Origin of the sequence: Mesorhizobium sp. M0587 (assembly GCF_040320945.1) — a bacterium.
In the GTDB taxonomy this organism is placed as follows: domain Bacteria; phylum Pseudomonadota; class Alphaproteobacteria; order Rhizobiales; family Rhizobiaceae; genus Mesorhizobium.
In genome coordinates, this window is record NZ_JAMYQP010000019.1 from 55,681 (window position 1) to 108,380 (window position 52,700).

Annotated in this window: 52 protein-coding genes (1 of these 52 running past the window's edge); 23 read left to right on the forward strand and 29 right to left on the reverse strand. The window is 62.9% G+C overall.

Annotated elements, in window-relative coordinates:
• From NKI49_RS18410 to NKI49_RS18420, 3 genes are all read left to right on the forward strand, one after another.
• Positions 1–1,461, forward strand: the 3' portion of a protein-coding gene (locus NKI49_RS18410) for a heavy metal translocating P-type ATPase (protein ID WP_352603757.1). Its footprint begins 978 nt before the window's first position; only the last 1,461 of its 2,439 coding nucleotides appear in the window; its start codon lies off the left edge, out of view; the stop codon is at positions 1,459–1,461.
• 41 nt (positions 1,462–1,502) lie between these two features.
• Positions 1,503–2,750, forward strand: coding sequence for an MFS transporter (locus NKI49_RS18415; RefSeq protein ID WP_352603759.1), 1,248 nt, complete (start codon positions 1,503–1,505; stop codon positions 2,748–2,750).
• Between the two features lie 63 nt (positions 2,751–2,813).
• Positions 2,814–3,260, forward strand: a complete 447-nt coding sequence (locus NKI49_RS18420) for a pyridoxamine 5'-phosphate oxidase family protein (protein ID WP_352603761.1) — start codon at positions 2,814–2,816, stop codon at positions 3,258–3,260.
• 128 nt (positions 3,261–3,388) lie between these two features.
• Here the strand turns inward: NKI49_RS18420 and NKI49_RS18425 are convergent, their stop codons facing one another.
• The 4 genes from NKI49_RS18425 to NKI49_RS18440 form a co-directional block, all read right to left on the reverse strand.
• Positions 3,389–3,736, reverse strand: coding sequence for a hypothetical protein (locus NKI49_RS18425; protein WP_352603763.1), 348 nt, complete (start codon positions 3,734–3,736; stop codon positions 3,389–3,391).
• A 2-nt stretch (positions 3,737–3,738) separates the two neighbouring features.
• Complete coding sequence (locus NKI49_RS18430) at positions 3,739–4,317, reverse strand: hypothetical protein (RefSeq protein WP_352603765.1); 579 nt, start codon at positions 4,315–4,317, stop codon at positions 3,739–3,741.
• A gap of 287 nt (positions 4,318–4,604) precedes the next feature.
• On the reverse strand, positions 4,605–5,933 hold the full coding sequence (locus NKI49_RS18435) for a glucoamylase family protein (RefSeq protein ID WP_352603856.1): 1,329 nt from the start codon (positions 5,931–5,933) through the stop codon (positions 4,605–4,607).
• Between the two features lie 59 nt (positions 5,934–5,992).
• Positions 5,993–6,637 carry a CBS domain-containing protein gene (locus NKI49_RS18440; protein ID WP_352603767.1) on the reverse strand — a complete coding sequence of 215 codons (645 nt, stop codon included), beginning with the start codon at positions 6,635–6,637 and terminating at the stop codon, positions 5,993–5,995.
• Positions 6,638–6,903: 266 nt separating this feature from the next.
• Between NKI49_RS18440 and NKI49_RS18445 the strand changes: the two genes are divergently transcribed.
• Genes NKI49_RS18445 through NKI49_RS18455 form a run of 3 tightly spaced genes read left to right on the forward strand, consistent with a single transcriptional unit; the run spans position 6,904 to position 11,201 of the window.
• The gene (locus tag NKI49_RS18445) at positions 6,904–7,611 is read left to right on the forward strand and encodes an ABC transporter ATP-binding protein (RefSeq protein ID WP_352603769.1); all 708 of its coding nucleotides are present in this window, start codon (positions 6,904–6,906) and stop codon (positions 7,609–7,611) included.
• Between the two features lie 5 nt (positions 7,612–7,616).
• Positions 7,617–9,980, forward strand: coding sequence for an ABC transporter permease (locus NKI49_RS18450; RefSeq protein ID WP_352603771.1), 2,364 nt, complete (start codon positions 7,617–7,619; stop codon positions 9,978–9,980).
• Between the two features lie 3 nt (positions 9,981–9,983).
• The gene (locus NKI49_RS18455) at positions 9,984–11,201 is read left to right on the forward strand and encodes an efflux RND transporter periplasmic adaptor subunit (RefSeq protein WP_352603773.1); all 1,218 of its coding nucleotides are present in this window, start codon (positions 9,984–9,986) and stop codon (positions 11,199–11,201) included.
• 378 nt (positions 11,202–11,579) lie between these two features.
• Here the strand turns inward: NKI49_RS18455 and NKI49_RS18465 are convergent, their stop codons facing one another.
• Positions 11,580–12,674, reverse strand: coding sequence for a LacI family DNA-binding transcriptional regulator (locus NKI49_RS18465; protein ID WP_352603775.1), 1,095 nt, complete (start codon positions 12,672–12,674; stop codon positions 11,580–11,582).
• 573 nt (positions 12,675–13,247) lie between these two features.
• Between NKI49_RS18465 and NKI49_RS18470 the strand changes: the two genes are divergently transcribed.
• From NKI49_RS18470 to NKI49_RS18480, 3 genes are all read left to right on the forward strand, one after another.
• Positions 13,248–14,210, forward strand: a complete 963-nt coding sequence (locus NKI49_RS18470) for a sugar-binding protein (protein ID WP_352603777.1) — start codon at positions 13,248–13,250, stop codon at positions 14,208–14,210.
• A gap of 172 nt (positions 14,211–14,382) precedes the next feature.
• On the forward strand, positions 14,383–15,921 hold the full coding sequence (locus NKI49_RS18475; RefSeq protein WP_352603858.1) for a sugar ABC transporter ATP-binding protein: 1,539 nt from the start codon (positions 14,383–14,385) through the stop codon (positions 15,919–15,921).
• 41 nt (positions 15,922–15,962) lie between these two features.
• Positions 15,963–16,958, forward strand: a complete 996-nt coding sequence (locus tag NKI49_RS18480) for an ABC transporter permease (RefSeq protein WP_352603779.1) — start codon at positions 15,963–15,965, stop codon at positions 16,956–16,958.
• Between the two features lie 95 nt (positions 16,959–17,053).
• On the opposite strand, the gene phnN is transcribed toward NKI49_RS18480, so the two are convergent.
• The 9 genes from phnN to NKI49_RS18525 all read right to left on the reverse strand — a co-directional run bounded on the left by phnN (position 17,054) and on the right by NKI49_RS18525 (position 27,086).
• Positions 17,054–17,683: a phosphonate metabolism protein/1,5-bisphosphokinase (PRPP-forming) PhnN gene (gene phnN / locus NKI49_RS18485; protein ID WP_352603781.1), complete on the reverse strand. Its 630-nt coding sequence runs from the start codon at positions 17,681–17,683 to the stop codon at positions 17,054–17,056.
• Positions 17,680–18,831: an alpha-D-ribose 1-methylphosphonate 5-triphosphate diphosphatase gene (locus NKI49_RS18490; protein ID WP_352603783.1), complete on the reverse strand. Its 1,152-nt coding sequence runs from the start codon at positions 18,829–18,831 to the stop codon at positions 17,680–17,682. The genes phnN and NKI49_RS18490 overlap by 4 nt, the downstream gene beginning before the upstream one ends.
• Before the next feature lie 35 nt (positions 18,832–18,866).
• Complete coding sequence (locus NKI49_RS18495; RefSeq protein WP_352603785.1) at positions 18,867–19,574, reverse strand: DUF1045 domain-containing protein; 708 nt, start codon at positions 19,572–19,574, stop codon at positions 18,867–18,869.
• Positions 19,575–19,726: 152 nt separating this feature from the next.
• The gene (iolB, locus tag NKI49_RS18500; protein ID WP_352603787.1) at positions 19,727–20,539 is read right to left on the reverse strand and encodes a 5-deoxy-glucuronate isomerase; all 813 of its coding nucleotides are present in this window, start codon (positions 20,537–20,539) and stop codon (positions 19,727–19,729) included.
• A 367-nt stretch (positions 20,540–20,906) separates the two neighbouring features.
• Positions 20,907–21,119, reverse strand: a complete 213-nt coding sequence (locus tag NKI49_RS18505) for a DUF3329 domain-containing protein (protein WP_352603789.1) — start codon at positions 21,117–21,119, stop codon at positions 20,907–20,909.
• A 70-nt stretch (positions 21,120–21,189) separates the two neighbouring features.
• A complete protein-coding gene (gene iolE, locus NKI49_RS18510; RefSeq protein WP_352603791.1) occupies positions 21,190–22,107 on the reverse strand; it encodes a myo-inosose-2 dehydratase in 918 nt (305 codons plus the stop codon).
• Between the two features lie 118 nt (positions 22,108–22,225).
• Positions 22,226–24,076, reverse strand: coding sequence for a 3D-(3,5/4)-trihydroxycyclohexane-1,2-dione acylhydrolase (decyclizing) (gene iolD / locus NKI49_RS18515; RefSeq protein ID WP_352603793.1), 1,851 nt, complete (start codon positions 24,074–24,076; stop codon positions 22,226–22,228).
• Between the two features lie 20 nt (positions 24,077–24,096).
• The gene (locus tag NKI49_RS18520) at positions 24,097–26,031 is read right to left on the reverse strand and encodes a bifunctional 5-dehydro-2-deoxygluconokinase/5-dehydro-2-deoxyphosphogluconate aldolase (RefSeq protein WP_352603795.1); all 1,935 of its coding nucleotides are present in this window, start codon (positions 26,029–26,031) and stop codon (positions 24,097–24,099) included.
• 209 nt (positions 26,032–26,240) lie between these two features.
• Positions 26,241–27,086, reverse strand: coding sequence for a MurR/RpiR family transcriptional regulator (locus NKI49_RS18525; RefSeq protein ID WP_352603797.1), 846 nt, complete (start codon positions 27,084–27,086; stop codon positions 26,241–26,243).
• A 155-nt stretch (positions 27,087–27,241) separates the two neighbouring features.
• Here NKI49_RS18525 and NKI49_RS18530 point away from each other — a divergent pair, with 155 nt between their 5' ends.
• On the forward strand, positions 27,242–28,351 hold the full coding sequence (locus tag NKI49_RS18530) for a Gfo/Idh/MocA family protein (RefSeq protein WP_352603799.1): 1,110 nt from the start codon (positions 27,242–27,244) through the stop codon (positions 28,349–28,351).
• 7 nt (positions 28,352–28,358) lie between these two features.
• Here NKI49_RS18530 and NKI49_RS18535 read toward each other — a convergent pair whose 3' ends face one another.
• The 10 genes from NKI49_RS18535 to NKI49_RS18580 all read right to left on the reverse strand — a co-directional run bounded on the left by NKI49_RS18535 (position 28,359) and on the right by NKI49_RS18580 (position 37,508).
• Positions 28,359–29,450, reverse strand: a complete 1,092-nt coding sequence (locus NKI49_RS18535; protein ID WP_352603801.1) for a 3-deoxy-7-phosphoheptulonate synthase — start codon at positions 29,448–29,450, stop codon at positions 28,359–28,361.
• Positions 29,451–29,658: 208 nt separating this feature from the next.
• On the reverse strand, positions 29,659–30,303 hold the full coding sequence (locus NKI49_RS18540) for a DUF6904 family protein (RefSeq protein WP_352603803.1): 645 nt from the start codon (positions 30,301–30,303) through the stop codon (positions 29,659–29,661).
• Between the two features lie 44 nt (positions 30,304–30,347).
• Positions 30,348–30,770 (reverse strand): type II toxin-antitoxin system VapC family toxin, encoded by a 423-nt coding sequence (locus NKI49_RS18545; protein WP_352603805.1) that lies wholly within the window; start codon positions 30,768–30,770, stop codon positions 30,348–30,350.
• Positions 30,767–31,060, reverse strand: coding sequence for a type II toxin-antitoxin system Phd/YefM family antitoxin (locus tag NKI49_RS18550; protein ID WP_502899541.1), 294 nt, complete (start codon positions 31,058–31,060; stop codon positions 30,767–30,769). The genes NKI49_RS18545 and NKI49_RS18550 overlap by 4 nt, the downstream gene beginning before the upstream one ends.
• A 64-nt stretch (positions 31,061–31,124) precedes the next feature.
• Entirely contained in the window at positions 31,125–31,919 is a 795-nt protein-coding gene (locus NKI49_RS18555) for an SDR family oxidoreductase (RefSeq protein ID WP_352603807.1), read from the reverse strand.
• A 168-nt stretch (positions 31,920–32,087) separates the two neighbouring features.
• Positions 32,088–33,080 (reverse strand): inositol 2-dehydrogenase, encoded by a 993-nt coding sequence (gene iolG / locus NKI49_RS18560; RefSeq protein ID WP_352603809.1) that lies wholly within the window; start codon positions 33,078–33,080, stop codon positions 32,088–32,090.
• A 116-nt stretch (positions 33,081–33,196) separates the two neighbouring features.
• The gene (locus NKI49_RS18565) at positions 33,197–33,964 is read right to left on the reverse strand and encodes an ATP-binding cassette domain-containing protein (RefSeq protein WP_352603811.1); all 768 of its coding nucleotides are present in this window, start codon (positions 33,962–33,964) and stop codon (positions 33,197–33,199) included.
• A gap of 2 nt (positions 33,965–33,966) precedes the next feature.
• Positions 33,967–35,043: an ABC transporter permease gene (locus tag NKI49_RS18570; protein WP_352603813.1), complete on the reverse strand. Its 1,077-nt coding sequence runs from the start codon at positions 35,041–35,043 to the stop codon at positions 33,967–33,969.
• A gap of 106 nt (positions 35,044–35,149) precedes the next feature.
• The gene (locus tag NKI49_RS18575) at positions 35,150–36,091 is read right to left on the reverse strand and encodes a sugar ABC transporter substrate-binding protein (protein WP_352603815.1); all 942 of its coding nucleotides are present in this window, start codon (positions 36,089–36,091) and stop codon (positions 35,150–35,152) included.
• 385 nt (positions 36,092–36,476) lie between these two features.
• Positions 36,477–37,508, reverse strand: a complete 1,032-nt coding sequence (locus tag NKI49_RS18580; RefSeq protein WP_352603817.1) for a LacI family DNA-binding transcriptional regulator — start codon at positions 37,506–37,508, stop codon at positions 36,477–36,479.
• 163 nt (positions 37,509–37,671) lie between these two features.
• On the opposite strand from NKI49_RS18580, the gene NKI49_RS18585 reads away from it, so the two are divergent.
• Genes NKI49_RS18585 through NKI49_RS18595 form a run of 3 tightly spaced genes read left to right on the forward strand, consistent with a single transcriptional unit; the run spans position 37,672 to position 40,345 of the window.
• Positions 37,672–38,763: a fatty acid desaturase family protein gene (locus tag NKI49_RS18585; protein WP_352603819.1), complete on the forward strand. Its 1,092-nt coding sequence runs from the start codon at positions 37,672–37,674 to the stop codon at positions 38,761–38,763.
• Positions 38,764–38,795: 32 nt separating this feature from the next.
• A complete protein-coding gene (locus tag NKI49_RS18590) occupies positions 38,796–39,110 on the forward strand; it encodes a MocE family 2Fe-2S type ferredoxin (RefSeq protein ID WP_352603821.1) in 315 nt (104 codons plus the stop codon).
• A gap of 17 nt (positions 39,111–39,127) precedes the next feature.
• Positions 39,128–40,345, forward strand: a complete 1,218-nt coding sequence (locus NKI49_RS18595) for an NAD(P)/FAD-dependent oxidoreductase (protein WP_352603823.1) — start codon at positions 39,128–39,130, stop codon at positions 40,343–40,345.
• Positions 40,346–40,371: 26 nt separating this feature from the next.
• Here the strand turns inward: NKI49_RS18595 and NKI49_RS18600 are convergent, their stop codons facing one another.
• The 5 genes from NKI49_RS18600 to hslV form a co-directional block, all read right to left on the reverse strand.
• Complete coding sequence (locus NKI49_RS18600; protein WP_352603825.1) at positions 40,372–41,331, reverse strand: DUF1402 family protein; 960 nt, start codon at positions 41,329–41,331, stop codon at positions 40,372–40,374.
• A gap of 171 nt (positions 41,332–41,502) precedes the next feature.
• A complete protein-coding gene (gene hslU, locus NKI49_RS18605; RefSeq protein WP_027023974.1) occupies positions 41,503–42,813 on the reverse strand; it encodes an ATP-dependent protease ATPase subunit HslU in 1,311 nt (436 codons plus the stop codon).
• Positions 42,814–42,817: 4 nt separating this feature from the next.
• Entirely contained in the window at positions 42,818–43,417 is a 600-nt protein-coding gene (locus NKI49_RS18610) for a DUF2585 domain-containing protein (RefSeq protein ID WP_352603827.1), read from the reverse strand.
• 6 nt (positions 43,418–43,423) lie between these two features.
• The gene (locus NKI49_RS18615; RefSeq protein ID WP_352603829.1) at positions 43,424–43,948 is read right to left on the reverse strand and encodes a GNAT family N-acetyltransferase; all 525 of its coding nucleotides are present in this window, start codon (positions 43,946–43,948) and stop codon (positions 43,424–43,426) included.
• Complete coding sequence (gene hslV, locus NKI49_RS18620; RefSeq protein ID WP_352603831.1) at positions 43,938–44,489, reverse strand: ATP-dependent protease subunit HslV; 552 nt, start codon at positions 44,487–44,489, stop codon at positions 43,938–43,940. The genes NKI49_RS18615 and hslV overlap by 11 nt, the downstream gene beginning before the upstream one ends.
• 478 nt (positions 44,490–44,967) lie before the next feature.
• Here hslV and hisB point away from each other — a divergent pair, with 478 nt between their 5' ends.
• From hisB to NKI49_RS18670, 10 genes are all read left to right on the forward strand, one after another.
• A complete protein-coding gene (hisB, locus tag NKI49_RS18625) occupies positions 44,968–45,567 on the forward strand; it encodes an imidazoleglycerol-phosphate dehydratase HisB (protein WP_352603833.1) in 600 nt (199 codons plus the stop codon).
• 4 nt (positions 45,568–45,571) lie between these two features.
• Positions 45,572–46,048, forward strand: coding sequence for a DUF2628 domain-containing protein (locus tag NKI49_RS18630; RefSeq protein ID WP_352603835.1), 477 nt, complete (start codon positions 45,572–45,574; stop codon positions 46,046–46,048).
• Position 46,049: 1 nt separating this feature from the next.
• On the forward strand, positions 46,050–46,700 hold the full coding sequence (hisH, locus tag NKI49_RS18635; RefSeq protein ID WP_352603837.1) for an imidazole glycerol phosphate synthase subunit HisH: 651 nt from the start codon (positions 46,050–46,052) through the stop codon (positions 46,698–46,700).
• Between the two features lie 4 nt (positions 46,701–46,704).
• Complete coding sequence (locus NKI49_RS18640) at positions 46,705–46,995, forward strand: DUF1330 domain-containing protein (RefSeq protein WP_352603839.1); 291 nt, start codon at positions 46,705–46,707, stop codon at positions 46,993–46,995.
• A 4-nt stretch (positions 46,996–46,999) separates the two neighbouring features.
• Entirely contained in the window at positions 47,000–47,749 is a 750-nt protein-coding gene (gene hisA, locus NKI49_RS18645) for a 1-(5-phosphoribosyl)-5-[(5-phosphoribosylamino)methylideneamino]imidazole-4-carboxamide isomerase (RefSeq protein WP_352603841.1), read from the forward strand.
• Positions 47,746–48,582, forward strand: coding sequence for an arginase family protein (locus NKI49_RS18650; RefSeq protein ID WP_352603843.1), 837 nt, complete (start codon positions 47,746–47,748; stop codon positions 48,580–48,582). Before hisA ends, NKI49_RS18650 begins: the two co-directional genes overlap by 4 nt.
• A complete protein-coding gene (hisF, locus tag NKI49_RS18655; RefSeq protein ID WP_352603862.1) occupies positions 48,579–49,373 on the forward strand; it encodes an imidazole glycerol phosphate synthase subunit HisF in 795 nt (264 codons plus the stop codon). Before NKI49_RS18650 ends, hisF begins: the two co-directional genes overlap by 4 nt.
• A gap of 70 nt (positions 49,374–49,443) precedes the next feature.
• Positions 49,444–49,767 carry a phosphoribosyl-ATP diphosphatase gene (locus tag NKI49_RS18660; protein ID WP_352603845.1) on the forward strand — a complete coding sequence of 108 codons (324 nt, stop codon included), beginning with the start codon at positions 49,444–49,446 and terminating at the stop codon, positions 49,765–49,767.
• Between the two features lie 24 nt (positions 49,768–49,791).
• A complete protein-coding gene (gene coaA / locus NKI49_RS18665) occupies positions 49,792–50,751 on the forward strand; it encodes a type I pantothenate kinase (RefSeq protein WP_027023962.1) in 960 nt (319 codons plus the stop codon).
• A gap of 247 nt (positions 50,752–50,998) precedes the next feature.
• Entirely contained in the window at positions 50,999–52,600 is a 1,602-nt protein-coding gene (locus NKI49_RS18670; RefSeq protein ID WP_352603848.1) for a hypothetical protein, read from the forward strand.
• Positions 52,601–52,700: the final 100 nt, after the last annotated feature.

Below are 52,700 nucleotides of genomic sequence, written 5' to 3' on the forward strand. Positions count from 1 at the left end.
ACCATCGATGAATCGATGCTGACCGGCGAGTCGATGCCGGTGACGAAGAAGGTCGGGGACAAGGTCATCGGGGCGACGATCAACAAGAGCGGCACGCTGCGCTATCGCTCGACCAAGGTGGGTGCTGACACCGCTCTTGCCCAGATCGTCAAGCTGGTCCAGGAGGCCCAGAACTCGAAGGCGCCGGCGCAACTGCTCGCCGATCGCGCTTCGCAATGGCTGGTGCTTGCCGCGATCGTGATCGGACTTGCGACCTTCGCCGTCTGGTTCTGGTGGCTTGGCCAGCCCCTGCTGTTTGCGATGACCTTGACCATAACCGTCTTTGTCATCGCTTGTCCCGATGCGCTCGGCCTCGCCACGCCGATGGCCGTCATGGTCGGCACCGGTCTTGGCGCTTCAAACGGCATTCTGTTCAAGAATGCCGCGGCTCTCGAGGAGGCGACCAAGCTCAACGTAATCGTCTTCGATAAGACCGGCACGCTCACCATGGGCCAGCCCAAAGTTGTCGAAATCGTGCCAGCCGCCGGCGTTTCGCCGGACGAGGTTCTACAAGTCGCGGCCGCCGTGGATCAGGGCTCCGATCATCCGCTGGCCGTTGCCATCGTCGAACGGGCCAGGGATATGAAGCTTCCCAAGGTTTCGGGCTTCCTGAATATCGAAGGCAAGGGCGCCACGGCCGCCATCGGCGGAGGCCAGGTTTTCCTCGGCAACCGGCGCCTTATGGACGAGCAGAAGATCGATATTGTCGCACTCGGTGAGAAGGCCGAGGCGTTCAAGGGCGAAGGCCGCACGGTTATCCACGTGGCACGGTCCGGCAAGCTACTCGGGCTGATCGCGATCGCCGACACGCCACGCCCGACGGCCGTCGCGACGATTGCCAAACTGCACGAGCAGGGCGTGCGCGTGGCCATGCTCACCGGCGACAACGCCGGCACCGCGAAACGCATCGCCGACGCACTCGGCATCGACATCGTCCTCGCGGACGTGCTGCCAGGGCAGAAGGCAGAGAAGATCAAGAAACTGCAAGGCCAGGGCCTGAAGGTCGGCATGGTCGGCGATGGCGTCAACGACGCGCCGGCTCTGACGCAAGCCGATGTCGGCTTCGCCATCGGTGCGGGCACCGATGTCGCTATCGAGAGTGCCGACATCGTGCTGATGAAGAGCGATCCCTACGATGTGGTCGGCGCGATGACGCTCTCGCGCGCCACGCTGCGCAAGATGCACCAGAACCTGTGGTGGGCGGTCGGATACAATCTCATCGCCTTCCCGATCGCGGCAGGCGTATTCTATCCGTTCCTGCTGAGCCCCGAGCTAGCGGCGCTGGCAATGTCGGGCAGTTCGGCTCTCGTGGCCATCAACGCCCTGCTGCTCAAGCGAACCAGGCTGGAAGGCATCCGGCCCGCCGCCGCATCGACGACCGAAGGCGTCGCCCATGAGCACCCGCGCGGCTCGCTGGCATGAGCATGTCGATGCAAGCTCGCCTGCCGACGTCGAGTTGGGTCGTGGGCTCACTTCTTGCCTCGGCCTTCGTCGTTGCGCTCGGCTACGGAATTGTCTTGCCGGTCTTGCCGATGATGGTCGAGCGGCTTGCCGGGTCCACCGACCCGGCATTCAATGCGCGGCAGATTGGCCTTTTGACCGCTGCCTATGTCGCCGCGCCGGTGGGCGCCGCTTTCCTCTGGGGGAAGTGGTCGGATTCGATCGGGCGCAGACCTGTCCTTGTCGTCGGTCTGGCTGGCTTTGCCGTCACCTTGGCAGCTTCGGCGCTGGCACCGAATCTGCTCGTTCTTTATGTCGGGCGGATATTGAATGGCGGCTTCGCGGCTGCCGTAGGTCCAATGGCTCTTGCGTTCATTGCCGACACCGAAGGTGGGGCCGACACCGAGGGCGAGGACGATCGCCGCACAAGAGCATTCGGCTGGATGAGCATGGCATCGATCGCAGGCTTCCTGGTCGGGCCGATGCTCGGCGGGCTCGCTGCGGAACTGAATTTCGATTTGGGCGTGGCGGCTGTCGCGCCGCAAGCGGTCCCCTTCTTCCTTGCGTCCGGCCTCGCATCAGTAGCAGCCCTTGGCGTGTGGTTTGCGCTGCCTGACAAGCTGCCGGGGGCCCGTGCCGAGGTGAGCAAGAGCGGCTCACCGATGTTCGCACCCGGAGAGCTGCGGCTGCTCGCTCTTGCTGCTGTGGCTGCCGCAGGGCTTGGCGCATTCGAGGTCGGGCTCACCTTGCGAAACGTTGAACTCGCCATGGGTCCCGCTGCGCTCGGCCTCATGTTCGCAACCTGCAGCGTCGTGATGTTTGCGGTCCAGGGCCTCGTCTTTTCGCCGCTCGTCAAACCGGCAGCGGCAAGGTCGCTTGTGCCCCCAGCCTTCCTGGTGATGGCGGTCGGTCTGGCGGCTATGTCGAAACTTGCCGCGCTCAGGGAAATGCTGTTTGCGGTTTCTGCTGTTTCTGCTTCGGCCGGCGTGATCAGCCCGCTGCTCGCTTACTGGGTGTCGCGCATCAGCGCACGAAGCCAAGGCATGGAACTCGGCATCCAGTCGGCAGCGGTCAGTCTCGGGCTGTCAGTGGGTTCCGCGGCCGCCGGCCTGCTGTTTGGTTCCCATCGTCTGGAGGGCGCCGCCTTCCTGGTCGCAGCCGCGGCCATGGGTCTCGCCGCAATCGCAAGCCTGAGGCTGCGGCCACCGCCGGCGCCAGAGCGTCAGGAAGCGCGACCGGCCCCTGCTAACCAAACGGACGCAGCGATTTGATCCAGGTCATTGCGAGTGGAACTGCCAAGATGTGAAATGTAAGAAAACAGGAGGGTCGCATCGATGCTGATCCGCACGCTCTCCACTTTGGAATGCACGAAAATCCTGGCAGCCAATCGCGTCGGCCACTTGGCATGCGCGAAGGACGGACAACCCTACGTGGTCTGCTTCAACTACGCCTATGCCGACAACCACCTCTATGCATTCTCTTTGCCGGGCAAGAAGATCGACTGGATGCGCGCCAACCCCTTGGTGTGCGCCCAGATCATCGAACACACCCAGGGACGCGGATGGAGAAGCGTGATTGTCGACGGCAGCTTTGAAGAACTGCCTGATCAGATCGGCCACGAGCTTCAGCGCGGTCACGCGTGGTCAGTGTTGAGCAGGCATGTGGAGTGGTGGGAGCCCGGTGCGCTCAAGCCCGTTATGCCTCCCGTGTCAGATAGCTTGCCGCACGTTTTCTTCCGGATCCTCATAGAAGAGGTGAGCGGCCGGGAAGCAACTGAATAGGCTGTTTTCCATCGTCATGCATCGCGAACGGGATGCGTGTGCCGGTGGCACGGGAGAGGCCATGAATTGCGCGGGCGCGGCCCGCTTTCGACGGACCAAGCCCGCGCCCAACTCAGGCCAGTATCTTTCTATTTGCCCTGGATAAGGTCCATGACAGGCGGAAAGGTCAGTAATACGCCCACCGCCAACAAGGCGAAGGATACAGAAACCACTTTTCCCATTTCCACATTCTTCCCGGCCCATCTGCGCGAAAGGACAAACCAGGCGACTAGCCAAACGATGACCGCGCTGGTCGAGACGCCGGACAAGCCACCGGTCGGTGTGTAGAACGTGAAGAAGTGGTTGAGCGATGCAAAGGCATCCCCGGCTAGGGCGAAAATCCCCATCGCAGCACACCCAATTCCGGCGGCCAAGATTGCGGCCGCACCTGAGCCGTTGGGAATCTCGTCGGTCCTGATAGGGTTGATATTGGCCATGACTATTCGCCCTCCTGTTCACCGGCGATGATCTCGATCATCGCGCCACCACGAACCGGAGCATATTTGTTAAGAAACGCTCCGAAAGCGCCCGCTACCCCGGTCGCCACGAAGGCGACGACCGCGAAGCCGATGACGGCCGAGCGGATTTCCTTCTGCCTGGCCAAAGCCGGTCCGTATTTGGCGAAGACATAGGCGACCATCGTCATCGCAATTGGCGCAAGCCAGGCCACATGCTCCTTCCATTCCATGCCCAAGCTATGCCACGCGGATGTTTTTGGACTGGAGGTGAGCAGGAACTTCGGATAATCGGCCAGCTCGGTAACCCCTGGGGGCACCGCCGCTCGATACCATGGGTACACAATGTAAGCACCCGACAGCACCGCTCCCCAGGCAAGGACGACCATTACCGAGAGATAAAGCAAAAGCAGATTGTGTTCTCTGGCACTTGGGATGGATGGGGCTCCAGGTGCAGACATTCGATAGAGCTCGGCAAGCGCTGCCGAAAACGCCAGCATGAATAGCGCCCCAAATCCCATGCCGTGGAATACTGTCATAAGATCGCGGAAAGAGATTTCCATGACATCATCTCCTGCGTTGACAAGCTTTAATCAAAGGCCGATGGCGCGCGCTCCGCTTTGATCGGGATCAATTTGCGATATTCAGCGACATTATTTTGAAGTCTTATTTGAACAAACTTGCCACTGCAGCTGTTGGCGGCCGGCGCTGAAAGGGTCGTGAGAACGGACCCCATTCCGCATCCGCCGAATGCGATTTCCCTCGCCGGCTTAATGCTCGCCTATTTCTCAGCCTTGGTCGTATCTACCCGAACTCAACCCCAAGCCGATCAAACAGCTGGCCAAGCCGATCAAACAGCTGGCGTCGACTCCTGATCCAACCCTCTCAACCAGCCGCCTTCAAATCCTGCCCGTTGCAGGCCATTGCGGACATAGGGGCACGAGCGCATCAACCGCCACAACAGGCCGCTGTTTTCGTTCTCGATCATCAGGACAACTGGGCCTTCGTTGAGGCCGAAGTGCCAAGGCGAAACCCACCATCCAAAGGCGTTGCCGGATGTCCCCGGATGCGTGGGATTAAAGGCTGCCTTGAAACCATAGGCTTTGGCCGCTTTGAGCTTCGCCTGGTGGATGCAGAAGCTGATCGCCGGCCGCACGATTTCCGGAGCGAACGGCAAGGAGGCAGCGACGGCCCACGGAGCGAGCGTGCCATCGTCGGGACCATACGGGACACCCCGCCCTACATAGCCCTCGAACCTGCGTTCGATGCCGTTCAGCTTGAGCGTGGAAGGGCCAGGACCCTCGCTTGCGGTAATGCCCCAGCAGTGTTCGCCGTAACCCTCGAATCCACGTGGATTATTAATGGCGTAGCGCTGCTGGACGTAGGTGGCGCGTCGGCTGTTCTCGAAATAGTCGCTCCCCTTGCTGCGCATGAAGGCATCCTGCAAGCCCCGAAGATCGATCCATACGTGCGAGAGTTGGTGGATGAATAGCGGTCCCGCATAGAGATAGTCGTAGCCGTAACAGCGCTCCCATCTGAAGGTCGAGGTCCAGGCCGTGTAGCTGCTCCAGGGCAAGGGGTGTGTCGGGGAACCCAATCCCAGGACATAGAGCAAGAGCGCCTCGTCATAGCCTTGCCAGCGATACTTCAGGAAACCGTGCTCCGGTGTCCAACCATGGGTGACGGTTTCTCCCTGGTCCTGCGCCCAGCACCAGTCGGCTCGGCGATAGAGCGCATCCGCCAAGGTGCGGATTTCCGTTTCGGCCTCGGTGTCGGCATCGAAATACTGCCCTGCGGCCAGTGCGCCCGCCAGCAGGAGCGTGCTGTCGATGGTCGATAGCTCGCATTGCCAGGCCCGCCGGCCGGTTTGCATATCCAGAAAATGATAGTAGAAGCCACGATATCCCGTGGCGTCCGGCTCCGGGCCCTGTGGACTGTTCCAGAAGAAACGCAGCGTTGCCAAAGTGCGTTCGACGGCCGCGCCTCGCGCCATGAATCCGCGCTCGACTCCAACCGGATAGCAAGCCAGCGCCAAGCCGGTGGCCGCGATGCTTGCGGGCCAATTCGCTTCGGTCTTGTCCAGAACGAGACCGTTGGCAGGGTTCGCCTCATGAATGAAGTAGTCGAATGTCTCCCGCTGCAGCGTAGCCAGATCGTCTTGCTCGGCAGACATGTCCATCAGGTGGTTGGCGTGCGAAGATTGCGATTGCACCAAGGTATTTGCCCACGGAGCGTTGCTCACGGACGCGCCAGATGCAGATGGTCGAACACACCTTTGACGCCCCTGACGCCCTCGGCAACCACGCGGAGGGCATCCCGTTCACTCTGCGACGAGACCGCTCCCGAAAAATGGACCAGACCATCGCTGACCGTGAGCGTTAACGCGTCTCCTTCGACGCGTGCGTCCTCTCGCAACCGTGTAAGAATGCTGCGCCGGATCGCATCGTCACCTGCCGCCGTGGCGTCGTCGAATTTCGCCGCAATTACGACGCGCAAAAGGTCGGCACGGCTGACGACGCCTGCCAGGCGCTGCCCCCTCATGATCGGAATGCGCTTGATGCCGTGCTCCCGCATCAGCGCGGCAATTCGCTCTATCGGAGTTTCCTCGTCGGCCGCGACGACATCTGGACTCATCAGGTCCGCAACTTTCCAGCTGTGTCCCTTCACATAGCTACGCGCGTCATTCGGCGAGATCGCTCCGGCACCGAGTTCCGACCTGCGCAGGAAATCGCCTTCGCTCACAATCCCGACCAGGCGGCTGTCGTCGTTGACGACCGGCAGGCCGCTGATGCGATAGTCCAGCATGATCTGGGCGGCGTGCCTTACGCTATGGTCGGGCGACACGGTAACGACCTTTGCAGTCATTACATCCTTTGCTCTCACTGCCTCATCCCCAGTCAGTTCACGTGAACGGGCGCCGGAGCACCGATTGACGATATCTTAGCGTGGCTGCCCACGATTTCATTTGAGGCAAATCAAATACCGATTCCGATCCGGTCGACTTGAATGGTCCTCTTGTCGATGGACGTTCAGGCACGCATTACGGCCTTGGGATTCCCGTTTTGATTTGCATCAATGTCGCGCTCCCCTCGACGGGCGACTGTGGCATTCGACACGAAAAGTGCCTCGAACATCCCACCCCAGCGGCCATGGCTGACAACGTCTTCACTGCAAGAGCGCTGACCAAGACCTACGCGTCAGGTGAGACGCAAGTCTTTGCATTGCGTGAGCTGGACCTTCAGATTTTCGCCGGAGAGATGGTCGTCCTGCTTGGTCCTTCGGGCAGCGGAAAGTCGACCCTGCTCAATATCATGGGCGGGCTTGACCATGCGACGAGCGGCCAGCTGTTCTTCGGGGATCAGGAACTGACCGATCTGGACGATCGGGGGCTGACCGCCTACCGACGCCAGCACATCGGGTTCGTTTTCCAGTTCTACAATCTGATCCCCAGCCTGACGGCTTACGAGAATGTCGCTCTTGTCACGGAAATTTCCGACCATCCGATGCGCCCGGACGAGGCCCTGGCGCTAGTCGGACTCGAAGCGAGGATGCATCATTTCCCGGCTCAGCTCTCCGGTGGTGAGCAGCAGCGCGTGGCCATTGCCCGCGCGATTGCCAAACGTCCGGATGTGCTGCTCTGCGACGAGCCAACCGGCGCTCTCGATTCCAAGACGGGCATTCGGGTGATCGAGGCATTGCTCGGCATCAATGCGCAGCTTGGCACCACGACACTGATCATCACCCACAACGCCAGCATCCAGGATGTCGCCGACCGCGTGCTGTTTTTCGCCGACGGCCAAATCTCCAGAATTGCCAAGAACCAGGTGCGCCGGACTGCCGCCGAGCTTGTCTGGTGATCCGGATGCGCGCGCTCGACATCAAGCTTCTTCGCGACTTCGGCCGGCTCTGGGCGCAAGCGCTGGCGATTGCGCTCGTCATCGGCGGAGGCGTGGCGACGCTCATTCTCGCGGTCGGTTCCTACCGTTCCCTCGACGAAACGCGCACCGCATACTACGAGCGCTACCGGTTTGCTGACGTCTTTGCCACGGTGAGCCGCGCGCCAAGGACCCTCGTCAACCAGATTGCAGAGATTCCTGGCGTTGCTGCGGTCGACGCGCGAATAGCGAAGCTCGTGCTTATCGACATACCGGGCTATCTGGAGCCGGCGACGGGCGAAGTGATTTCCCTGCCGCGGAGCGATGACGCTTCGCTTAACCGGCTCTACATGCGCGTTGGTCGCATGCCAGAGCCTGGACGAGCCGAAGAGGTCGTCGTGAACGAAGGCTTTGCCTTGTCACACGGCTTTCAGCCTGGGGCCCGCTTCTCGGCAATATTGAACGGCCGAAAGCGCGAACTGACGATTGTCGGGATCGTGCTGTCTCCCGAGTTCATCTATGCGGTCGGACCCGGCGATATCATGCCGGACGACCGCCGCTTCGGCCTTATCTGGATGTCGGAAAAGGCGCTGGCCAGCGTCTATGACCTCGACGATGCGTTTTCGTCCGTTTCGTTGAAGCTGCTGCGTGGCACGTCCGAGAGCGAGGTCATGATGCGTCTCGATGCGATGCTTGAGCGATACGGTGGGCGAGCGGCCTATGGCCGAAAGGACCAGACCTCGCATGCCTGGCTTAACCACGAACTCGACATGCTCAACAATATGAGCCGGACGCTGCCACCGATTTTCCTTCTGGTGTCGGCATTTCTGGTCAATCTCACGCTCAGTCGGCTCGTTGCTCTGGAGCGCGAGCAGATCGGGCTCATGAAGGCGCTGGGCTACAACAACGCCAGCATCGTCACGCACTACCTCAAGTTCGTCATCGCCATCGTGATGATCGGCATTTTGATCGGCAGTGCAGCGGGCACCTGGCTGGGCATGCGCATCACCGGTCTTTTCGGAGACTTCTTCCATTTTCCGTTCCTCGTCTTCACCAAGAGCCCGGACCTCTACGTCATTGCCGCCGCGCTCAGCCTCATCGCAGCAATCATCGGGGCGGTCCGTGCACTTCGGGAAGTCGTGCGATTGGCGCCTGCCGTCGCGATGCAGGCGCCAGCGCCTCCGCGCTATCGGCGACTGCTGCCTGCGAGCTTCACGCTCGACAGGGTCATCTCGCAGCCGACCACAATGATGTTGCGCAACATCACTCGCCATCCGCTCAGATCTTTATTCACGACGCTTGGAATTGCACTGGCGACAGCCATCCTGATCGTTTCCCTTTTTACAGGCGATGCGATGGAGCAACTCATCGACGTGACGTATTTCCTGGCCGACCGACAGGACGCCACCGTGAGCTTTGTGGAAAAACGCCCGCTGAACGTCGTCCTGCAGATCGCGCGGCTTCCGGGCGTTCTCGCCGCCGAGCCTTACCGTGAGGTGCCCGTTCGCATAAGGAACGGAAACGTCGAGCGCCGGATCATGATCAGCGGCAGGCCGCGCGACGCCGATCTGAACCGGATTATCGATGTCGACCTGCGTCCGGTCGTCCTGCCGGAAGCGGGCCTGGCGATTTCGAGTATGCTTGCCAAGATTCTTGGCGTGAGGGTCGGCGATTCCGTCGAAGTCGACCTCCTCGAAGGAACGCGGCGGACCGTTGTCGTTCCTGTGACAGCCCTGGTCGAAGATTATTTCGGCATCCGCGGAATGATGGATTCAGAGACGCTCTCACGCCTGATGCGCGAAGCGCCCTCGGTGAACAGCATCAATGTCAGCCTCGACCAGCGCAGCCGGGACGCGTTCTATGCTGCTATCAAGGACATCCCCATTGTCGGTGGTCTGGCACTGCAGCGTGTGTCGCTTGCGAATTTCCGCAAATTGGTTGCCTTGCTGATCGCGACAATGGCCAGCATCTACACCGGGCTGGCTGCCGTCATCGCGTTCGGTGTCGTCTACAACAGCGCCCGGATCTCGCTTTCCGAACGGGCGCGGGAGTTGGCCAGCTTGCGCGTCCTTGGCTTCACCCGGAGTGAAGTGTTGCGCATCCTCCTGTTGGAACTCGCCCTGCTCACATTGATCGCGCAGCCGCCTGGATGGCTCATTGGCTATGGTCTTGCTGCGATCATGCAGAAGAACCTGGCCGGCGAACTGATGCGGGTGCGCCTGATCGTTGAGCAGTCCACCTACGTCTTCGCCAGCACGATCGTGATCGCCGCGGCCGTGCTTTCCGCGCTCGTCGTTCGCCGAAGGCTCAACGAGCTGGACCTTGTCACCGTTCTCAAGACACGGGATTGAACCATGCGCGCGATCTGGATGAAACGAACGGTGGGAATTGCGGCCTTGCTGGCGTTGGCTGCCGGCGCTGTCTGGTTCGCATGGCCGCAACCGATTGCAGTGGATCTGGCAACGCTGACGAAAGGTCCAATGGAGGTCACGATCGATGACGAGGCGAAAACGCAGGTGCGTCACGTCTATACGGTGTCAGCCCCGATTGCCGGCAAAGTCCTGCGGATCTCTCCACCCCGCCACATCGGAGACCACGTCACCAAGGACGAAACCGTCATGGCGGTGATGCAACCGACGTTGCCGAGCTTTCACGATGCACGCACGCATGAGGAGCTGCGGGCGGCGTTGGCTGCGGCCGATGCGACGGTAAACCTTGCGGCAGCCGAAATACGCCGTATCGAGGCCGCGCTTGTATTTTCGCGAACGGAGCTCGGGCGGGCCGAAGCGCTTGCCCGCACCGAGGCGATCTCTCTCAAAACCCTCGACGGAGCCAAGTTCGACGTCGAAACCAATGATGCGGCCCTGGCCAGTGCGAAGGCTCAGCTGGAGGTCCGCCGAAACGAGCGTGGCAGCGTTGCAGCCCGACTCGGTGAACAGTCGGGCGCCGCGCCGGAGCCAGATCCCGCCTGCTGCATACAGTTGCGCGCTCCCGTGACGGGCAGCGTCCTGAAGATCATCCAGGAGAGCGAAGGAGTGGTCCAGGCCGGCGCACCGCTGATCGAAGTCGGCGATCCGCTCGATCTCGAAATCGTCGCGGACCTGTTGTCGACCGACGCTGTCCGGATCAAACAAGACGCGCCCGTTTGGATTGACAATTGGGGTGGCCCGCCAATCCAGGGCCGCGTCTCCCGCGTCGATCCCGCCGGTTTCACCAAGGTTTCCGCACTTGGCATCGAGGAACAACGCGTCCGCACGACCATCGACTTCACCGACCCTCCCGCGAAATGGTCGGCTCTGGGACACGATTATCGGGTGATCGTGCAGATCACGATCTGGAAAGCCGATGACGTCCTGACCGTGCCGGTGGGCGCACTGTTCCGAAAAGGGAACGACTGGGCGGTATTCGCGCTCGAGGATGGCCGCGCACGCGCAACCATCCTAAAGGTCGGTGAGCGAAACAATCGGACGGCGGAGGTTCTGTCAGGCCTTGGTGCGGGCGATCGTGTGGTGCTGCACCCGAGTGACAGAGTAACGGATGGTGTGACCGTAGCGGAGCGCAGTGTTCAATAGGCTGAATGGCAACCTGGAGTAGCTCTTAGGCTTCATGTTCAGACGGATTTTCGCAAGTGGGCGCGCCATCATTCGAAGTGATCGGCCTGTCGCACGAGATGGCAGCCGACCGCGGCTTCGAGGGCAACAGGCTTATCAAGGTACTTCGTGCGGGTCGTCACGACAGGCTCCTAAGCGAGCCTTCGATCTCGCGCGCGCGCCTTAAAGTTCGCGGCGACCCTCGAGGTATTCCAGAACCGGCAGTCCGATCGGATGCCCCCTCCTTGCTGTCGGCCAAACGTAGGAAACTACCCTCGACATCGACTTCGCCGCGACGCAGACCGATGACCTCGCTGCGTCGGCAGCCGGTCAGGGCGATTTCGCCAACCACGACGGCCCTTACACTGCCCCCTTGATCGTCGCGACACTCTCCCTTTCCACCAGCGGGCACTCCAGCTTGGTGATCGGATACCGCCCCCGTCCCGCCGGCGCTTCGAGCTGTTCGATCGCCCATTGGCCCATCGCCATGTGCGGCAGGATCGAGGTGGTCAGCGGCGGGAAAAGATGGCGGGCGATCTCCTCGTCGTCGTAGCCGACCACGGAAATGTCTTGCGGAATGTGCAGGCCGGCTTCCTTCAGCGCTTCGTAGCAGCCGATCGCGGTGCGGTCGTTCTGGCAGAAGATGGCGGTCGGGCGGTCCTTGAGCGCCAGCAGCTTCACGGTCGCGGCGTAGCCGGCGCTGGCCGACCAGTCGCCCTCGACCACCAACTCCGGATCGAACGGGATGTCGGCGGTTGCGAGCGCGCGGCGATAGCCCTTCAGCCGGTCCTGCGCGGCCTGCATCCACGGCTCGCCTGATATGGTTGCGATGCGGCGGTGACCGCGGCTGATCAGATGGCGGGTGGAACTCTGGCCGCCGGCGATCTCGCTCGGCACCACGGAAGGAAAGGCATAATCCGCCGTGTAGCAGTTGAGCAGGATCACCGGGATGTCGAGGCCGTAAAGATAGTCGGGCGCCGTGATCTCGCGGGTGAAGATGGTCATGTAGATCAGCGCCGAAATGCCCCGCCTGGTCAGCGCCGAAATGGCGCGCGGCTCCATCACGGCGTCGCCCATGGTCTGCGCCACCAGAAGCACATTGCCGGCATTCCAAGAGGCCTGGCGCGCGCCCTCGATGGCGACGACGGCCTCGGGACTGGTGGCCAGTTGGTCCACGACGAAGCCGATCACCCCGTCGGGCCCCTCGAAGGCGGCAACCGGCTCGCGCAGCGCCGGGAAGGCGGGCGCGCTGTAGCCCAGCGCCCGCGCCGCCTCGATCACGCGTTCGCGGGTCTGCTGGGACAGACGGATGCCGGGCGAATTGTTGAGCACGAACGAAACGGTCGCCTGCGAGCAGCCGGCGGCGCGGGCGATGTCGGTCATCGTGACGCGACCCCTGGCGCTTTTCGCCGCCGCCTTGCGCCGCCTTGCCGTATCGTCCATCGTCTCGCTCATCGCGTTCGTGTCCCCGGTCTCGGGCCTGCTTGCCGGCGGCCGACAAGCCGCGTGACGTCGCCGATTTATAGAAAACCGCCGCGGCGTTTATAGCTATTAGCAGCTTCGTCGCCGATGGGCCATGCAATCCTGAGTCCCGCGCGAAATACAGGGGACTGCCGGGCTTGGACTCCGTGCGGGACGGCGGTGCCGCTTGGCCGACGCGCGGCGAGAGAGGCCGGATGCCCTCGCAAGGCCGCCAACTAATACTGTTTACTAATACAAGGATGCGCTGTACCGTCAATCCGTCGCGTCCGGCCCTTTGGGTCTGGGGTGGCGAGAAAGCGCGCGTAAACGGCCCGACGGCAAGCGGATATTGCCCCGCAAGCCTGGTCTCGGACATGTGATATGTCAGACAAATCGGACTATTTACGAATGAGGAATGAGTCTCTAAAGTCCACGATCGTGGCTGGGACGACGCCATTCTTTCGTTGCCGGGAAAGCCTTGAGGAGGAGGGCGTCCAAGCCGCAGACGGCAAATCGAGGTGAGCAAGACCGGCCAGTCGAACGACTGGCCAAAACGGGAGGTTGAACATGAAATCCATGATACGCAATGCATCCATGGCCGCCGCCGCGCTGGCAGTCGGCCTGACGGCGACGGCAATCGCGCGCGCCGACGACAAGCCGACGCTGGCCTTCGTCGTCAACGGCGCTTCCGATTTCTGGAAGGCCGCCGAAGCCGGCGTCAAGAAGGCGCAGGGCGAGCTGCCCGACTACACGCTTGAGCTGAAATATCCCGAGCAGTCCTCGGTCGCCATCCAGCAGCGGCTGATGGACGATCTGGTGACCGCCGGCGTCAAGGGCATCATGGTCTCGGCCGTCGATCCCAAGACCTCGACCGACGGACTGAACAAGATCGCCTCGCAAACGGCGCTGTTCACCACCGACAGCGACGCCCCGCAGACCAAGCGCGTCGCCTATATCGGCTCGTCCAACGTCGATGCCGGCAAGCAGGCCGCCGAGATCGCCAAGAAGGCGATGCCGGACGGCGGCAAGTGCCTCGGCTTCGTCGGCCTGCTCGGCGCCGACAATGCCAAGGAGCGCATCCAGGGCATGAAGGACGGCCTGGCCGGCACCAAGATCGAACTCGTCGACGTGCGCGGCGACGATATCGACCAGGCGCGCGCCAAGAAGAATGTCGAGGACGCGCTGGTCGCCAGCCCCGACGTCACCTGCATGGTCGGCTTCTACTCCTACAACACGCCGCGCATCTATGAAGCGCTGCGCGACGCCGGCAAGCTCGGCTCGATCACCGTCGTCGGCTTCGACGACGATCCGATCACGCTGGGCGGCGTCAAGGAAGGCACCATTGCCGCCACCGTCGTGCAGCAGCCCTTCGAATGGGCCTATCAGGGCATGAAGCTGATGGCCTCCTATCTCAAGGGCGACAAGTCGGGCATCCCGGACGGCAATCTGATCATCATCCCGACCAAGATCATCGGCAAGGACGACGTCGACGCCTACGCCGCCAATCTGAAGGCGATGGCTGGAAACTGATTGGCGTTGGTGCTGCCCCTCACCTTGCCTTCTCCCCGTTCTTCACGGGGGAAGGTGCCGGCAGGCGGATGAGGGGCAGCGCGACGCTGATATTGCCTCGCTTGTTGTTGACGGGCCCCTCAGGGCCCGTCAATCTGCCTAAAGGCCGGCCCGCCAATTGCTGTCAGGCATGATGAATTATTCCGACACATCCATCGCCGCGACCACCCCGTTCCTCGGCCTCGAGAACGTGCGCAAGACCTATCCGGGCGTCGTCGCGCTCGACGGCTTCTCCATGGAGGTCAGGCCGGGCGAGGTCATCGGCCTGGTCGGCGAAAACGGCGCCGGCAAATCGACCTTGATGAAGATCCTCGGCGGCGTCACCACGCCCGACACCGGCACGATCATCGTCGACGGTACCGCCCATGGCGGGCTGAGCGTCGAAGCCAGCCTTGGTTCGGGCATCGCCTTCGTCCACCAGGAACTCAACCTTTTCGAGAATCTCGACGTCGCCGCCAACATCTTCTTCGGCCGCGAGCCGCTGCGCGCCGGGCCGCTCAGGCTTGTCGACCGCGCCAGGCTGCGCGCCATGGTGGCGCCGCTGCTGAAGCGCGTCGGCGCCAATTTTTCCCCCGACACGCAGGTCGCCGACCTGTCGCTGGCGCAGCAACAAATGGTCGAGATCGCCAAGGCGCTGTCGATCAAGGCGCGGCTGGTCATCCTCGACGAGCCGACGTCGAGCCTGCCGCTCGCCGAAACCGAGAAGCTGCTCGACGTCATCAAGGCGCTGAAGGCGGACGGCATCAGCGTCATCTTCATCTCGCATCGCCTGCACGAGGTCGAGCGCGTCGCCGACCGCGTCATCGTCCTGCGCGACGGCATGCTTGCCGGCACCTTGCAGAAGCGCGACATCAACCACGACCAGATGGTCAAGCTGATGATCGGCCGCATGCTGAAGGAGCGCGAGAAGGCTTCCGAGGCCGCGCGTGCCCCCGGTGCCGTCGCTCTATCGGCCAAGGCCACCCGCACCCCCGCCTATCCCAGCCGTCCGGTCGACCTCGACGTCAGGCGCGGCGAAATCCTCGGCCTTGCCGGGCTCGTCGGCTCCGGCCGCACCGAACTGGCACGGGTGTTCTTCGGCATCGACGGCAGCCTTGGCGGCACGCTCGAACTCGACGGCAAGCCGCTTGTCCTCGGCTCGGCGGCCGATGCCGTGGCGCACGGCATTTTTCTCGTTCCGGAAGACCGCAAGCTGACCGGCATCCTGCTCGACCTGTCGATCGCCCAGAATATTTCGCTGCCCAATTTGCCGGCGCATTCGCGCCATCGGCTGGTGTCGGCCAGTGCCGAAACCACGACCGCCGAGAAGCAGAAGAGCAATCTCGGCATCAAGGCGCCTTCCGTGCAGACGCGCACGGGCACATTGTCGGGCGGCAACCAGCAGAAGGTCGTGCTCGGCAAATGGCTGGCCATGAACCCAAGGGTGATGATCCTCGACGAGCCGACGCGCGGCATCGACATCGGCGCCAAGGCGGAGATTTACGGGCTGATGCGGGCGCTGGCCGATGCCGGCGTCGCCGTGCTGATGATCTCCAGCGACATGGAAGAGGTGATCGGCGTGTCCGACCGCATCGCCGTCATGCATGAGGGCCAGATCTCGGGCATCCTCGACAAGGACCAGTTCAGCCAGGAAAACGTGCTGCTGCTGGCAGTGGGCAAGCAGCCGAAATAGCGTTTTGTTTTGCCGCTCAGGCAGACATTGGGGAGACGATGATGAGCAAGAAAGACCTCGGCCTGCTGATCCTGATCCTGGTGGTCGGGGCCGTCGTGGCGATCATCAATCCGCGCTTCCTGCTGCCGATCAATCTCGCCAACACCTCGAACCTGATCGGCCTGTTCGGCATCCTGTCGATCGGGCAGGCCTTCGTCATCATCACCGGCGGCATCGAACTTTCGGTCGGCTCGGTGGTGGCGCTGCTCGGAACGCTGTTCATCGACTTCATCGCCGTGCGCGAGATGGACTGGCCGCTGGCCTTCGTGCTGATCCTGCTGCTCGGCGCCATCATCGGCCTGGTGCATGGCTGGCTGATCACAAGGCTGAAGCTGCAGCCCTTCGTCGTGACGCTGTGCGGCCTCTTGATCTATCGCGGCGTCGCCCGCTTCTACACCGCCGACGGCACCGCCGGCTTCGGCTTCGGCCAGAATTTTCCCGACCTCGAATTCCTCACCGCCGGCCGCTCCTGGGGCGTGCCGAACAGCTTTTTCGCACTGATCGTCATCGCCATCGTCATGTGGGTGGTGCTGCACCGCTCGGTGTTCGGCCGCTATCTCTACGCCATCGGCAAGAACGAGGAGGCGGCGAAATATTCGGGCATCCGCACCGGTCGCGTCGTCATGGCAGCCTATGTCATCTGCGGCGTGCTGACGGCGCTGTCGGCGATCTATTTCGCCATGTACACGCGCTCGATCTCGCCGGCCAGCCACGGCCAGTTCTACGAACTCTACGCCATCGCCGCGGCCGTGCTCGGCGGCTTCTCGCTGCGCGGCGGCGAAGGCTCGCTGATCGGCGTCATCCTCGGCACCGTGCTGCTGCAGGAATTGCAGAACCTTGTCAATCTGCTCGGCATTCCCTCCTCCCTCAACTTCGCGGTGATGGGCGGCGTCATCCTCATCGGCGTGCTGATCGACCAGCAATGGGGCGTGTTCCGGGCCAGGCGGCGCATGGTCGATGCCGCCCGCAAGAACGTCGCCGGCGCCGCCGCGGAATAGCTGCTCTTACCCTCCCCCTTGTGGGGAGGGTCGGACCGCAGGTCCGGGGTGGGGGCTTTCCTTGCCCACCGCACACGAAAGGGCGAGGTGCCGACCTAGATCAAGCCCGACATGTCGGAAAAGGCCATCGCCTTGCGCAACACCTCGGCGAAGCGCTCGCCGGCCGCCTCGCGCGGGCCGCTATTGTCGATCGAGGTGACGCCGGGGCCGGACAGGGTGACACTGGCGTTGCGTGCCAGGCGCGCCAGCACTTCGCCGCGCGACTCGCGGCCGCGCATCGCCAGCCGTTCGGCCAATACCTGCGGCGAGGCGGTGATCTCGACGACGGCCAGATTGGCATAGCGTTCGCGCAAGATGGGGATGATCGCGCGCGACACGTTCGCCACCGCGACACGGCCATTGCCGACCGACCAGTCGACATCGGCCGGAATGCCGTAGCGCAAGCCATGCGCCTCCCAGGCGATGGCGAAGGCGCCGTCGGCCTCGGCGTCGACGAAGGCGGCGTCGGCCAGCGTGTCGTGATCCTCGCTGGCGGCATCGCTCGGACGCGTGATGACGCGGCGGACGAACTCCAGCCTTGTCTCTTCATTGAAGCGGGCGCGGGCGTAGCCGATCACCGTGTCCTTGCCGGCACCGCTTGGGCCGACAACGGCGACGAAGACGCCGTTGCGGATCGGAAACGTCTCGGCGGACAGTTCACGCTCGATCGAGGCCGACGCCATCATGCGACCCGAAGCCCCTGCCGCCAGACGGTGCGCACCACCGGAACATGGTCGTCGACGCGCACGCGCACCAGATCGGCGCGCCGGCCCGGCTCGATGACGCCGCGGTCGGTCAGGCCAACCGCCTCGGCCGGGTTTTTCGACACCATCGCGACCGCCTGCGGCAAGGAAATGCCTTCGACGACGTCGCCGAGGAAGAAAGCGGACTGGATCAGGCTGAAGGGGATGTAGTCGGACGACAATATGTCGAGCAGGCCGTCGCCGGCCAGCGTGCGGGCCGAGACATTGCCCGAATGCGAGGCGCCGCGCATGACGTTGGGCGCGCCCATCAGCACGCCGAGCCCGGCTGCTTTCGAGGCCCTGGCGGCTTCCTCTGTGGTCGGGAACTCGGCGACGCGCACGCCTTGCTCGATCGCTTCGTCGACATGGCCAGTGGTGGCGTCGTCATGGCTGGCCAGCACGATGCCGCGTTCCTGGCACGCGGCGGCGATCACCGCCCGGTTCGGTGCCGAATTGCGCGCCGATTCCTCCATCCGCTTGTCGCAGAACAGCTTGAAGTCGCGGTCGGTCAGCTTCAGCTTGCGTTGGTAGTAATAGGCATAGGTCTCAAGATCGACGAACTGGCGCTGGCCCGGCGCATGATCCATCAGCGATGCCAGCTTCACTCGCTCGTCGCCGTCGAAATGCGCGAAGGCGGCGAGGCAATCCGGCGCCGAAACCTCGCAGCGAAGATGGATGAAATGGTCGGCGCGCAATCGATCCTGCCGGACACTGTCCTCGATCGCGTCGGCCAGCTTGCGCATGTCGGCCGACGTCATGTCGGCGTCCTCGTCCATGCCGACGCGCAGCGCATCGAGCACGGTGGTGATGCCGGCGGTCGCCACCTGCGCGTCATGGGCAAGCACGGCGGCGATCGGGTTCCAGCGCACCTTCGGCCGCGGCGCGTAGTGGCCCTCGAGATGATCGGTGTGGAGTTCGACCAGTCCCGGAATGATATAGTCGCCGCCCATGTCCTCGCCGGTCCGGCCAATGCCGGCGCTTGGGCCGGCATCGATGCCGGCAATAAAGCCGTCGCGCAGCACCAGCGACCCCTCGACGATCTCGTCGGCAAGCACGATGCGGGCATTGTGGAGAACGGTCTCGGCGGTCATTTCAGGCAGTCCTTGGTTATTGGCGTAGACACCAGTCAGGCGGTTTTTCTGGCGGGCCGGCGCCCGAGTGCGTGATGGGAAAGCACCATGAACGGCGCGCCCGGTTCGGTTTCGACGAACAGCGTCAGCGCATCCACCAGCACCGGCTGTTGCAGCACCTCGGCGAACACGCTGTCGATTGCTAGGCGAAGACGAGGGCTTTCCTGTGGCCCCGCCCGGCCTGACAGCGTCATGTGGAAGCGAAAGGTGTCCATGACATAGGGATAGCCCCATTGGCACAGATTGCGGAACTCGGCCGGCTTCAGTGAATCCGGGCTGCGCCGCTCGATCTCGGCTTCGCTCAGCGGCGCGCGAAACCGGTCGAAATCGCGCACCACCTCGTCGGCGAAGCGGTTGAGCGGAGGCAGCGGTCCCTCCGGCACCAGTGCGAAGAAACCGTCGATCTGGCTGACCACGAGGCGGGGGATCGTCACTGTCGAAGTTGTCTCGGCAAAAGCATCGAGTGCCGTGCGCAACGAGGTCTCCGTCTCGTTGGCAGCCAGCTGGAAGGGCGCTTTCAACGTTGCGTGAAAGCCGTAGCGGCGAGCCGAAGCCGTGTGGAACGCCACTTCCGCCGCCGACAGGTCGCCCACCGCCTCAACCGGCCTTGTCGCCGCGCCGAACGGATCGCGGCCCAGCCAATTCGCGGCGGTCCGCGCCAGCTTCTCGTCCTGCCGGGGGGTGAAATAGATGGCGTAGCGCATCGAAGATCCTCGTCAGCCCGTTGCCATAGGTGATTTCCATGACGGATTGACGAAGCTTTGAAGGGTTTTCGAAGGCAAATCGACCCCGCGGGTCCTTAGCCGACGATTTTTCCCGATCTGGACCAACGGGTTCATCCTTAAACGCGCAACGGTCAGGCCTTCATCAGCCATTCGTGCTCGGGCGCGTTGTGGAATTTCCATGTCCGCTTCGGCCCGGCCATGACATTGAGATAGTAGAGGTCATAGCCGTGGCAGGCGGCGCAGGGGTGATAGCCCTTGGGCACCAGCACGACGTCGCCATCCTCGATCGCCATCGCTTCGTCCAGCGCGCGATGGCCATTCTTGTCGGCGTCGGTGTAGACGCGCTGGAAGGCAAAGCCCTGCGGCGGGTTGAGGCGGTGATAATAGGTCTCCTCGAGGTAGGATTCAGCAGGCAGATTGTCCTGGTCGTGCTTGTGCGGGGGATAACTCGACGTGTGGCCGCCGGGCGTGATGACCTCGACCACCAGCAAGGAATCGGCCGGCTTGCCTTCCGGCAAGATGTTGGTGACGTAGCGCGTGTTGGTGCCCTTGCCACGCACCTCCTGGCCGAGATCATCCGGTCCGATCACCCGCACCGGCAGCCCGCCGCCAAGGCCCGGCGCCGAGCAGACCGCGAGTTCCAACTCCGTATCGGCGCTCACGGACCACTCCGATCCCACGGGCACATAGACCGACCAGGGCTTGCCCTCGAAGGGCGACATGCGCTGCCCGAGCAGGCCGAGATCCTTGCCGCCGGCCTTGACCGTGCCCTTGCCGGTGACGAACACCAGGCAGATCTCGCGATCCCCTGTCTGGCCCGAAGCAGTTTCCCCAGGCCTCAGCCGGTGCAAATCGAAACCGACATAGGTCCAGCCGGCGCTTTTCGGCGTCACATGGGCGACGCGGCCATGACCCTTGTCGGCCTTGAGCAGCAGTTTCGACATTGGCAGCTCTCCTAAATTCCATGACACGGGATTGGCACCTACTGTTTCGATGGACTATCGCAGGCCTTGAAGATTTGGCCGGGTCCTCCCAAACTTCGTCATCCTAGGGCGAAGCAGGAGCGAAGCTCCGTCGCGAAGACCCTAGGATCCATGCCGTAGCCCCAATCGAAGTGAGCAGCGGAGCGAAATTCTGCACCGCAGCCGCTGTTTTTACGTCGCGGCATGGATCCTGGGGTCTGCGCCGCGTCGCTTCGCTCCTTGCTCCGCCCCAGGATGACGACGCGAGAGGCGTTTCGGCTAATTTCCAACGCACGCTATCAGTCATGCGCGCAGTGCCCGACCCGTAAGCCTTCTGGGCCATGGACGGTTATTCCTTCGGCTCGGTCGTGGTCTTGGCATCCTCGGCCGGCTTGTAGAGATAAAAAAACTGCCAGAGGCCATAGCCGGCGAAGCCGAGCGCGATGACGCCCCAGAACGGCGTGCCGGTGGCGAACTCGATGGCGGACCAGATGACGCAGACCGCGACGACGGCGACACGTCGCCACAGCGGGCGGAAGAAGGGGTGCTCGGAATCTTTCATCGGGCCAACCTACAGCAAGCCTGGCTCAGCGAGAACCACCACGAGCAGGTCCACACGTCAGGCCCACACGTCAGGCATTGGGAAACCCTTGCGTCTCCACCGTGTAGCCGGCCGCCGTCATCACCCGCATCAATTCCTTGTGGCCGACCTGCGCCATCTTGAGTGGCGGGTTCTTCTTCGGGTCCTGCTCGGCTTCGACCACGAACCAACCTTCATAGCCATGATCGGCGAACCGCTGCACGATGGCGCCGAAATCCAGCGAGCCATCGCCCGGCACGGTGAAGGCGCCAAGCGCCACCGCGTCGAGGAAGGACTGCTTCGTCCGGTCGAGCCTGTCGATCACGTCCATGCGCACATCCTTCACATGCACATGGCTGATGCGCTCATGATGCTTGTCGATGGCGCGCAGCACGTCGCCACCGGCAAAGGCCAGATGTCCGGCATCGAGCAGCAACGGAATGCCGGCGCCGGAATAGCGCATGAATTGATCGAGTTCCGGTTCGGTCTCGACCACGGCCGCCATGTGATGGTGGTAGGAAAGCGGCATTCCCTGTTCGGCGCACCATTCGCCGAATTCGGTGAGGCGCGTCGCATAGGCCTTCATCTCGTCGTCCGAAAGCTTCGGCTTGGTGGCGAGCGGCTTGGAGCGGTCACCCTGGATGGAGCGGCCGACCTCGCCATAAACGATGCAGGGCGCGTTGACCGCCTTGAACAGGTCGATCATCGGCTGGATGCGGTCCTTGTTCTTGCCCATCTCCTCGTCGACGAGCGTGCCCGAGAACCAGCCGCCGCACAGCGTCACGTCGGCTGCCTTCAGGATCGGCAGCATGACATCGGGATCATTTGGAAAACGCCGGCCCATTTCCATGCCGGTGAAACCGGCCGAACGCGACTGGCGCAAACATTCCTCCAACGACACGTCGTCGCTGAGCTCCGCAAGATCGTCGTTCCACCATGCGATGGGGGACATGCCCAGTTTGGCTTTCAAGTCGTCACTCCGGTTTGGAACACTTTATTTTCATTCGTCGGCGCCGCCCCTCATCCGCCTGCCGGCACCTTCTCCCCGTATAGAGACGGGGAGAAGGGAGGAGCTTCGGCGCCGACATTCAATCGCCGATGGTCTGCATCTGCCGCTTTTCGTCATAGGCCTTGCGTGCCGCATTGACCTGAGGCCTTGCCGAGACTTCCGGCACCGCTACATCCCACCAATGGCCGCCGGCGTCGGTGGAGACCAGCGGATCGGTGTCGATGACCAGCACGATGGTGCGATCGTTTGTCTTTGCCTTTGCCAGCGCGTTTTCCAGCCCGGCGATCGACGACACCTTCTCGGCGATCGCCCCCAGGCTCGCCGCATGCGCGGCAAAGTCGATATCGGGCAGGACCTCGTGGCGGGCATCCTTCAGCAGATTGTTGAAGTTGGCGCCGCCGGTCGCCATCTGCAACCGGTTGATGCAGCCATAGCCGCGGTTGTCGAGCAGCACGATGGTCAGCTTCAAACCAAGCATCACCGAGGTGGCGATCTCGGAATTCAGCATCAGGTAGGAGCCGTCGCCGATCATGACGACGACCTCCTCGTTCGGCTTCGCCATCTTGGCGCCGAGCCCGCCGGCAATCTCGTAGCCCATGGTCGAGAAGCCGTATTCGGCGTGGTAGGAGCCGGGCGCGCCGGCTTGCCAAAGCTTGTGCAGTTCACCGGGCAGGCCGCCGGCGGCATGCAGCAGCGTTACGCCTGAGCCCATGGCGCGCTGCACGGCGCCGATCACCTGCGCGTCGGACGGATAGGCGGCATTGGTCGACGCCGTCACCTTGGCCGCATCCGCCTGCCAGAGCTTCTTGCCGGCCGCCGCATTGTCGGTCCAGGCGAGCGGCGCCGTCCAGCCCTTCAGCGCCGCTCCGAGTTCGGCGAGGCCCTCGGCCGCATCGGCAACCAGCGGCAACGCCCGGTGCTTGCCGGCGTCGAAGGGTTGCACATTCAGTCCGATGATGGTCTTGCCGGAATTCTTGAACAGCGCCCAGGAGCCGGTGGTGAAATCCTGCAACCGCGTGCCGACGGCCAGCACGACATCGGCTTCCTCGGCCAGCCGGTTGGCGGCGGACGTGCCGGTGACGCCGACCGCCGCCATGTTGAGCGCATGGCCATCCGGCAGCGAGGATTTGCCGCCTTGGGTTTCGCAGACCGGAATGCCGGCGCTTTCCACGAATTTCGCCAGCTCGTCCGAAGCCTGCGAATAGAGCACGCCGCCGCCGGCAATGATCAAGGGCTTCTTCGCGCCCTTGAGCGCCGCGACCGCCGCTGCAAGCTCATGGCGGTCCGGGCGTGGCCGGCGCTGGTGCCAGACCCGTTCGGCGAAGAAGCTCTCGGGATAGTCATAGGCCTCGGCCTGGACGTCCTGGCACAGCGACAGCGTCACCGGGCCGCATTCGGCCGGATCGGTCAGCACGGCCATGGCGCGGTTGAGCGCTGGGATGATCTGCTCCGGCCGCGTGATGCGGTCGAAATAGCGCGATACCGGACGGAAGCAGTCGTTCACCGTCGCCGTGCCGTCGGAAAAATCCTCGGCCTGCTGGAGAACCGGATCGGGAATCCGGTTGGCAAAGACATCGCCGGGGAGAAACAGGACAGGCAACCTGTTTACATGGGCAAGTGCCGCCGCCGTCACCATGTTGAGCGCGCCGGGACCGATCGAGGAGGTCGCCGCCATGAAGCGGCGGCGAAAATTGGCCTTGGCATAGGCGATCGCCGCATGTGCCATCGCCTGTTCGTTGTGGGCGCGGAAGGTCGGCAATTCCTCGCGCACCTGATAGAGCGCTTCGCCTATGCCGGCGACATTGCCGTGGCCGAAAATCGCCCAGACGCCACCGAAGACCGGGATCTTCTTGCCGTCGATCTCGGTCATCTGCCTGCTGAGAAAGCGGGTCAGCGCCTGCGCCATCGTCAGGCGGATTGTCTTGCTCATGGTATTGTCCTCCGCAGTCCTTATGCCGCCTTGCGGCCGCGCGCGGCAAGCCACGCTTCAGTCAGTAGTTCGAAGCGCGAGGCCATGTCGGCGATCGCTTCCTCGTCCGACATCCTGCCGGCCAGCCACTGTTCGGCCGCGTACACGAAGATAGTGCGGCCGACGGCAAAACCCTTGACGATCGGCGCCTTGGCCGTGGCCGCGAAGGCTGCCTCCAACTCGTCCTGCGGCGCTTCGAGACCGAGCAGCACCACGCCTCGGCACCAAGGATCGTGCTTCAGGATCACCGCTTCGATCTTGGCCCAGGCGCCGCTCGATGCCTGTGGCTCGAGCTTCCACCAGTCGGGCTTGATGCCGAGCGCATAAAGCTCCTCCAGCGCCCGCGGGATGGTCGTGTCGTCGAGCCTGCCATGCTTGCCGGCGATGATCTCGATGAGAAGTTCCCGGCCCACTTTCCGCGCGGCCTCGAACAGCGCGCGCAGCTTCTGCTGCTGCTCTTGCTTGAGCGCCGCCGGATCGTCGGGATGATAGAAGCACAGGCATTTGATGCAGTGGTCGACCGGCCATTCCGCCAGCTGCGAGCCGATGTCCTGCGAGAACTCGAAACGCAGCGGCCGCGAGCCCGGCAACTCCACCGGCCGCCCGAGCCAGGCGAAGGGGTGGCGGGCGAATTCGAACATCGCCTTGCGACCGTACTTCTCATCGATCAGCATGCCATAGCCGTCGCGGCCGGCGGCAACCTTCGCCGCTGCCTTGACGGCCAGCACCTTGAATTCTTCGATACGCGCCGTATCGGCACCGGCCTTCGCCGCCACATCCTCCAACTGGATGCGGTGGTCGCAGGCGAGCGCCATCAGCGAGGGGATGTCGCGCCGGCGCGTCGTCGCCCAGTGGATGTGGTTGATCGCCTCGTCCTTGCGCAGCGCCAGATGCTTGCTGCCGTTCTTCAAAAAGAACTGCAGCTCCTCGAAAGTCGGATATTCCGGCGCGCAGAGCAGCCGCGACACGGCGAAGGCGCCGCAGGCGTTGGCCCAGGTCGCCGCCGTCGCGAAGCTTTCGCCGCCGAGCCAGCCGCGCAGGAAGCCGGACATGAAGGCGTCTCCGGCGCCCAGCACATTGTAGATTTCGATCGGGAACCCCTTGCCGACGACGCCGTCCTCGAGATCGTCGCTGATCGGTCCGTCATAGACGATGCAGCCCATGGCGCCGCGCTTCAAGACAATGGTGGCCGAGGACAGCGAGCGGATCGTTTTCAAGGCGCTCAGGCAGTCATCGGCGCCCGACGCGATCATGATCTCTTCCTCGGTGCCGACGATCAGGTCGCAATCGGGCAGCACGGTCTTCAGCTGGGCCGAGACCCTGTCCGATTTGACATAGCGCTCAAAACCTTCGGCATGGCCGGCGAGGCCCCAGAGGTTGGGCCGGTAGTCGATATCGAACACCACCTTGCCGCCCTTGGCCTTCATGATGCGGATCGCCTTGCGCTGGGCGGCATCGCTGTTGGGCCGGGAAAAATGTGTGCCGGTGACGACGATGGCGCGGGCCGACGTGATGAAGGCTTCATCGATGTCTTCCGGCGCCAGCGCCATGTCGGCGCAATCGCTGCGGTAGAAGATCATCGGCGAGACGCCTTCATCCTCGACCGAAAGCAGAACCAGCGCCGTCAGCCGCTCCTTGTCGGTCTTCAGCCCGTCGACATTGACGCCTTCACGCTTTAGCTGTTCGCGGATGAAGCGGCCCATCTGCTCGTCGCCGACGCGGGTGAGCAATGCCGAACGCAGGCCGAGCCTGGCTGTACCGACGGAAATATTGGCCGGGCAGCCGCCGACCGACTTGGCGAACGAGGTGATGTCCTCGAGCCGCGAGCCGATCTGCTGGCCATAAAGGTCGACGGAAGCACGGCCAATGGTGATGACGTCGAGCGGCGCCTGTTTCGCGTCCACGGCTTCGCTCATTGGAACCTCCCATCGGCCTTGTTGTCATGAACAACGTTATTTGGGTAACACGCGCGAGCGGCAGCGTGGTGCCAGCAATATGAAATAATAATTCCAAACCATAGTCAATATGGAATGAGCGTTCCTTCGCCCGAAATCGCCTTGCATGGTTCGGAAGCGGCTGCCGTTTTTCGGAAACGATCTTGGTCAAAGAACAGCGAAAGCCGTGATCAGGCCTTGCGCTTGCGGCCAGCACTGCGCCGCTTCTCGCCAACGCCGACGGTCAGCGCCATGGCCAACGCCATCGTGGCCGACAGTGAGCGGAAGCCGGCGAAATCCGCCTCAGTGACCTCGAACCAGACCTTGGCGAACTGGGCGAGCGGCGAAAATGAGCTGTCGGTGATGGCAATGATCGGCACGCCCTGTTCCGAAATGGTGCGCGCTTCCTCGATGGTGGCCGGAGCGTAGGGCGAGAAGCTGATGGCGATGACGGCATCCGCCGGCGTGGCGAAGCCGACCATCTCGGCGTTCAGGCCGGCGGCCGATTCGATCAGCGTGTTGCGTATCTTCAGCTTGCCCAGCGCATAGGCGATGTAACTCGCTACCGGATAGGAACGCCGCTTGGCCAGCACATAAATGGTCTCGGCCTTTGCCAGCAATGAGATTGCATCCTCCAGATGCGCCTCGTCCAGCGTGCGCGAAATGTCGTTGAGCGAGGTGCTGGCGGCGGCGACGAAGCCGTCGAAGATCGCGCGATGGCCGGCGCCGCCCTCAGCCTTGGCGCGCAGCGCCTGCAACCGCTCGTCATAGGACGAGTTGCGCTCGCGCAGCCGTTCGCGGAACACCTGCTGCAGGCTGGTGAACCCGTCGAAGCCGAGCTGCTGGGCAAAGCGGATCAAGGTCGAAGGCTGCACGCCGGCCGAGGCGGCTATGCTGGCGGCGGTGCCGAAGGCGATGTCGTCGGGGTTGTCGAGCGCATAGGCGGCGATCTGGGCGATGCGTTTCGGCAGGCTTTCGCGCCGATCCAGGATCGTTGCGCGCAGTGTCTCGAAGTCGCGTGGTATCCGTTCGTCCATAGTCGCCCGTCCAAGCTCACCCGTGAAGCTTCCTCTCTGCCTCATCATAGCGAGCCTGCGCAAGAACGCCATTAAAAATGAGGCAGACATTCCATTCCTGAAGAAAATGGACTAATTCATCCATCAGGCGCTTGAGGCAGTGGAGGAACGCAAGCATGGTCGGCGTAGGTCTTATCGGCACGGGTTTCATGGGCAAATGTCACGCCATCGCCTGGAGTGCCGTCGGCGCTGTCTTTCCCGATGCCGCCAGGCCGCGGCTTGTCCATCTCGGGGAGGTCAACGAGGAACTCGCCAGGCGCAAGGCAGGCGAGTTCGGCTTCGCCAGAGGGTCCGGCGATTGGCGCGCCGTCGTCGATGATCCGGAGGTGGATGTCGTCTCGCTGACCACGCCCAACCAGTTCCATCCGGAAATGGCCATCGCCATTCTCGAGGCGGGCAAGCACCTGTGGTGCGAGAAGCCGATGGCACCGAGTTTTGTCGAAGCCGAGGCCATGGCGGCCGCCGCGAAGACGTCGGGCAAGGTCGCCGCACTGGGTTACAATTACATCCAGAGCCCGGCCATCCGTCACATCGGCGCGCTGCTCGACGAGAAGATCATCGGCGAGGTCAACCATCTGCGCGTCGAGATGGACGAGGACTTCATGGCCGATCCGGAGGCGCTGTTCTTCTGGAAGCACGAAGCGAGTTCCGGCTACGGCGCGCTCGACGATTTCGCCGTGCACCCGCTGTCGCTGGTGTCAGCCCTGTTCGGCCGCGTCGCCAGCGTCATCTGCGACATGGCCAAGCCCTATGCCGACCGCAAGCTGGCCGCCGGCGGCCGCCGTGCGGTCGAGACCTACGATATTGCCAGCGTGCTGATGCATCTCGAAAACGGCATTGCCGGCACGCTGCTGGTCAACCGCTCGGCCTGGGGCCGCAAGGGCCGCATCGCCATCCAGATATTTGGCTCGAAGGGGTCCATCCTGTTCGACCAGGAGCGGATGAACGAATTCCAGCTCTACCTCACCGCCGATCGGCCGACCGAACAGGGCTATCGCACCGTTCTGGTCGCGCCGCACCACAAACCCTACGACCTCTTCGTACCCGCGCCCGGCCACAGCCTCGGCTTCAACGACCTCAAGATCATCGAATGCCATGAACTGTTGAAGCGGCTTGCCGGCAAGCCGGCGCGGCTCATCGAGTTCGCCGAAGGCCTGGAGATCGAGCGCACCGTGCACGCAATGGCGCGCTCCTTCGAGGAGAAGCGCTGGGTGGAGGTGAGGTAGAGCCTCGTCAAGCAGCTCCCTGCCGGTTCTCGATCATGGCGCGGCGTGCCGACCGGCGCCATTCGACGGCGCCGGCAAGGCCGTGCAGCACCGTTTCGGTGGTCGCCCAGTCGATGCAGCCGTCGGTGATGCTCTGGCCGTAAACCAGCGGCTTGCCCGGCACGACATCCTGCCGGCCGGCGACGAGATTGCTCTCGATCATGATGCCGATGATGCGCTCGTCCCCCGCCGCGACTTGGCCCGCGACATCGGCCGCCACCTTGGGCTGGTTCTCCGGCTTCTTGCTCGAGTTGGCGTGGCTGACATCGATCATCAGCCTGGGCGCGACGCCGATGCGGCCGAGTTCCGCCGAGGCGGCTTCGACGCTCGCCGCGTCATAGTTGGGCTGAACGCCGCCGCGCAGGATGACGTGGCAGTCCTCATTGCCGGTAGTCGTCGCGATGCCGCTGCGTCCGCCCTTGGTCACGGCCATGAAATGATGCGGTTGAGCAGCCGATTTCACCGCCTCGGCGGCGATCCGCAGATTGCCGTCGGTGCCGTTCTTGAAGCCGACCGGGCAGGACAGGCCCGATGCCAATTCTCGGTGGATCTGGCTCTCGGTCGTACGCGCGCCGATCGCGCCCCAGGAGACGAGGTCGGCAATGTATTGCGGCGTGGTCATGTCGAGGAACTCGGTTGCCGCCGGCAGGCCGAGATTATTGACGGCCGACAGCACGTTGCGCGCCATCCGCAACCCCTTGTCGATGTTGAAGCTGCCGTCGAGGTCGGGATCGTTGATCAGGCCCTTCCAGCCGACCGTCGTGCGCGGCTTCTCGAAATAGACCCGCATGACGATCTCCAGCCGGTCGGACAGGGCCTCGCGCAGCGCCGCTAGCCGGCTGGCATAGTCAACGGCCGCGACCGGGTCGTGGATCGAACAGGGGCCGACGACGACGACCAACCGGTCGTCGGTACCGTTCAAGATAGCGTGGATCGCGTTGCGCGACGCGGTAACGGTGCGCGTCGCCGTCAGCGTGCGCGGAATCTCCCGCATCACCTGGTCCGGCGTGCTCAGTTCTCGGATTTCCTTGACCCGAAGATCGTCAGTGGTGGTCAACACGGCTTTCTGCTCCTGTTAGGAGACCTGCCGGCTGAAACAAAAAAGCCGCCAGGTCTGGCGGCTGTTCGGATTTCGTTGCTGCAATCTTCAGATCGAGCGCAATCCTCCCGCCGCCAGCGAGCTCCTAAAGTACCAATACGTGGCGGTCAGGTTGATCATGCGGCTCATATAGTCGAAGCGCAGGCGTTTGTCACGTGCTTGATTAGGCCTACCAGCGCGGATCAGGCCATTCGACGTTATCCCACTCCAGGAGGTCTCCAGGTGACAGAAGATTCTTCTCACCACGTTGAAGGCGGTATCTGTAGAGGGTTTCGTATATGGGGTCGAAACTGGATAGTAGGTCTAGAAAACGCCGCCTTCGCTCGGATTTTGACCATGAGCAGAAAATCGCGGTACGGCTCCAGAGACTATCGAAAACGTTTCGGTATGCTGGATCCAGCCGCTGCCAATGCGCGACTGCTTCAGCGCCAAGCGCTGCGAAATCCTCCTTGAGAGCTTCCTCGATTATCGCTTCCAGAGCATAGGCAATGGCCTGGGTTTTTGCGGTGTGTTCGAGATACGCCAGCGATGCCCTCAGCATCCTTTGCTGAAGAAGAATAACGGGCCACAGCGCCTGGACACCATAGCGGATGCCCATTTCCTCATGATCCGAGGGCGGCTGTAGAATCTCGCGTCGGCGTTCGTAGGCCTTCCGGACATCGTAGGCTAAATTTAGGAACAGGCCTTCCCTGTCCTTAATGAGCGGCGATCGCTCATTAACCTCATGCACAACCGTGTGGAGCCATCGAAGAGATGTATAGTCGCCAACCAGAAGAATGCCGGCGTGATTTTTCAGTAAGCGATATGAGAGCAAACGCATCCTCCTGTCTCAGGCGACTTTCCGGCACGACGTGCAGCTCATGCCCTCCAGGGATCGAGGAGTTCAAGTCCAAAGCCGTCGAAATCCTTCGTGTTACGCGTTGCCAAGGTGAGCTCCTGCGCAATCGCCGTGGCTGCGATCAGGCCGTCCATCGACGACAGCGCGCGACCGCGGCGCTTCGCAAGGCCCATCAGGTCGCCCCAGGCCAAGGCAATCGGTTCGTCCACGGGCAACACCCTCTGTTCAAAGCGTTGCGGCAGATCTTGGGCGAGCCATTGGGCGAGTGCCTCGCGTTTCCGACCCTCATCCATGAGCGCGACGCCGCGCCGGATCTCGGCGATCGACACGACGCTGATGAATGAGCGGTCCTCATCAAGCCCGTCCAGCCAGTCCAGAACGCGTGCGTCCGGTGCCGGCCTCGTCACCTCGGACAGGACATTCGTATCGAGCAGCAGTCTCACAACCGCAGATCACGCGGTTGGTCGCGCTGACGCTCAAGGTCGAGATCGGCGCCACGCAGCGGCGACTCCAGCAGGAACTCCGCGAGCGTGCCCTTGCGCGCGGTCTTGCGCTGCCATTCCTCGGCCGACACGACAACCACGCTTGCCTTGCCGTTCCTGGTGATCGTCTGCGGTGACGCCTGTGCGCGCTCGATGACCTCCGAGAGCCGGGCTTTTGCCCCAGCGACCGTCCAGTTCGTACCTTCTTTGGGCGCGGATCGCATTTCCACCTCCATGACCACTCTGACCATCTTGACCATATAGGGATGGCAGTGCGGCGGCAACAGGGGAAGAAAGGGAGGCCACTCGCCGATCCTATTCCGGCGACGCCCCCGCGATGCTCTGGTCGTAGTCGACCAGCGATCCCGTCATCACGCCAGACTGCGGGCTGACCATATAGCTGATCAACCGCGCGAGCTGATCCGGCTTCACCAATTGACCCATCGGTTGCGCCGCCTCGGCCTTTGCCAGCCAGTCGTCCGGCGCGTCGTGCCATTTCTTCTGCACGATCGCCTCGCCCTCTGTGTCCATCCAGCCGGGCAGCACGGCGTTGCAGCGGATGCGGTTGGAACGATAGGCGTTGGCGACATTCTTGGTCAGCGTCGCCAGCGCGCCTTTGCTCGACGAGTAGGGCGCCAGGAACGACTGGCCGCAATGCGCCGACATCGACAGCACGTTGACGATCGAGCCCGGCGCTTTTTTCTCCAGCAGATGCGCCACCACGCCCTGCATCAGGAAAAAGGGGCCACGCACATTGGTCTGGAAAATTTGATCGAATAGCTCCTCCGAGGTTTCGACCAGCGAACCGCGCGCCGACGTGGCCGCGGCGTTGACCAGCGCGTTGATGGTGCCGAAATGCGAAAGCGCGGTGGCGACGGCGCGCTTGCAGTCGGCCACCTTGGAAACGTCGGCGCTGATGAAGATCGCATCGACGCCCGATTTCTTGAAATGGGCGACAGCCTTGTCGCCCTTTTCCTGTGAGCGGCCGATCAGCGCCAGCGCCCGGCAGCCCTCGTCGGCAAGCGCCTCGGCGACGGCAAAGCCGATGCCTTGCGCGCCGCCGGTGACGATGGCGCGAGTTTGTGAATTGCGACCGGCTGATGCACTCATCGCCCTGCTCCTGTGTTAGATACCAAATAGCCCAAGGTGTGTTCAGATTCGGGTCAGGCCGAGTCGAAAATGGTGGTTCCGAGAACCGGAGCGGAGCGTACGTTTGGGTACGTGAGCACCGGAAGCGCAGGAAACCGCCATTTGCAGGCCGGCCGAATATCAACATACCTAGTCGAGACGGACGGTCTTGCCTGTGGTCGCCGACTTCAGCGCCGCATCGGCCAGCTTCAGCGCCACGAGGCCATCGGCGCCGCTTGGCGCCGCCTTCTTTCCGGACGTCGCCGCCGCGATGAAGGAGGCGATCTCGATGGCATAGGCGTCGAGATAGCGGGTCATGAAGAAATCGTGCAGCGGCGGGCGGGTATAGCCCTTCTCGTTGGCCAGTTCGATCGACACCGGCCGCTGGTTCTCGGCCGCGATCATGCCCTTCGAACCGTGCACCTCGATACGCTGGTCGTAGCCATAGGTGGCGCGGCGCGAATTGGAGATGACGGCCTGCTTGCCCGAAGCGGTTTCGAGGATGACGCTGACCGAGTCGAAATCGCCGGCCTCGCCAATTTTTTTGTCGACCAGCACCGAGGCATGCGCACTGACCGCCACCGGCTCCTCGCCGAGCAGGAAGCGCGCCATGTCGAAATCATGGATGGTCATATCGCGAAAAATGCCGCCGGAGCGCTTGATGTAGTCGATCGGCGGCGCGCCCGGATCGCGCGACGTGATGGTCACCATTTCGACCGTGCCGATGGCGCCGTCGTCTATCGCCTTGCGCACGGCGGCGAAATGCGGATCGAAGCGCCTGTTGAAGCCGACCATCAGCGTCGCCTTGGCCTTGTCGACCACGGCCAGGCATTTTTCGACGCGTTTGGCGTCGAGGTCGATCGGCTTCTCGCAGAAGATCGCCTTGCCGGCCTTGGCGAAGCGCTCGATCAGATCGGCATGGGTGTCGGTCGGCGTGCAGATGACGACGGCGTCGATATCCGCGGATTTTTCGATGGCCTCGATCGTGCGCACCTCCGCGCCGTAGGCCGTCGCCAGCTCGGTCGCCGCCTTCTCGAAAGCGTCGGCAACGGCGACCAGTCTGGCCTGCGGATTGGAGCCGACGGCGCGGGCGTGGACCTTGCCGATGCGGCCGGCACCAAGGAGGGCGAAGCGGAGAGTCATGGAAATTTCCTCTGGGGATGGTTCGAAGCTGGCGGGGCGCCGGTCATGCGCGCGGGTGATTTTCCGGTCAAGACAAGATCGACAGGGAGGCGATGACCGCCGCCTCCGCGCCCGGCCTAGGCCGCGAGTTCCGCCTCTCCGGTCTTGGCGCCGGTGATGTAGGAGACGATATCGTTTCCGTCGGTGTTCTCCTTGCGCAGATTGGCGACGATGCGGCCACGCCGGAAGACGACGATGCGGTCGCAGAGGTCGAACACCTGGCGCATGTTGTGGCTGATCAGGATCAGCGGTTCGTCATGTTCCTTCAGCGTGCGGATGATGTTTTCGACCTGCGCCGTCTCCTGCACGCCAAGCGCCGCCGTCGGCTCGTCCATGATGATCAGCTTGGAGGCGAAGGTGGCGGTCCTGGCGATCGCCACGCACTGGCGCTGGCCGCCCGACATGTGGCGGATGGTGTTCGATAAATTGGGGATCTTGACGGCGGTGCGCACCAGAGCCGCTTCGGTCGCCTTGCGCATATACTTGCGGTCTAGGATCGAGAACGGCCCGAGATTGAACAGCACCTTTTCGCGGCCGAGGAACAGGTTCGACGGCACGTCGAGGTCGTCGGCCAGCGCCAGGTTCTGGAACACCGTCTCGATGCCCGCCTCGCGCGCCTCGATCGGGCCCGTGAAATTCACTTCCTTGCCGTCGAACCAGATCTGGCCGCTGGTCGGCTGCTCGACGGCGGTGATCTGGCGCACGAAGGTCGACTTGCCGGCGCCATTGTCGCCCATGATGGCGACATGTTCGCCCTTGCGCAGCTCGAAATTCGCGCCTTCGAGCGCATGCACGCCGCCATAGCGCTTGGTCAGGTTTTCGGTCTTGAGAACGATGTCTGACATGGTCAAGCCCTCATTGCCCGCAGGCGTTGGCGCCACTGGTCGAGAACGACCGCGCCGACGATGATCACACCCTTGACCATCTCCTGGTAGTAGGCGTCGAGGCGCAGGAAGGTGAAGCCGGAGATGATGACGCCGAAGATCAGCGAGCCGATCACGGTGCCGATGATCGAGCCGCGCCCGCCCGACAGCGAGACGCCGCCGATGACCGCCATGGCGATGGCGTCGAGTTCGTACATGACGCCCATGCCGGACTGGGCGGTAAGGTTCTTTGAGCTCAGCACCACGGCGGCGAGCGCGGCGAGAATGCCGGCGATGATGTAGACGAGGATCTTGTGGTTGGCGATCTTGATGCCGGACATGCGCGCGGCATCCTCGTTGGAGCCGATCGCATAACAATGCTTGCCATAGCGGGTGTAGGTCATGATCAGCTGGAACAGGATGGCCAGCGACAGGAAGATGATGACGGGCATCAGGCCTTTGCCGATGCCAGCGAAACTCTCGGTTGGAAACGAGATCGGCTGGCCCTTGGACCACCATTTGGCGATCCCGCGCGCGGTCACCATCATGCCGAGCGTGGCGATGAACGGCGGAATGCGCGTGTAGGCGATCAGGGCGCCGTTGACGAGGCCGGCGAGCAACCCGCAGCCGATCGCCACCAGCACAGGCACGATGACCGGCAGGTCGGTCCAGCCCTGCGCCAGGAACATCGCCTTCGGGTTGGGGTTGCCGTTGACTGTCGCTACCTGGGCAAAACTCATGGCGATCATCGCGGTGGCGCCGACGATCGAGCCCGAGGACAGGTCGATGCCGCCTGATATGATCACTTGCGTCACGCCGATGGCGATGATGCCGACGATCGACACCTGCAGAATGATGATCTGCAGCCGCGCCTCGTTGAAGAGGCCGCCGACATCGCTGCGGGTGTTGAACAGGAAGCTGTCGCCGAGAAAGATACGGCCGATCAGTTCGAAGATGATGACAAGGATGACAAGCGCCAAGAAGACGTTGAACTCGGCCGGCCAGTTGCGCCTCTTCGCGTCATAGCCTACCTCGCCGACCCCGTGAGATGTCTGTGCCAAACTTCTATCCTCCGTCGGCCGCGGTCGTCCCTCGGCACCTTTCGAGCGCTGGGGGAAAGAGGAGCGGCGCTGTCTTCGCGAGAGCGCCGCTCCGTATGTCCGCGGCTCAGTTCTTCTTCAGGAACTTGTCGATGTTCGCCGGCGTCACCAGCTGGAAGGGCACGTAGACCTTGTGCTCCACCTTCTCGCCCTTGGACAGCTTGAGCGCTGCATCCAGTGCGCCCGCGCCCTGACCGGCGGCGTCCTGGAACACGGTTGCGTCGAGGTCGCCCGCCTGCATGGCGGCAAGTGCGTCCTGGGTGGCGTCGACGCCGCCGACGACTACCGACTTCATGTCGACATTGGCGGCCTTCATCGCCTGGATGGCGCCGATGGCGCTTTCGTCATTGTTGGCGATGACGCCGTCGAACGGCTTGCCGGTCGACAGCCAGTTGGTCATCAGGTTCTGCGCTTCGTCGCGGTTCCAGTTCGACGTCTGCTTGTCGATGATCTTGATGAAGCTGCAATCCGGTGTCGCGATCACCTCTTCGATGTCCTTGGTGCGTTGCACCGCGGCCTGATTGGAGAGCTCGCCCATGATCACATAGACATTGGCTTCCTTCTTGCCGGCTTCCTTGAACAGGCGGCAGACTTCCTTGGTTTCGAGCGTGCCGGAATCGGCCTCGTTCGAGGCGACGAAGGCCTGGTTGTCCGGCAACGTGTTCACGTTGACCGGCTCGCGATTGACGTAGACCAGCGGGATCTTGGCGGCGGCCGCGGCGTCCGACATTGCCTGGGTGGCCGAGGTGTCGACCGGGTTGACGATGATGGCGTCGACGCCCGAAGCGGCGAAGTTCTTGATCTGGTCGAGCTGCTTGGCGACGTCGTTCTGCGCGTCCTCGACCTGCAGCTGGATGCCGCTCATCCCCTTGGCCTGCTCGATCATGCCGTTGCGCAGCACGGTCAGGAAGTTGTCGTCGAATTTGGCCATCGATACGCCGATCTTGGCGGCCATGGCGGATGAACTCATCAGCGCCGCGAAGGCGACGCCCAAAAGCAGTTTCTTCATTGTATTTCTCCTCCACTTTTGGTGTCCGGTTGCACCGATCTATCCGGAATCCCCGGTCTCCCGGGGGATCTCTCCCTATTGCTGCCTCTCTTCCGGGCGGCGCCTTGCCCTGTGCTGGACGCCAAACTCTCTGTTTGAAACGGACGCTCCGGAACGAAAGAACCAAAAAGCACGGCTAGTGAAATATTTATTCCATTTCTTCTTGAGGCGTCAAGGGCGATTCCAAGGTCGGGCGCGCGATTTTCGGCCTGCTCTGATGGATTCTATCATTTCAGCCGGCCGGTTTACGGCGGACGGGATTGCCCAAGCGTTCTGTCGTTTCATGGAAACGCTCCGTCCCTCGTCCTGGCGCCGGACGGGAAACCGCTGTTCTTCCTGAACTGCTTCAGATGTTTTCCGGCAGATAGATGTCGAAGGGGAGAAAGGTCTGGCCCGGCGCGTTGGCCGCGCCGGTCTCGATGGCATGCGCCATCCGATCGACGAGCTCACGACAAAGCGGGGCGAGCGGCGTCGAGATCACCATGGTAAGGATGTTGTCGGCGAGCGCGGCGCGCGATTCGGCGTTGATTTCGTTGCAGACGACCACCGGCATGTTGGCGGGCTTCGCTGCCCGCAGCGCCGAGACAGCGCCTTCCATGCCGCCGCCGGCGACGTAGCAGCCGACAAGATCGGGATATCGCGCCAGAAGATCGATCATCGCATCATTGGTCACCTGGTTGGCCTCCAGATTGACAAGCGTCTCCAGCACGCTGAAGTCCGGCGCATGCTCGCGAAAGAAGGAGCGGAAGCCGATCTCGCGCAGCTCATGGCCGTGGAAGCGATGGCTGCCGACGAAAAGGGCGACCTTGCCGGGCGTCCGCGCCGCTCTGGCGATCATCCAAGCCGCGGTGCGGCCGACCTTGCGGTTGTCGAGGCCAACATAGCCCTCGCGGATGCCGGCGGCGAAGTCGGACAGCAGGGAGAAGACCGGCTGTCCCCTGGCCTTTAGCGCCTCCACGACCGCCGTCAGCGTCGGATGATCCGGGCCGACCACAGCGATGGCCCGCGATTTCGCCGCCAGCCTGCGCATTTGGGCGGCGATCTCGTCAGGGGCCAGGGAGCCGGCGAAGTCGATGGTTGCGACGCCACGGAAGCGCTGCGATTGCGCGACCGCCAGTTCGAGTTCCCGCGCGAAATCGCCATAGAAGACGTCGTTGCCTCGTAGCAGCAGGAAGCCCAGCCGATACTCAGGCAATTCCTGGCGCATGCGCTGCTTGATCAGGCCCGCCGCGTGGTAGCCGATCTCGGTCGCGGTTTCGTAGACGCGGCGCGCCGTCTCCTCGCGCACCGGCAGGCGATTGTTGAGCACGCGGTCCACCGTGGCGACGCTGACGCCGGAGATGCGCGCCAGATCGGTGATGGTCGGCCGTTTCGCCATGATCGCTCTCCTTCGATTGCCTGTTCAGGGTACATCATCGTGATGTGAAATGATAGAAACCATCTTTGTGATATTGAGTCTATCATGGCCCGGCGTTATTTTGATGATCGAAGCTAGGCCATCAGGCATTCGCAAGGCGAATGCCTTGCCGAGGGAGGCAGCCATGACAACAACGCCGTCCCGGCGTGACTACAGCCTGATAGGCCGCGATGCCAGGCTCGCCGTGGAAACCGGCCTCGCGGCGGCGGAGTGGTACCACACCGACATTCCGCGCAAGCAGATGAAGGAACTCATGCAGCGCTCCGACGGGCCGGCGATCCGCGATACAGCGATCTGGCTTGCCGCGCTGGTCGTCAGCGGCGCCGGCGGCGCCTGGTTCTGGGGCAGCTGGTGGTGCGTGCCGTTCTTCTTCGTCTATGGCATCCTCTACGGCTCCTCCACCGATTCACGCTGGCACGAATGCGGCCACGGCACGGCTTTCCGCACGCAATGGATGAACGATGCTGTCTATCAGATCGCCTGCTTCATGATCATGCGCAACCCGGTGACCTGGCGCTGGAGCCACACGCGCCATCACACCGACACCATCATCGTCGGCCGCGATCCCGAAATCTCCGTGATGCGGCCGCCGGACCTGGTGCGCGCCATCCTCGGCTTTGTCGGCGTGCTCGATGGCTGGCATGCGATGAGCGACATGCTGCGCAACGCGGCCGGCAACATCAGCGCGGCGGAAAAGACCTTCACTCCGCAGCAGGAACAGCCGAAAGCGATCCGTGTTGCCCGCATCTGGACCGCGATCTATGCCGCAACCATCGCGCTGGCGCTCTACACCGGGTCGTTCCTGCCCTTGATACTGGTCGGCCTGCCCAGGCTCTACGGCGCCTGGCATCACGTCATGGTCGGCCTGCTTCAACATGGCGGTCTGGCCGACAATGTCACCGACCACCGGCTCAACAGCCGCACCGTCTACATGAACCCGATCAGCCGCTTCATCTACTGGAACATGAACTATCATGTGGAGCATCACATGTTCCCGATGGTTCCCTATCATGCGCTGCCGAAGCTGCACGCGCTGATCAAGCACGACCTGCCGGCGCCGACACCGTCGATCCTGGCCGGCTATCGCGAGATGATCCCGGTCTTCCTGCGCCAGCTGCGCAATGAGGACTATTTCCTGAAGCGCGAACTGCCGCCGACGGCCAAGCCGTACCGCGAGGAATTCCACAGCCAAGCCGTCGCCGCCGCGGCGGAGTGACGTGACGATCGAGATATTGCCGGGAGGAATGAATGAGCGACTGGATCGAGGCCTGCGCCGCGGGCGAGATCGACGAAGAGGACGTGATGCGCTTCGATCATGGCGACCGCACCTTCGCCATCTATCGCAGTCCGGACGATGAATACTTCGCCACCGATGGCCTTTGCACGCATGAAAAGGTGCACCTGGCCGACGGGCTGGTAATGGACGACATCATCGAATGTCCCAAGCATAATGGCCGCTTCAACTATAAGACGGGTGCGGCCAGAGGCGCGCCGGTCTGCGTCAACCTCAGGACCTATCCGGTCAAGGTCGACGCCGGCAAAGTCCTCGTCCAGATCGGGTGATTGATATGGCGCGCGGCATGGTCATCATCGGAGCCGGCGAATGCGGCGGGCGGGCAGCGCTTGCGCTGCGCGACCTCGGCTATGACGGGCCGGTGACGCTGGTCGGTGACGAGCCGCATCTGCCCTACGAACGTCCGCCTCTGTCCAAGGATGCGATGTCCAGCGACGCGCCCGAGATCAAGGCGATCGCCAGCGATGAACTCCTGGCTCAGAGGTCGATCCGGCACATCCATTCCGTTCAGGCCGTGGCGATCGATCGGGAGGCCCACAAGGTGCGCTTGTCGGACGGTTCCGTGCTGCCCTATGACAAGCTGCTGCTGGCCACCGGCTCGACGCCCCGCAAACTGCCGATGCCGGGTTTGGGCCCGCGCTGCGTCTATCTCCGCACCTTCGCCGATGCGCTGGCCATTCGCGCCCATCTCAGCGCCGGCAATCGCGTCGCCATTGTCGGCGGCGGCTTCATCGGTCTCGAACTCGCCGCCGCGGCGCGCAAGCTTGGCGCCTCGGTCACCGTCATCGAGGCGCAGCCGCGCATCCTGATGCGCGGCGTGCCGGCCGAAATCGCCAAGATCATTCATGACACGCACGTCGTCGAAGGCGTCGACATAGCGTGCGGCGAAGGCATTGCCTCCATCGCCGACGACGGCAAGGAAGTGCGCGTGACGCTTGCCGGCGGAAAAGAGATATCAGCCGATCTCGCCGTCATCGGCATCGGCGCAGTGCCGGTCACCGGCCTTGCGGCAGAAGCGGGGCTGGCCATCGACAACGGCATTGCGGTCGACGCCGAACTGCGCAGCAGCGACCCCGACATCTTCGCCGCCGGCGACTGCTGCTCGTTCCCGCTTGCCGTCTATGGTGGCCGGCGGGTGCGGCTGGAGGCCTGGCGCAATGCGCAGGAGCAGGGCGCGCTGGCGGCAAAAAACATGCTGGGCGCCGCCGAGGCGCATGCGGCGGTGCCGTGGTTCTGGTCGGATCAGTATGGATTGAGCCTGCAGATCGCCGGGCTGTCCGACGAAGGCCGCATCACCGTGCGTCGTGATCTTGGCGAGGGCGCTTTCATCCTCTTCCATCTGGCAGAAGACGGTAGGTTGGTGGCCGCCAGCGGCATCGGTCCCGGCAATGCGGTCGCCCGCGATATCCGGTTGGCGGAGATGCTGATCGGCAGGAGGGCCAGGCCCGCGCCGGAGGCGCTGGGATCACAGGCCGTCAAGCTGAAATCACTGCTGGCGGCCTGAGCGGCGCGACCTGGCCGCACCACGCCCTAAAACAGCGCCTTCAATTCCCGCAGTTTATCATTGACCAGCCAGCCATAATAATTCTCTTCCGGCAGCTTTTCCGGCTCGCCGGCGGCGCGGCGCTTGTCGTTCTCCGCTTTCAGCGCATAGGCGCGCTGCTCGGGATTACCGACATTGTAAAGCGTGGCGGTAATCCCCGGATTGCCGGAAATGTCGAAGCCGGCGATGCTCTTATAGGCGTCGATCGATTTCCTGATCGTCGCGGCGACGTAAGGCAGCGTCAGGTCCGGATCCATGATGGTCTTGTAGACAGAATTGGGATCGCCGACGTCGAGCTTCGGCAGGCCCGAGACCTTGTGCACGAGATCGCTCATCTGCAATGCGGTCAGCGGGTTGAGCTGGCCGAGGCCGAAGGTCTGGCCGGCGTAATAAGGCTGGAAGAAGGTGGCGCCGAAACGATCGTCGGGGAAGCTTGTTCCGCCGACGGCCTTGCCGCGGAACGAATGGTTCCACACCTGCTCACGGCATTCCCACAGATCGTAGCTGTCCGACACTCCGGCGCATTTCTTGAATTCCGGCCGCTGCACGAAATCCGTGATGTCCTCGCCGTCATAGGCGAAGGAGAGCTTGCTGGAGAGATAGGAGATCGCCTTGACATAATAGGTCTGGAGCCGGTCATAGGCATCGACATTATAGGTGTGCTCGCCGACGATGGCGCCGACGATATGCATCGGATCGACGCCGTAGGCAGCGGCCGCCTTCCTGATCTTGGCGCGCAGATCGGCATCGTTCTGCAGCAAGGCGTAGACCTTGCGGTATTTCGCCTGGAACGTGGTGTTGGTGGCCTGGGTGCGCCGGCTCGAAGCGCCGGGTATATCAGGCTGCTCGGCATTGCGGTTTCCCGGCGCCACCAATGTCGCCGCGTCAGCCGCGAACAGCGTCGCCGCCAGCGTCAAGCCGAGAATGACCAGGATCAGTTTTTTCATGCGCCGCCTGCAAATTTTGCGGGCAAACTAGGTAAAGCTCCGGGCCGAGTCGAGAGCGACCCGGTTCACGGCGAGACGAAAGGTGGCCAGATGATACCATCTGGCCACACACGATCCAGCTGCGGGAAACCTGTTGCCCGAACCGGAGCCGGAATGTTCCGGCGCCGTCGTTTAGAGAATGAACCGCGACAAGTCGGTGTTTCTGGAGAGATCGCCGACATGCTTTTCCACATAGGCGGCATCGATGGTGACGCTCGTGCCGTTGCGGTCCGGCGCGTCGTAGGAGATATCGTCCAGAACCCGCTCCATCACCGTCTGCAACCGCCTGGCGCCTATGTTCTCGACACTGGCATTGAGATCGACAGCGATGCCGGCCAGCGAATCGATGGCGTCATCGGTGAAGGCGAGATCAACGCCTTCGGTCTTCATCAGCGCGATGTATTGCTTGATCAGGCTGGCTTCGGTCTCGGTCAGGATGCGGACGAAGTCTTCCTTTTCCAGCGCGCGCAGTTCGACGCGGATCGGCAGGCGGCCCTGCAATTCCGGCAACAGGTCCGACGGTTTCGAGACATGGAATGCGCCGGAAGCGATGAACAGGATATGGTCCGTCTTCACCGGCCCGTACTTGGTCGCCACGGTCGTGCCTTCGACCAGCGGCAGCAGGTCGCGCTGCACGCCTTCGCGCGACGGGCCGCCCGATATATCCGATCTGGCGGCGATCTTGTCGATTTCGTCGAGGAAGACGATGCCGTCGTTTTCCGTCACGTCCAGCGCCTGGCGCACCACCTCGTCCTGGTCGAGCAGCTTGTCGGACTCGTCGCCGACCAGCAGCGCGTAGGACTCCTTCACCGTCGTCTTGCGCAATTTGGTCTTCTTGCCGCCCATCGCCTTCGACAGCATATCGTTGATGTTGAGCACGCCGATATTGGCGCCGGGCATGCCGGGAATCTCGAAGCCGGGCATGCCGCCATTGCCGGTATCGGCCACTTCGATCTCGATCTCCTTGTCGTCGAGTTCGCCGTCGCGCAGCTTCTTGCGGAAGGAATCGCGTGTGGCCGGGCTCGCGGTCTTGCCGACGAGGGCTTCCAGAACGCGTTCCTCGGCGTTGATATGGGCGCGCGCCTTGACGTCCTCACGCATCTTGTCGCGCACCAGGCCGATGGCGATCTCGACGAGGTCGCGGATGATCTGCTCGACATCGCGGCCGACATAGCCGACTTCGGTGAATTTGGTCGCCTCAACCTTGACGAAGGGCGCACCCGCCAGGCGCGCCAGGCGGCGCGAGATCTCGGTCTTGCCGACGCCGGTCGGCCCGATCATCAGGATGTTCTTCGGCATCACCTCTTCGCGCATCTGGCCTTCCAGCTGCTGGCGGCGCCAGCGGTTGCGCAAGGCGATGGCCACGGCGCGCTTGGCGTCCTTCTGGCCGATGATGAAGCGGTCGAGTTCCGAAACGATTTCGCGAGGTGAGAATGTGCTCATATCACTAAATTCCAGTTTGCCACTGCTTGATGGTCTCGGACGGATGCAGCAGCATGATCACGTTGAGTGTCAGATTGTCCCGGATCAGATAGCCAGTACCCATTTCGAAGATGAGGGCGAGGCTGACGATCACCCATATAGGTAGCTTTCGCGCCATCACAAATCCCAGCACCATGGCCAGTGTGTCGGATACCGAATTGATGATGCTGTCGCCGTAATAATCGAGCGAAATAGTACCGGCGCGGTAGCGTTCGATGATGAACGGGCTGTTTTCGAGGATTTCCCAGCCGCCTTCGACGACGACGGCGAATGCCAGCCGCAAGCCGATGGGCGAACGCGGAAACAGGAACCGTGCCAACGCGTAGAACAGAAAGCCGTGGATGATGTGCGAGAACGTATACCAGTCCGAAATGTGCTGGGAGTTCTCCGAACTCATCACCACGCCGTGCCAAAGTTTGACGTAACCGCAGGTGCAGATCGGCGGATGGCCCATCAGATAGAGCGTGGCCGCCTGGACCGTGACTAGGCCAAGAACGATCAGTAACCCCATCCGCCAGCTGTTTTCGTAAGCGGACAGGCCTTTCTCGTCGACCAGTGTGTTCATGCCCTATTACCCCTCGTCCGCGTCGCCTTCGTCGGCGTCGATCCCCATCAAAACGACGTTACCATAGACCGACTGCCTGCGATCAATCGCCTGGAATCCAGCCTTTTCATAGGCCCGAATCGCGCGACCATTGGCTGGATCCGGGTCGATGATGACGCGCGGAACACCTTCCTCGAACAGCTGTTCGACAAACTGGCGCACGATGGCCGAACCGTGACCGATGCCGATCAGCTCCGGCCGGCCGATCGATAGGTCGATGCCGAGCGTGCCGAATGGCTGGTCGGCATAGGGGTGGTCGTCCTCCAGATGCGGATCGTAGCTCTGCAGATAGGCGATCGGCTCGCCGTCGAGTTCGACGATCAGCGGCTCGACCGAAATCGAGTCGATATGGTCGCGAATCTCGGCGATTTCGGCCTCTGGGTCGTCCCACCACTCCGCGACATGCGGCTCGGCGAGCCAGCCGGCGATCATCGGCAGGTCATTCCTGGTCACCGGCCGAAAATCGTAGAGCACGACCTGCTCAGGCGGCATCGAGCGTTTCGACGACGAAGTTGTTGTTGGTGTAGACGCAGATGTCCGACGCTATCTGCATGGCCCTGCGGGCGATCTCCTCGGCATCCTTGTCGGTGTCCATCAGCGCGCGCGCGGCAGCCAGTGCGTAATTGCCGCCGGAACCGATGGCCATGACGCCATGTTCGGGTTCAAGCACGTCGCCAGTGCCGGTCAGCGCCAGCGAGATCGACTTGTCCGCGACCAGCATCATCGCTTCCAGCCGGCGCAAGTAGCGGTCGGTGCGCCAGTCCTTGGCGAGCTCGACGCAGGCCCGCGTTAGCTGATCGGGATATTGTTCGAGTTTGGCTTCGAGCCGTTCCAGGAGCGTGAAGGCGTCCGCCGTGGCGCCGGCGAAACCGGCAATCACATTGCCGTCCTTGCCGATGCGGCGCACCTTCCTGGCGTTGCCTTTCATGATGGTCTGGCCAAGGCTGACCTGGCCGTCGCCGGCGACCACCACCTTGTTGCCCTTGCGCACCGTTACGATGGTCGTGGCGTGCATGGTCAGATTATCAGACATGTCCTGGCTCCGATTCGCGCGATCCCGAAAAGGCGATTGGCGCGGTACGAGTAACTTTGATCGGCCATATGTATGCATGGGGCGAACGATTGCAAATTGCCTCTCCGGCAAGGCCAATACGGGTTAGCGGGGTTCCCTCGGAGCCTTCGCCGGCGCGCGGTTGACGAAGCATTGAACGGAAAACCCGCCTGGCCGCGTGTTCTTGGCGCAACTCGTCACCATGACCAGATATCTAGCATAGCTGCACTCACCCTGTCAAGAAAAAATTCCTATCAACACAAGCCGCCGCCTAGCCGACCGGCCGTCACCAGGCCATTGTCAACCTGATTTCGGCGCCCTGCCGCAAGGCCGGTGCCCCATGCATGGCAACTGGCAATCGCCGGATCATGCTGATAGAAGGCTCTCGTTTTCAAGCCTGCGAGCGCTTGAGGCCCGTGAACCGGTTGCGACGCAACCCCTCTGGGACAAGGATAGAGTGATGGCGCCCCGTTCCGCCGAAGCAAGCCGCAAGACCAAGGAAACCGACATTTCCGTATCGGTCCATGTCGATGGCTCGGGCAAGTCGGAGATCGCGACGGGCGTCGGCTTCTTCGATCACATGCTGGACCAGCTTTCCCGCCATTCCCTGATCGACATGGCGGTCAAGGCCAAGGGTGACCTGCATATCGACGACCACCACACGGTCGAGGACACCGGCATTGCCCTCGGCCAGGCGCTGACCAAGGCGCTGGGCGACCGGCGCGGCATCATGCGCTATGCCTCGATCGACCTTGCCATGGACGAGACGCTGACGCGCGCGGCAATCGACGTGTCCGGCCGCCCGTTCCTCGTCTGGGACGTTTCGTTCTCGTCGCCGAAGATCGGCACGTTCGACACCGAACTGGTGCGTGAATTCTTCCAGGCGCTGGCGCAGAATGCCGGCATCACGCTGCATGTCACCAATCACTATGGTGCCAACAACCACCATATCGCCGAGACATGCTTCAAGGCCGTGGCGCGTGCGCTGCGTGCTGCGTTGGAACGCGACCCGCGCCAGCCGGACGCGGTTCCCTCCACCAAGGGATCTCTGAAGGGATAGCGTCATGGCCGCCTATGTCGTGATGGAACCGCCCGGCCGCAGCGAAAAGGTCGATGCAGCCGCCCTTGTCCGCGATGGCTTCACCTGGTTTGGTCTGCTGGTGCCGCCGCTGTGGTTCGCCTGGCACCGGATGTGGATCGAGGCAGCACTTGTCTTCGTTGTGATGGCCCTGCTTTCGATGCTTGGCGAAGGGCTCGGCCTTGGGTTGGCCGGTTCGCTGTTGTCGCTGCTGGTCTCGCTCTACGTCGGCCTGGAGGGGCAGGCCCTGCGCATCGCGGCACTTCGCCGGCGCGGCTGGCATGAATGGGGCGTGGTCGAGGCCGGTTGGCTCGATGACGCCGACGCACGCTACGCGCTGGAAGCAGATGCGCTTTCTGGCCAAGCCATATCGGCGCCGCGCATGATTCCGGATGCGGCTCTTGCCCGCCCTGCGCAGCCTGGCATGGCGCTCGGACTGACCCATATTCCAGGAAGGCGCTGACATGCGTGTTGCGATCATTGATTACGGTTCGGGCAATCTGCGCTCGGCCACCAAGGCTTTCGAGCGCGCCGCGCGCGAGGCCGGCATATCCGCGCAGATCGACCTGACGGCCGACGCCGAACGGGTGCGCTCGGCCGACCGCATCGTCCTGCCCGGCGTCGGCGCCTATGCCGACTGCGCGGCCGGCTTGCGCGCCGTTGACGGCATGTGGGAAGCAGTCGAGGAAGTCGCCGTTCGGAAGGGCCGGCCCTTCCTCGGCATCTGCGTCGGCATGCAGCTGATGTCGGAACGAGGCCTTGAGAAGACGATTGCCAACGGGTTTGGCTGGATTGCCGGCGACGTCAAGGAGATCACGCCGGCCGATCCGGCATTGAAGATCCCGCAGATCGGCTGGAACACGATCGAGCTCAGGCGCCAGCATCCGCTGTTTACCGGCATTCCGACCGGGGCCGCGGGGCTGCACGCCTATTTCGTCCATTCCTACCATATCGATGCGCGCAAACCGGACGAAGTTCTGGCGGTTGCGGACTACGGCGGCCTGGTGACGGCCACCGTCGCCCGCGACAATCTCGTCGGCACGCAGTTCCATCCTGAAAAGAGCCAGGCGTTGGGTCTCGCGCTGATCACAAACTTCCTGCGCTGGAGGCCCTGAGCACATGAGCAGGAAGGGCTATTGGATGGCGATGATAGATGTCCGCGATCCCGAGATGTACAAGCGGTACATCGAGGCGAATGCCGTCGCCTTTGCCGAGTACGGCGCGAAATTCCTGGTGCGGGCCGGTCGCTACGACAATCCGGAAGGACCGACCGGAAACCGTCATGTGCTGGTCGAGTTCGAATCCTACGACAAGGCGGTAGAATGCTATCATTCGCCCGAATATCAGCATGCTCTGGAGTCCAGGCTTGCCGCTTCGACCGGCCACTTCGTCATCGTTGAAGGCGCCTGAACGGATGATCCTGTTTCCTGCCATCGACCTCAAGGACGGCCAGTGCGTGCGCCTGAAGCACGGCGACATGGCGACCGCGACCATCTACAACGATGACCCAGCCGCCCAGGCCGAGGCCTTCGAACGGCAAGGCTTCGAGTGGCTGCACGTCGTCGATCTCAACGGCGCCTTCCAGGGCCAGAGCGTCAACAGCGCGGCGGTCGGCGCCATCCTCAAGGCGACGAAGAACCCGGTGCAACTCGGCGGCGGCATACGCACGCTGGAGCAGATCGAGGACTGGCTCGACCGCGGTCTTGCCCGCGTCATCCTCGGCACGGTGGCGGTGCGCGATCCCGAACTGGTCAAACAGGCCTGCAAGGCTTTCCCGGGCAAGGTGGCCGTCGGCATCGACGCCAAGGGCGGCAAGGTCGCCGTCGAGGGCTGGGCAGAGGCGTCGAGCCTCGGCGTCACCGAACTGGCGAAGAAATTCGAGGGCGCCGGAGTCGCCGCCATCATCTACACCGATATCGATCGCGACGGCGTGTTGACCGGCATCAACTGGGAGGCCACGATCGGCCTCGCCGACGCCGTGTCGATCCCCGTCATAGCGTCCGGCGGCCTCGCCTCGATCGCCGACATCGTGCGCATGACCATGCCGGACGCTCAAAAGCTTGAAGGCGCGATCTCCGGCCGCGCGCTCTATGATGGCCGCATCGATCCGGCCGAAGCGCTGGCGATCCTGCGGAGCAGGCCTGTGGCGGAGGCGAAATCGTGAAACTCACCATCATCCTCGCCTCCTATGACAGCGGCCATTTCCACGGCGGCATGGGCCAGGGTCCGGACGCGTTGATATCGGGCGGGCTGGTCGATGCCCTGACCATGGCTGGCCACGACGTTGCGGTCGAGGACATCGGCAAGGTCGGCCATGCCCAAGAGCGCGAGATCGCCACCGGCTTTGCGGTCTGCAACGCCATATCGGGCGAGGTCCGTATTGCCCGCGACAGGGGGCGGTTTCCCATCGTGCTTGCAGGAAACTGCCTGACATCAGCCGGTGCGGTCGCAGGCGAAGCCGCCGACGCGATCATCTGGGCCGACCAGCATGGCGACCTCAACACGCCCGAGACATCCACATACGGCTTTCTCGACGGCATGGCGCTGGCGACGGTGCTTGGCTTGTGCTGGCGCCCGATGGCATCAGCCATTCCCGGCTTCAAGCCGATCGACCCGGCGCATTGCGTGCTCGTCAATGCACGCGATCTCGATCCGGACGAAAAGCAGCTGCTGGAGAAATTGCCGGTCATTCGGACCGAATGCGCGAATGCGGCCGGGGCGGTTGAAAGACTGAAGGCGGCCGGCGCCACCCGGGTGCACATGCATCTCGATCTCGACGTGCACGATCCGGAGGCGCTGCAAGCCAATCGCTATATCACTCCCGGCGGACCGAGCCCGGAACAGTTGCGCGATGCGACCTGCGCCATGGCGCTTGCGCTGCCGGTCGTCGGCATCACCGTTTCCGCCTATGATCCGGCCTTCGACGCGCAGGCCAATGTTCCGCCGCTCGTCGGCCAGTTGCTCAACGATCTCATCGCCACGATAGAGGGCCGCTGATGCTGAAGGCTCGCGTCATTCCTTGCCTCGACGTCAAGAACGGCCGCGTCGTCAAGGGCGTCAATTTCGTCGACCTCGTCGATGCCGGCGACCCTGTCGAGGCCGCGAAGGCCTATGACGCGGCCGGTGCCGACGAGCTTTGCTTTCTCGACATCACGGCTTCGTCGGATAACCGCGAAACCATCTTCGACGTCGTCGCCCGCACCGCCGAACAATGTTTCATGCCGCTGACCGTCGGCGGCGGCGTGCGCCAGGTCGCCGACATCCGGAAACTTCTGCTGGCAGGGGCCGACAAGGTGTCGATCAACACGGCGGCGGTCAAGAACCCGGATTTCGTCGCCGAGGCGGCCGACAAGTTCGGAAACCAGTGCATCGTCGTCGCCATCGACGCCAAGAAAGTGTCCGGCGCCGGCGAGGCCGACCGCTGGGAGATATTCACTCATGGCGGGCGCGAGAAGACCGGCATCGACGCGGTCGAGTTCGCCCGGCGAATGGTCGATCGCGGCGCCGGCGAGGTCCTGCTGACCTCGATGGACCGTGACGGCACCAAGGCCGGCTACGACATCGCGCTCACCCGCGCGGTATCAGACGCGGTGCGCGTGCCAGTTATCGCTTCCGGCGGCGTCGGCACGCTCGACCACATGGTCGAGGGCATCCGCGACGGCCATGCCGGTGCGGTGCTGGCGGCCTCCATCTTCCATTTCGGCACCTACACGATAGCACAGGCCAAGGCTCATATGGCCAAGGCAGGCCTGCCGATGCGGCTGGACTCCCCCGGTGATCGGTCCTAAAGCATGATCCCGAAAAAGTGGGAACCCGTTTTCGAAAAGATCATTCGTAAACAAGCGGATAGACGGCGCCATGACTGAGTTTTCGCTATCCGATCTGGAAAAAATCGTCAGGGAACGCGCAGAGTCCGGCGACCCGGACTCGTGGACCGCGAAGCTGTTCGCGCGCGGCATCGACAAGGCGGCACAGAAGCTTGGCGAAGAGGCGGTCGAGACGGTGATTGCCGCCGTCAAGGGCGACAAACCGGCCCTCGTTTCGGAAAGTGCCGATCTCATATATCATTGGCTGGTCGTTCTCGGCATCTCAGGGATTCCGCTGGGCGACGTGCTCAAGGAGCTCGAAAGCCGCACCGGGCGTTCGGGCATCGCCGAGAAGGCGTCGCGGCCCCAGGGCTGATCGCGAGGGAGGGCAGGAGTCTCGATGGATCAGCTCGCGCCGACCGAGAAATATTCGCCTTTTCGCTTTTTCTCCGCCGAGCAATGGTCGCAATTCCGCGCCGACACGCCGCTGACGCTGACCGAGGACGAGTTCCGCCGCCTGCGTTCGCTCAACGACCCGATCGACCTCGAAGAGGTCAAGCGCATCTATCTGTCGCTGTCGCGGCTTTTGTCGGCGCATGTCGAAGCGAGTCAGCTTCTGTTTCGCCAGCGCCAAGCCTTCTTCAACGCGGTGGATGTGGTCAAGACGCCGTTCATCATCGGCATTGCCGGTTCCGTCGCGGTTGGCAAGTCGACCACGGCGCGCGTGCTGAAGGAGCTGTTGGCGCGCTGGCCGTCGAGCCCCAAGGTCGATCTCATCACCACCGACGGCTTCCTGCTGCCCAATGAGGTCCTGCGCCGCGAAAACCTGATGGAGCGCAAAGGTTTTCCAGACAGCTACGATGTCGGCGCGCTGCTGCGCTTCCTTTCGGGCATCAAGTCGGCGCAGCGCAATGTCCGCGCACCGGTCTATTCACACCTCACCTACGACGTCATTCCCGGCGAGTTCGTCACCATCGACCGGCCGGACATCCTGATCTTCGAAGGCATCAATGTCTTGCAGCCGGGCAAGCTGCCGCAGGACGGCAAGATCGTGCCTTTCCTGTCTGACTTTTTCGACTTCGCCATCTATATCGATGCCGACGAGAAGCTGATCCACGAGTGGTACATTTCCCGCTTCATGCGGCTGCGCGACACGGCCTTCCGCAACCCGGATTCCTTTTTCCATCGCTATTCGCAGCTCTCGCAGGGTGCTGCCCGCGCGATCGCCGAAGGCCTGTGGACCAACATCAATTTGAAGAACCTGCGCGAAAATATCCTGCCGACGCGCGCCCGCGCCGACCTGATCCTGCGCAAGGGCGCCGACCATCTGGTCGAGGAAGTGGCGCTGCGCAAGCTCTGATGCATGTCGCCCTAGCTGTGCATCGGTCTGGGACAACGGCATGCATAAAATCAGATGCATGGCGCCCAATTGCGCGGCGGTTTTGGTGAGACGCATAAAAACGAGACGTAAAGCGCCTCGACTGGAACCGTTCCGAGCGACCCTTTTGGAGGTGAAGCGGCGTTCGGCCGCCAAGTTAGAACGCCCTTAACCGCCGGTTTGCTAGATATGCCGCACGACTGCTGCTTTGGTGGTGAGGACCGCTGGCATGGATGCGCCATTCGTTGCTTCCGACAAACCGGCCGCTGTGCAATCCGTTGAAGTCGCGGCTGCTGGCCGCTGCGGCTGGCCTGTGGCCGCGACGCTGCTGATTGTTGCTTATACCATCATCGTCTCGTTCCTTGTCATGCCAGGCAACGTCGACGTGTCGTGGCTGTTGACGATCGGCGAGCGGGTGCTCGATGGCGAGCGCCTCTCGGTCGACATTATCGAGGTCAACCCGGCCTTCTCCGTCTGGCTGTACTTGCCCTTTGTGTTGCTTGAGCGCTTGACCAGGGTGCCGGCCGAGTTTTGGGTGAGCGTCGGCGTGACCGCACTCGCGGTCGCATCGGTCTGTTTTTCGGCACGCATTGTCGCGCGGGCGGACGAAACGCTGAACCGGCATGTCTGGATCGTTCCGGCTGCCGTGTTTTTCGTGCTATTCCTGTTCCCGATCGATTTCGGCCAGCGAGAACAGATCGCCGTCCTCGCCTTGCTGCCCTGGTTGGCCCTGTTTTCCGCACGCGACAAGACTGCCGATTTCCAAGACGGCAGCGTGACCGAGCGGATCGTTGCCGGTCTCGGCGCTGGGATATTCGTCATGATCAAACCGCCCTACAGCGTGTTGGCTCTGGCGGTACCTGCCCTGGCTGTTGCGCTGCGACGACGGTCGCTGCATCCGCTGCTGACCACTGAAAATGTAATCGGCGCAACTCTCACCGTGGCCTACCTGATCGCGCTTGCCATTTTCATGCAGCCCTTCTTTACCGATGTGCTGCCGCTGCTGCGTCAGGTCTATTTGCCCATGCGCATGCCGGTGGCTGACGTGCTGACGCTGTGGCACGTTACGATGTTCGTGGCTATGACTGTGGCCCTGCTGGCGATGGCGTATCCCGGTCGGCCCGATCGCGACGCCGGGATAGTGCTGCTGGCGGGCGCCGCCTACGTTCCAGCCTTCGTCATTATGGGCAAAGGCTGGACCTACCAGGCACTGCCATTTCTGACGCTCGGCGTCCTGGCCCTCATGCTGCAATATGCAAGGTCGAAACCGTTCCGGACCCTACCGGCGTTGGCCAGGGCCGGCGCCGCGCTCTGCCTATTCTCGATTGGGCTTTTGACAGCGCTGCAGCAGGGCATGGCGTTCGCCCATTCGCGTCGCGATCTTGATGACGCGACCGCGGCAATCGTGCGCGCGGTCGAGCGCCCAACCATGATGTCAATCGCCTCGCAACTGCAGTTCAGCAATCCGCTCACTCGGATGACCGGCGCCCGCTTCGTGGCACGCCAACAATCAGGGTGGATGGTCAATGACGCGGGAATACTGATGACGCTGGAGCACGACCCCGCGAAGCGGGGGGATTTGGCGGCACTGCGGGAAAGATACGCCGTTTCGATCGCAAGCGAACTCGCAGCGAAACGTCCGGACATCGTCATCGACGACGGCGCTGCCGGACCGCGCGCACCGGTGCAATTGGACCTAATCACACAGCAGTCCATGCCGCCTTTGCATGACAATCCGGCAATCGCCGCGGCACTGGCGGACTACCGTCCGTTGCTTCGGAACGGATCCGTGACCGTACTAATCCGCGCCGATATAGCTGCGCGCGACTAGCCCGGATATCTCACACAGTCTTTCGGCGCGAGGCTGGCAGCAGCGATTTTGCGGGCACTTGAGCTGCGGGCAAGGGATGTCCGCCGCTTGGAGCGGTTGG

What these genes read in the sequence shown, in the direction of transcription:
- NKI49_RS18435 (WP_352603856.1), bottom strand. Translation starts at nt 5,933, where the DNA reads ATGGACATGTCTGCCGAGCAAGACGATCTGGCTACGCTGCAGCGGGAG.
- NKI49_RS18425 (WP_352603763.1), bottom strand. Translation starts at nt 3,736, where the DNA reads ATGGCCAATATCAACCCTATCAGGACCGACGAGATTCCCAACGGCTCA.
- NKI49_RS18660 (WP_352603845.1), top strand. Translation starts at nt 49,444, where the DNA reads ATGACTGAGTTTTCGCTATCCGATCTGGAAAAAATCGTCAGGGAACGC.
- hslV (WP_352603831.1), bottom strand. Translation starts at nt 44,489, where the DNA reads ATGTCTGATAATCTGACCATGCACGCCACGACCATCGTAACGGTGCGC.
- NKI49_RS18490 (WP_352603783.1), bottom strand. Translation starts at nt 18,831, where the DNA reads ATGACCGCCGAGACCGTTCTCCACAATGCCCGCATCGTGCTTGCCGAC.
- NKI49_RS18580 (WP_352603817.1), bottom strand. Translation starts at nt 37,508, where the DNA reads ATGGCGAAACGGCCGACCATCACCGATCTGGCGCGCATCTCCGGCGTC.
- NKI49_RS18525 (WP_352603797.1), bottom strand. Translation starts at nt 27,086, where the DNA reads ATGGACGAACGGATACCACGCGACTTCGAGACACTGCGCGCAACGATC.
- iolD (WP_352603793.1), bottom strand. Translation starts at nt 24,076, where the DNA reads ATGAGCAAGACAATCCGCCTGACGATGGCGCAGGCGCTGACCCGCTTT.
- NKI49_RS18640 (WP_352603839.1), top strand. Translation starts at nt 46,705, where the DNA reads ATGAGCAGGAAGGGCTATTGGATGGCGATGATAGATGTCCGCGATCCC.
- NKI49_RS18465 (WP_352603775.1), bottom strand. Translation starts at nt 12,674, where the DNA reads ATGAGCGAGACGATGGACGATACGGCAAGGCGGCGCAAGGCGGCGGCG.
- NKI49_RS18420 (WP_352603761.1), top strand. Translation starts at nt 2,814, where the DNA reads ATGCTGATCCGCACGCTCTCCACTTTGGAATGCACGAAAATCCTGGCA.
- hisB (WP_352603833.1), top strand. Translation starts at nt 44,968, where the DNA reads ATGGCGCCCCGTTCCGCCGAAGCAAGCCGCAAGACCAAGGAAACCGAC.
- NKI49_RS18505 (WP_352603789.1), bottom strand. Translation starts at nt 21,119, where the DNA reads ATGAAAGATTCCGAGCACCCCTTCTTCCGCCCGCTGTGGCGACGTGTC.
- NKI49_RS18550 (WP_502899541.1), bottom strand. Translation starts at nt 31,060, where the DNA reads ATGGTCAGAGTGGTCATGGAGGTGGAAATGCGATCCGCGCCCAAAGAA.
- hisH (WP_352603837.1), top strand. Translation starts at nt 46,050, where the DNA reads ATGCGTGTTGCGATCATTGATTACGGTTCGGGCAATCTGCGCTCGGCC.
- NKI49_RS18630 (WP_352603835.1), top strand. Translation starts at nt 45,572, where the DNA reads ATGGCCGCCTATGTCGTGATGGAACCGCCCGGCCGCAGCGAAAAGGTC.
- NKI49_RS18470 (WP_352603777.1), top strand. Translation starts at nt 13,248, where the DNA reads ATGAAATCCATGATACGCAATGCATCCATGGCCGCCGCCGCGCTGGCA.
- NKI49_RS18595 (WP_352603823.1), top strand. Translation starts at nt 39,128, where the DNA reads ATGGTCATCATCGGAGCCGGCGAATGCGGCGGGCGGGCAGCGCTTGCG.
- NKI49_RS18445 (WP_352603769.1), top strand. Translation starts at nt 6,904, where the DNA reads ATGGCTGACAACGTCTTCACTGCAAGAGCGCTGACCAAGACCTACGCG.
- NKI49_RS18565 (WP_352603811.1), bottom strand. Translation starts at nt 33,964, where the DNA reads ATGTCAGACATCGTTCTCAAGACCGAAAACCTGACCAAGCGCTATGGC.
- coaA (WP_027023962.1), top strand. Translation starts at nt 49,792, where the DNA reads ATGGATCAGCTCGCGCCGACCGAGAAATATTCGCCTTTTCGCTTTTTC.
- NKI49_RS18520 (WP_352603795.1), bottom strand. Translation starts at nt 26,031, where the DNA reads ATGAGCGAAGCCGTGGACGCGAAACAGGCGCCGCTCGACGTCATCACC.
- iolG (WP_352603809.1), bottom strand. Translation starts at nt 33,080, where the DNA reads ATGACTCTCCGCTTCGCCCTCCTTGGTGCCGGCCGCATCGGCAAGGTC.
- NKI49_RS18575 (WP_352603815.1), bottom strand. Translation starts at nt 36,091, where the DNA reads ATGAAGAAACTGCTTTTGGGCGTCGCCTTCGCGGCGCTGATGAGTTCA.
- NKI49_RS18530 (WP_352603799.1), top strand. Translation starts at nt 27,242, where the DNA reads ATGGTCGGCGTAGGTCTTATCGGCACGGGTTTCATGGGCAAATGTCAC.
- NKI49_RS18450 (WP_352603771.1), top strand. Translation starts at nt 7,617, where the DNA reads ATGCGCGCGCTCGACATCAAGCTTCTTCGCGACTTCGGCCGGCTCTGG.
- phnN (WP_352603781.1), bottom strand. Translation starts at nt 17,683, where the DNA reads ATGATGGCGTCGGCCTCGATCGAGCGTGAACTGTCCGCCGAGACGTTT.
- NKI49_RS18495 (WP_352603785.1), bottom strand. Translation starts at nt 19,574, where the DNA reads ATGCGCTACGCCATCTATTTCACCCCCCGGCAGGACGAGAAGCTGGCG.
- iolB (WP_352603787.1), bottom strand. Translation starts at nt 20,539, where the DNA reads ATGTCGAAACTGCTGCTCAAGGCCGACAAGGGTCATGGCCGCGTCGCC.
- NKI49_RS18430 (WP_352603765.1), bottom strand. Translation starts at nt 4,317, where the DNA reads ATGGAAATCTCTTTCCGCGATCTTATGACAGTATTCCACGGCATGGGA.
- NKI49_RS18555 (WP_352603807.1), bottom strand. Translation starts at nt 31,919, where the DNA reads ATGAGTGCATCAGCCGGTCGCAATTCACAAACTCGCGCCATCGTCACC.
- hisA (WP_352603841.1), top strand. Translation starts at nt 47,000, where the DNA reads ATGATCCTGTTTCCTGCCATCGACCTCAAGGACGGCCAGTGCGTGCGC.
- NKI49_RS18480 (WP_352603779.1), top strand. Translation starts at nt 15,963, where the DNA reads ATGAGCAAGAAAGACCTCGGCCTGCTGATCCTGATCCTGGTGGTCGGG.
- NKI49_RS18590 (WP_352603821.1), top strand. Translation starts at nt 38,796, where the DNA reads ATGAGCGACTGGATCGAGGCCTGCGCCGCGGGCGAGATCGACGAAGAG.
- NKI49_RS18455 (WP_352603773.1), top strand. Translation starts at nt 9,984, where the DNA reads ATGCGCGCGATCTGGATGAAACGAACGGTGGGAATTGCGGCCTTGCTG.
- NKI49_RS18585 (WP_352603819.1), top strand. Translation starts at nt 37,672, where the DNA reads ATGACAACAACGCCGTCCCGGCGTGACTACAGCCTGATAGGCCGCGAT.
- NKI49_RS18670 (WP_352603848.1), top strand. Translation starts at nt 50,999, where the DNA reads ATGGATGCGCCATTCGTTGCTTCCGACAAACCGGCCGCTGTGCAATCC.
- NKI49_RS18475 (WP_352603858.1), top strand. Translation starts at nt 14,383, where the DNA reads ATGAATTATTCCGACACATCCATCGCCGCGACCACCCCGTTCCTCGGC.
- NKI49_RS18615 (WP_352603829.1), bottom strand. Translation starts at nt 43,948, where the DNA reads ATGCCGCCTGAGCAGGTCGTGCTCTACGATTTTCGGCCGGTGACCAGG.
- hslU (WP_027023974.1), bottom strand. Translation starts at nt 42,813, where the DNA reads ATGAGCACATTCTCACCTCGCGAAATCGTTTCGGAACTCGACCGCTTC.
- NKI49_RS18610 (WP_352603827.1), bottom strand. Translation starts at nt 43,417, where the DNA reads ATGAACACACTGGTCGACGAGAAAGGCCTGTCCGCTTACGAAAACAGC.
- NKI49_RS18600 (WP_352603825.1), bottom strand. Translation starts at nt 41,331, where the DNA reads ATGAAAAAACTGATCCTGGTCATTCTCGGCTTGACGCTGGCGGCGACG.